At 65.3% G+C, this 57,671-nt stretch carries 47 protein-coding genes and 1 tRNA gene (2 of these 48 cut by a window edge); 26 read left to right on the forward strand and 22 right to left on the reverse strand.

All coding sequences use genetic code 11. The annotated features are described in order from the left end of the window. Both KF791_06820 and KF791_06825 read left to right on the forward strand, forming a co-directional pair. Positions 1–196: the 3' end of a glucose-1-phosphate adenylyltransferase gene (locus KF791_06820; GenBank protein MBX3732292.1), read on the forward strand. 1,100 nt of this gene lie to the left of the window's left edge; the window shows 196 of its 1,296 coding nt (coding positions 1,101–1,296); its start codon lies off the left edge, out of view; it ends in the stop codon at positions 194–196. A 49-nt stretch (positions 197–245) separates the two neighbouring features. After that, on the forward strand, positions 246–1,085 hold the full coding sequence (locus KF791_06825) for a hypothetical protein (GenBank protein MBX3732293.1): 840 nt from the start codon (positions 246–248) through the stop codon (positions 1,083–1,085). 16 nt (positions 1,086–1,101) lie between these two features. Here KF791_06825 and KF791_06830 read toward each other — a convergent pair whose 3' ends face one another. The 3 genes from KF791_06830 to KF791_06840 form a co-directional block, all read right to left on the reverse strand. Continuing rightward, positions 1,102–1,512, reverse strand: coding sequence for a hypothetical protein (locus KF791_06830; GenBank protein ID MBX3732294.1), 411 nt, complete (start codon positions 1,510–1,512; stop codon positions 1,102–1,104). Positions 1,513–1,600: 88 nt separating this feature from the next. Next, positions 1,601–4,567 carry a c-type cytochrome gene (locus KF791_06835; GenBank protein ID MBX3732295.1) on the reverse strand — a complete coding sequence of 989 codons (2,967 nt, stop codon included), beginning with the start codon at positions 4,565–4,567 and terminating at the stop codon, positions 1,601–1,603. Between the two features lie 74 nt (positions 4,568–4,641). Beyond that, entirely contained in the window at positions 4,642–5,760 is a 1,119-nt protein-coding gene (locus KF791_06840) for an esterase (GenBank protein MBX3732296.1), read from the reverse strand. A gap of 240 nt (positions 5,761–6,000) precedes the next feature. Between KF791_06840 and KF791_06845 the strand changes: the two genes are divergently transcribed. The 5 genes from KF791_06845 to KF791_06865 all read left to right on the forward strand — a co-directional run bounded on the left by KF791_06845 (position 6,001) and on the right by KF791_06865 (position 9,846). Beyond that, entirely contained in the window at positions 6,001–6,972 is a 972-nt protein-coding gene (locus tag KF791_06845; GenBank protein MBX3732297.1) for a hypothetical protein, read from the forward strand. A gap of 24 nt (positions 6,973–6,996) precedes the next feature. Continuing rightward, complete coding sequence (locus tag KF791_06850) at positions 6,997–7,653, forward strand: nucleoside monophosphate kinase (protein ID MBX3732298.1); 657 nt, start codon at positions 6,997–6,999, stop codon at positions 7,651–7,653. Between the two features lie 4 nt (positions 7,654–7,657). Further along, positions 7,658–8,632 (forward strand): methionyl-tRNA formyltransferase, encoded by a 975-nt coding sequence (fmt, locus tag KF791_06855; GenBank protein MBX3732299.1) that lies wholly within the window; start codon positions 7,658–7,660, stop codon positions 8,630–8,632. 87 nt (positions 8,633–8,719) lie between these two features. Further along, the gene (locus tag KF791_06860) at positions 8,720–9,379 is read left to right on the forward strand and encodes a ribonuclease HII (GenBank protein MBX3732300.1); all 660 of its coding nucleotides are present in this window, start codon (positions 8,720–8,722) and stop codon (positions 9,377–9,379) included. Between the two features lie 20 nt (positions 9,380–9,399). After that, positions 9,400–9,846: a YraN family protein gene (locus KF791_06865; protein ID MBX3732301.1), complete on the forward strand. Its 447-nt coding sequence runs from the start codon at positions 9,400–9,402 to the stop codon at positions 9,844–9,846. A 58-nt stretch (positions 9,847–9,904) separates the two neighbouring features. Here the strand turns inward: KF791_06865 and KF791_06870 are convergent, their stop codons facing one another. Then, positions 9,905–10,504 (reverse strand): HupE/UreJ family protein, encoded by a 600-nt coding sequence (locus KF791_06870; protein MBX3732302.1) that lies wholly within the window; start codon positions 10,502–10,504, stop codon positions 9,905–9,907. A 415-nt stretch (positions 10,505–10,919) separates the two neighbouring features. Between KF791_06870 and KF791_06875 the strand changes: the two genes are divergently transcribed. From KF791_06875 to KF791_06885, 3 genes are all read left to right on the forward strand, one after another. Continuing rightward, positions 10,920–12,296, forward strand: a complete 1,377-nt coding sequence (locus tag KF791_06875) for a 3-isopropylmalate dehydratase (GenBank protein MBX3732303.1) — start codon at positions 10,920–10,922, stop codon at positions 12,294–12,296. Between the two features lie 40 nt (positions 12,297–12,336). Next, complete coding sequence (locus KF791_06880) at positions 12,337–12,558, forward strand: hypothetical protein (GenBank protein ID MBX3732304.1); 222 nt, start codon at positions 12,337–12,339, stop codon at positions 12,556–12,558. Between the two features lie 91 nt (positions 12,559–12,649). Further along, positions 12,650–14,014 (forward strand): glutamine synthetase, encoded by a 1,365-nt coding sequence (locus tag KF791_06885; protein MBX3732305.1) that lies wholly within the window; start codon positions 12,650–12,652, stop codon positions 14,012–14,014. A gap of 24 nt (positions 14,015–14,038) precedes the next feature. Here KF791_06885 and KF791_06890 read toward each other — a convergent pair whose 3' ends face one another. The 3 genes from KF791_06890 to KF791_06900 all read right to left on the reverse strand — a co-directional run bounded on the left by KF791_06890 (position 14,039) and on the right by KF791_06900 (position 16,456). Further along, positions 14,039–14,896: a rhomboid family intramembrane serine protease gene (locus tag KF791_06890; protein ID MBX3732306.1), complete on the reverse strand. Its 858-nt coding sequence runs from the start codon at positions 14,894–14,896 to the stop codon at positions 14,039–14,041. Positions 14,897–14,950: 54 nt separating this feature from the next. Continuing rightward, positions 14,951–15,793, reverse strand: coding sequence for a bile acid:sodium symporter (locus KF791_06895; protein MBX3732307.1), 843 nt, complete (start codon positions 15,791–15,793; stop codon positions 14,951–14,953). Positions 15,794–15,874: 81 nt separating this feature from the next. Further along, positions 15,875–16,456 carry a universal stress protein gene (locus tag KF791_06900; protein MBX3732308.1) on the reverse strand — a complete coding sequence of 194 codons (582 nt, stop codon included), beginning with the start codon at positions 16,454–16,456 and terminating at the stop codon, positions 15,875–15,877. 271 nt (positions 16,457–16,727) lie between these two features. On the opposite strand from KF791_06900, the gene KF791_06905 reads away from it, so the two are divergent. The 4 genes from KF791_06905 (at position 16,728) to KF791_06920 (ending at position 19,454) form a co-directional block, all read left to right on the forward strand. After that, positions 16,728–17,816 carry a Gfo/Idh/MocA family oxidoreductase gene (locus KF791_06905; protein MBX3732309.1) on the forward strand — a complete coding sequence of 363 codons (1,089 nt, stop codon included), beginning with the start codon at positions 16,728–16,730 and terminating at the stop codon, positions 17,814–17,816. Between the two features lie 28 nt (positions 17,817–17,844). Continuing rightward, complete coding sequence (locus KF791_06910) at positions 17,845–18,555, forward strand: SDR family oxidoreductase (GenBank protein MBX3732310.1); 711 nt, start codon at positions 17,845–17,847, stop codon at positions 18,553–18,555. Between the two features lie 168 nt (positions 18,556–18,723). Continuing rightward, positions 18,724–18,799: transfer RNA gene (locus tag KF791_06915), tRNA-Phe, on the forward strand. Positions 18,800–19,190: 391 nt separating this feature from the next. Beyond that, the gene (locus KF791_06920) at positions 19,191–19,454 is read left to right on the forward strand and encodes a hypothetical protein (GenBank protein MBX3732311.1); all 264 of its coding nucleotides are present in this window, start codon (positions 19,191–19,193) and stop codon (positions 19,452–19,454) included. Positions 19,455–19,827: 373 nt separating this feature from the next. Here KF791_06920 and KF791_06925 read toward each other — a convergent pair whose 3' ends face one another. Together KF791_06925 and KF791_06930 are read right to left on the reverse strand one after the other, a co-directional pair. After that, complete coding sequence (locus tag KF791_06925; protein MBX3732312.1) at positions 19,828–20,190, reverse strand: hypothetical protein; 363 nt, start codon at positions 20,188–20,190, stop codon at positions 19,828–19,830. 73 nt (positions 20,191–20,263) lie between these two features. Further along, entirely contained in the window at positions 20,264–21,661 is a 1,398-nt protein-coding gene (locus KF791_06930) for an ISAs1 family transposase (GenBank protein ID MBX3732313.1), read from the reverse strand. 324 nt (positions 21,662–21,985) lie between these two features. Here KF791_06930 and KF791_06935 point away from each other — a divergent pair, with 324 nt between their 5' ends. From KF791_06935 to KF791_06985, 11 genes are all read left to right on the forward strand, one after another. Continuing rightward, a complete protein-coding gene (locus tag KF791_06935; protein ID MBX3732314.1) occupies positions 21,986–22,213 on the forward strand; it encodes a helix-turn-helix domain-containing protein in 228 nt (75 codons plus the stop codon). Positions 22,214–22,240: 27 nt separating this feature from the next. Further along, positions 22,241–26,488 carry a BREX system serine/threonine kinase PglW gene (gene pglW, locus KF791_06940; protein ID MBX3732315.1) on the forward strand — a complete coding sequence of 1,416 codons (4,248 nt, stop codon included), beginning with the start codon at positions 22,241–22,243 and terminating at the stop codon, positions 26,486–26,488. A gap of 147 nt (positions 26,489–26,635) precedes the next feature. Continuing rightward, entirely contained in the window at positions 26,636–27,028 is a 393-nt protein-coding gene (locus KF791_06945) for a GxxExxY protein (protein MBX3732316.1), read from the forward strand. A 156-nt stretch (positions 27,029–27,184) separates the two neighbouring features. Further along, a complete protein-coding gene (gene pglX / locus KF791_06950; protein ID MBX3732317.1) occupies positions 27,185–30,901 on the forward strand; it encodes a BREX-2 system adenine-specific DNA-methyltransferase PglX in 3,717 nt (1,238 codons plus the stop codon). A 391-nt stretch (positions 30,902–31,292) separates the two neighbouring features. Continuing rightward, positions 31,293–31,859 carry a hypothetical protein gene (locus KF791_06955; GenBank protein MBX3732318.1) on the forward strand — a complete coding sequence of 189 codons (567 nt, stop codon included), beginning with the start codon at positions 31,293–31,295 and terminating at the stop codon, positions 31,857–31,859. Continuing rightward, on the forward strand, positions 31,856–32,236 hold the full coding sequence (locus KF791_06960) for a hypothetical protein (protein MBX3732319.1): 381 nt from the start codon (positions 31,856–31,858) through the stop codon (positions 32,234–32,236). Before KF791_06955 ends, KF791_06960 begins: the two co-directional genes overlap by 4 nt. Positions 32,237–32,366: 130 nt before the next feature. Beyond that, positions 32,367–36,374 carry a phage resistance protein gene (locus tag KF791_06965; GenBank protein MBX3732320.1) on the forward strand — a complete coding sequence of 1,336 codons (4,008 nt, stop codon included), beginning with the start codon at positions 32,367–32,369 and terminating at the stop codon, positions 36,372–36,374. Between the two features lie 245 nt (positions 36,375–36,619). After that, on the forward strand, positions 36,620–39,256 hold the full coding sequence (gene pglZ / locus KF791_06970) for a BREX-2 system phosphatase PglZ (protein MBX3732321.1): 2,637 nt from the start codon (positions 36,620–36,622) through the stop codon (positions 39,254–39,256). Positions 39,257–39,398: 142 nt separating this feature from the next. Further along, positions 39,399–40,715 (forward strand): BREX system ATP-binding protein BrxD, encoded by a 1,317-nt coding sequence (gene brxD, locus KF791_06975; GenBank protein ID MBX3732322.1) that lies wholly within the window; start codon positions 39,399–39,401, stop codon positions 40,713–40,715. Between the two features lie 127 nt (positions 40,716–40,842). Then, positions 40,843–42,960 carry a DEAD/DEAH box helicase gene (locus tag KF791_06980; protein ID MBX3732323.1) on the forward strand — a complete coding sequence of 706 codons (2,118 nt, stop codon included), beginning with the start codon at positions 40,843–40,845 and terminating at the stop codon, positions 42,958–42,960. 307 nt (positions 42,961–43,267) lie between these two features. Then, positions 43,268–43,549 (forward strand): hypothetical protein, encoded by a 282-nt coding sequence (locus KF791_06985; protein MBX3732324.1) that lies wholly within the window; start codon positions 43,268–43,270, stop codon positions 43,547–43,549. Between the two features lie 250 nt (positions 43,550–43,799). On the opposite strand, the gene KF791_06990 is transcribed toward KF791_06985, so the two are convergent. The 4 genes from KF791_06990 to KF791_07005 all read right to left on the reverse strand — a co-directional run bounded on the left by KF791_06990 (position 43,800) and on the right by KF791_07005 (position 45,998). Next, on the reverse strand, positions 43,800–44,237 hold the full coding sequence (locus KF791_06990; protein MBX3732325.1) for a ribbon-helix-helix protein, CopG family: 438 nt from the start codon (positions 44,235–44,237) through the stop codon (positions 43,800–43,802). Positions 44,238–44,448: 211 nt separating this feature from the next. Then, a complete protein-coding gene (locus tag KF791_06995; protein MBX3732326.1) occupies positions 44,449–44,712 on the reverse strand; it encodes a helix-turn-helix transcriptional regulator in 264 nt (87 codons plus the stop codon). Further along, the gene (locus KF791_07000; GenBank protein MBX3732327.1) at positions 44,713–44,895 is read right to left on the reverse strand and encodes a hypothetical protein; all 183 of its coding nucleotides are present in this window, start codon (positions 44,893–44,895) and stop codon (positions 44,713–44,715) included. A gap of 677 nt (positions 44,896–45,572) precedes the next feature. Continuing rightward, on the reverse strand, positions 45,573–45,998 hold the full coding sequence (locus tag KF791_07005) for a hypothetical protein (GenBank protein MBX3732328.1): 426 nt from the start codon (positions 45,996–45,998) through the stop codon (positions 45,573–45,575). Between KF791_07005 and KF791_07010 the strand changes: the two genes are divergently transcribed. After that, the gene (locus tag KF791_07010) at positions 45,929–46,309 is read left to right on the forward strand and encodes a type II toxin-antitoxin system VapC family toxin (protein MBX3732329.1); all 381 of its coding nucleotides are present in this window, start codon (positions 45,929–45,931) and stop codon (positions 46,307–46,309) included. The two genes, KF791_07005 and KF791_07010, sit on opposite strands and share 70 nt — an antisense overlap. 186 nt (positions 46,310–46,495) lie before the next feature. Here the strand turns inward: KF791_07010 and KF791_07015 are convergent, their stop codons facing one another. The 9 genes from KF791_07015 to KF791_07055 form a co-directional block, all read right to left on the reverse strand. Next, the gene (locus KF791_07015) at positions 46,496–46,963 is read right to left on the reverse strand and encodes a hypothetical protein (GenBank protein MBX3732330.1); all 468 of its coding nucleotides are present in this window, start codon (positions 46,961–46,963) and stop codon (positions 46,496–46,498) included. After that, positions 46,953–47,594, reverse strand: a complete 642-nt coding sequence (locus tag KF791_07020) for a sigma-70 family RNA polymerase sigma factor (GenBank protein MBX3732331.1) — start codon at positions 47,592–47,594, stop codon at positions 46,953–46,955. Before KF791_07020 ends, KF791_07015 begins: the two co-directional genes overlap by 11 nt. Positions 47,595–47,615: 21 nt before the next feature. Next, complete coding sequence (locus tag KF791_07025) at positions 47,616–48,410, reverse strand: hypothetical protein (protein ID MBX3732332.1); 795 nt, start codon at positions 48,408–48,410, stop codon at positions 47,616–47,618. Positions 48,411–48,571: 161 nt separating this feature from the next. Further along, positions 48,572–51,607: a HEAT repeat domain-containing protein gene (locus KF791_07030; protein MBX3732333.1), complete on the reverse strand. Its 3,036-nt coding sequence runs from the start codon at positions 51,605–51,607 to the stop codon at positions 48,572–48,574. After that, entirely contained in the window at positions 51,604–52,317 is a 714-nt protein-coding gene (locus KF791_07035; protein MBX3732334.1) for a methyltransferase domain-containing protein, read from the reverse strand. Before KF791_07035 ends, KF791_07030 begins: the two co-directional genes overlap by 4 nt. A gap of 8 nt (positions 52,318–52,325) precedes the next feature. Next, a complete protein-coding gene (locus KF791_07040) occupies positions 52,326–53,798 on the reverse strand; it encodes a hypothetical protein (protein MBX3732335.1) in 1,473 nt (490 codons plus the stop codon). Positions 53,799–53,800: 2 nt separating this feature from the next. After that, entirely contained in the window at positions 53,801–55,585 is a 1,785-nt protein-coding gene (locus KF791_07045; protein ID MBX3732336.1) for an ABC transporter permease subunit, read from the reverse strand. 8 nt (positions 55,586–55,593) lie between these two features. Continuing rightward, positions 55,594–56,820 carry an ATP-binding cassette domain-containing protein gene (locus KF791_07050; GenBank protein MBX3732337.1) on the reverse strand — a complete coding sequence of 409 codons (1,227 nt, stop codon included), beginning with the start codon at positions 56,818–56,820 and terminating at the stop codon, positions 55,594–55,596. A 134-nt stretch (positions 56,821–56,954) separates the two neighbouring features. Further along, a protein-coding gene (locus tag KF791_07055; GenBank protein MBX3732338.1) for a cation-translocating P-type ATPase crosses the window boundary here: on the reverse strand, positions 56,955–57,671 show its 3' portion. It continues 1,290 nt past the right edge of the window; the window shows 717 of its 2,007 coding nt (coding positions 1,291–2,007); the start codon falls outside the window, past its right edge — the gene reads right to left on this strand; it ends in the stop codon at positions 56,955–56,957.

Genomic DNA, 57,671 nt, shown 5'->3' on the forward strand with positions numbered 1-57,671 from the left:
GGGAATCCCGCTCGGGGTCGGCCGGGGGACCCGGATCGAGACCGCCATCGTGGACAAGAATGTTCGGATCGGTGAGGGCTGTGTCCTGTCCCCCGCCGGGAAGTCGGAGGACCTCGACCACCCGCTCTACTGCATCCGCGACGGCGTCCTCGTCATCCCCAAGGGCACGGTGATCCCGCACAACACGGTCATTTGACGCGCCAGCTCATTGACGTCGGCACCCGCCCGGGCTTGGTTCCCTCGTCGTGGGCCTGATCCCATTCATCTGTCCGCGCGTCGTCGTCCTGGGCGCCGCACTGGCCACCGCGACGGTTGCCCTTCCGGAGGAGGCATCAGCGCCCATTCCCGGAACGACCGCCGCACGGATTGTTGAGCGTCTGTTGCAACGGGCGGATGCCAATGCCGACCGCACGGGAGACCCCTGCCTGGAATGTCGGCGGCTCACGGTGGTCGAGGAACTCGACTCGCGCGGGGGCATTCGAAGCCGGAAGACCAAGGAACACACCGTGGTGCAGTGTGGCAGCGAACAACGGGTCACCCTGGTTCGTTTGAACGGAGAGGTGCCACCCGAGCCGGCGCGTCGGGAGGAAACCCGGCGGGAAGCAGGTCATCGCGAGACCTTCTCCCCGCGGCGTGAGCGCCCGCCGAAGATGCTGCAATCCCTCGGACGCGATCTGCTGGAGCAGTTCAACTACCGGCTGGCTGGCACTGAGGAGCGGGACGGCCGGGTGGCCCACCTCCTCATGTTCGAGCCCGCCGGGACCCGTTCCGACGGGAAGATCGGCGACCGGATCCTCAGGCGCCTCCGGGGCCGCCTCTGGGTGGACGCGGTGGAATTCGAACCCCTTCGGATCGAGGCGTCACTCGACCAACCGGTGTCCGTGGCCGGGTTCCTCGCCGTGCTGGATGACTTCCAAATCGTGGTGGACCGGCGCCGGCTCGAATCGGGTGACTGGGTGGATGAACGGGTGGAGGCCCGGGTCGGCGGGCGAAAGGTGCTCCAGCGATTCCGGGGACGCATGGAGGTGCGCCAGGAGGATTTTGCGGTCACCGCCGGGGCATCGGCTGCCCCGGGCGCCCCGTGATCCGCAGGGCATTCGCTCAGGATTTGCCCAACTGCAGGACGCGGATCTTGGCGCGGACCCGCTTGAAGGCGGGATGCTTGCGGGCGCAGGCAAGGTCGGGATCCCGTTGCAGCGATCGAAAGTCCCGGAACCCCAGCTCCAAGGCCTGCTCCAGCTCGCTGCATGCGCGCTCCGCCTCCCCGCTGAGCGCCAGGCTGCAGGCGAGATTGAACCGCACCACGGGATCGGCCGGCTTCAGCGAGCGGAGCTGCTCGTCAATCGCCAGACTGTCCTGGGACCGTCCACGCGTTGCATAGCCATCCCCCAGAAGCTCCAAGGCCTCCACAAAACCGGGATCACGCTTCACAAGGCCCTCGAGGAATCCGATCTCGATGTCGAGATCGCGGGCTGCCCGGCGGCTCAACGGCTGCTCACGATGATTGCCCATGCGTCGGGACCAAGTTTCCGGGACGACCGCCGGTCGTCAAGGCGTGCGAGCAATCGGTTTCGCCCCCTATGGGCACCCCGCGGCCACCTCATCGTGACTCCTGGAGAAAGGCGATGAGGTCGCGAAGGTCCTGGGGCGACCGGCCTTCTTCCAGGCCCTCGGGCATCAGCGAGAGCCCGCTGGACTCAATACGCACCACCGAACGGCGCGAAAAAACGAAGGTTCGTCCCTCGGCCTGAAGCAGGGTGATGGCCTCGGGCGTTTCCGCCTGCAGGAGTCCGGACACCTCCTCGCCATCGTCGGTTTCCACCGTGCAGGCGACGAAGCCGGGGTTGATGGCCATGTTCGGATCCAGAATGTTCGACAGCAGATCCTCCACGCTCCGATGCGCGACTCCCGTGAGATCGGGGCCAACGCGATGCCCCACGGGACCGGCGGCATGGCAGCGGGCGCACGCCTCGACAAACACGTCGCGGCCCCGAACCGGATCCCCCCGCTCCGGAAGGCGCGCCATCCATTCGGCTACAACCGCCCTGCGGTTGCCGTATTCCTCGTCGCCAAAAAAGTGCGATGCCCGCTCGCGGATGTCGTCGGTGCCCCCCCGCAGCAGACGCCGCCGCTGCTCCAGATCCAGGTTGAGTTCGCCCACGGTGAGCCGTCCGTCCTCGAGCGCGGCGAGCAGTGCCCCGTGGAATGGACGCCGATCCAGGAGCAACGCCAGCAGGGCGCCTCTCGCCGCCGGGCTTACGCGGCGCCAGCGATCCACCAGCGCGGATGCCAGGGCGGGTTCGCGGACGGATGCCAACGCACCAAGGGCCGTCCTTTGAAGTTCCAACGGTTCGCGGGCATCCAGCAGGGCGACGAGGGTGTTGGTGACTCCGGCTTCAGGGCCCAGCCCGAGCAGTCGTGCCTGTGCCACGCGGGTCTCCAGGGGAACCGAGGGATCCGTCACGTCTTCACGGGCACGATCCACGGCGGCCAGCTGTCCCGGGGTCTGGGGAAGCCCCAGGGCCTGAGTCACCCGCCACAGCGCCCGGAGTTCCTCAATGCCGGGCTCCCAGGATGGGCGCACGAACACCGCCCGGGCCTCGGAGCCCGGATCAGGCCTCACTCCGGAGCGCAGGAGGCCGTCGGCAAGCCCGTCCAGGATCGCCGTCCGGGTCGCCGGGTCCGGCACCGCGGCCTGCAGGACGATGACCTTCCCGACGGCATCCGGAATTCCGGGGCTGCGGGCTCCGGCGAGGGCGGCAACTTCAGCCACGGCCTCGCGATGGGCATCGGAGACGCCATTGTGAAACGGCGGACGTTCCAGGAGAGCTGACAGGAATGGCACCGTCGCCTCCGGATCCAGCGACGAGTAGATCGCCCTGCGGGTCCAACGATGATCCACATCGCGCTCCATCAGGATGCGGAACGGGGCCAACAGGAACTCTGTTTGAACGGCTCCCGCCGTGAGTGCCGCCTGGAATCGTACCCGTGCCTCCGGATCGCCCAGTCGGTCCAGTACCGCCGATCTCAGTTCCGGTTGCGCCGCCAGCATCGGCTCCGCCCCCAGCAGGGCATTCTCCCGAACTCCGGGGTGCGGATCGCTGAGCAGGGCTTTGAGGTCCCCAACGTCGAGGACGCCCAACCCCTGGAGGGTCCAGAGCGCTTCGACGCGCCCCTCGGGAATCGGGGTCGTCCGCACCAACTCCTGGATGGCCGGAACCGTGCCCCTGGCCGACCGCTCCAGCAACAGACGTCGGGCCGTCTGACGCCACCACGGATTCGCGTGGGCCAGATGCGGTACGAGTGCAGGGTCCGGAAGGCTCTCCAACTTCGGTGCCGTTCCGGAAACAAAGCCCTTTGGCGCCAGGCGATGAATGCGCCCGCGGTCCTCTCCGGCGCGGACGTCCTGCTGCCGGCGCACCACTTCCGGGATGTAATCGGGGTGCTCAATCACATCGCGTTGCATGTCGAGCACATACAGGGCGCCATCCGGACCCACCTCGGCAGCCACCGGGCGCGCCGCGGAATCCCGGGCGGCAACGAACTCGCGCGCCGCCTCCTCCGGCGCCCGGCTGGCCACAAAGCCGGGTCCGCTGCCGTTCACCACGTCGCGATGCAGGAGATTGCCCACCACGTCGCCCACAAGCACCGAGCCCCGCAGGTCCGGGGGGAAGACGGGGGAATCCAGATACCCAAGGCCTCCTGCGGCACTGAAATGACCGGCCTGCTCGGGGTGGTTCGGACGCGTTTGCGCCTGCGAAACGGGGAAGATCCGGCTCATCTCCCCGTGGTCGGAGATGGATTCCGTCAAGTCCACCGGCGGAAATCCCGGGTACCGCTCCGCGTGCCGGCGCAACAGGTACCGGTGCTGGATGTGGTCAATATTGTAGGTGGTGAAGGCCCGGCCAAACCCGTCGAAGATCAGCCCGAACCCTCCACCGCTGGCCCCGGTCCGTTCCACCACGCCGGTGTCGGGATCGAACGCAAAATCATCGCCGCCGAGGCGGAGCGTGTGCCCGGGACGCTTCGGCGATGTCAGCACGCCGCTGTTCCCGCCGTTGGCCCCATGAATCCGGTTGTCAGGACCGAACCGAAGGCCGTTGACCAGACTGTCGGAAACCCCACGGTTGAAGCCGGTGAGGACGACTTCCCGGACATCGGCAATCCCATCGCCGTCGGTGTCCTTGAGGAACAGGAGGTCCGGTGCCGCCGTTACCAGCACCCCCCCGCGCCAGGGAGTGACGCTCGTCACGTAGCTCAGGTCGCGGGCGAAGATCACCGAACGGTCGGCCACCCCGTCGCCATTGGAATCTTCCAGAAGCCGGATCGTGCTGCCCACGGCGCCGTCGGGGCCGGCGCCGTACGGGTAGTCCCGGCATTCGGCCACATACGCCCGTCCAGAGGCATCCCAGCAGATGGCCACCGGGTCCACGACCTGCGGTTCCGAGGCCCAGAGAATGAGTTCCAGGCGCGGATCCAGCTCAAACGGTTCCGGCGCGGGTGGCGCGGCAGCGACCGGCGGCAGGACCATCGCGAACCCCGCGGCCACGAGCGGTGCGAGACGCATGCCCGAGGATACCCGGGAACCCCGGGCGCGCCACGGCAGAGTGGATGCCCGGTTGAGCCGCCAGGTCGCTCACGTCATCGGAATAATTTCGGGGCAAAATCCACAAGGTATCCGCGCCACACCGGCCATGAGTGGTCCCCATCCGTCTCCAGGTACTCGTGCCGGACGCCCCTGGACTGCAGGAGGGCATGCCATTCGCCATTCCGGCCCAGCAGGAAATCCCGGGTGCCGCACGCGATCCAGAGGAGTTTCAGGTCGCGATTCACGGCGTCCGCGTTTTCCAATCCGCCGGCCACCGTGACGGCGGGAGGCGGCGCAGCGCTGAAGGCACCGATCCAGGCAAACCGGTCGTGGTGGTTCATCGCCACGGTCAGTGCATGGTGGCCGCCCATGGACAATCCGGCGAATGCACGCGCCCCGGGTCGGGCATCCACAGGGTATCGAGACTCGATGTACGGGAGGATGTCCCCGACCAACTCCCGACAGAACGCCGCCGAATTGGTGGGGCCGTAGTTCTCGAAGCCGGCCCCACCCGGCGGCAGGGCGTGGGCATCGGGCATGACCACAATCATCGGCACCGCCTTCCCGGAGGTGATGAGGGAATCCAGGATCCAATGAGCCTTTCCGTGGGCGGTCCAGGTGGCCTCATGATCGCTGTATCCGTGTGCCAGGTAGAGGACCGGCAGCGGTCCCGGAGCGGCCCCGGGGGGCGTATACACGAAGAGGCGACGCCAGGTCCCCAGCACCTGCGACCGGTAGGTGTGCTCGTGAATGGTCCCGTGGGGCACGTCCTGGAGGTCCCAGGGCGCCGGAGGCGTGGAGGGCACGTGAAGGATGCTCACCCCCGGCCATCGCTGCGGCTTGACGGCGCTGTTCTGCGGGTCAATGACGCTCAACCCGTCCACCACAAACCGATACTCGTGCACTCCGGGCGGCACCGACGCCACCGTGACGGACCAGACACCTTCGGCGTCCTTCGACAGGTGCGCATCGGGACCGAACTGGCCGCTGACGGTGACCTCCGACGCCCGGGGTGCCCGCAGGCGGAAGGTGACACTGCGATCGGCATGCAGTTCCGGGGACACCAGCGGCCCGGCTGGGGCACGCCGCACCGGGGCCTCGGCGGCAAAGGGCCACTCGGTCATTGGAGACAGCGCCAACAGCGCAAACAGGAACGCGGGCTTCAGATTCATGGTGACGCACTTTGAGGACCTGGAACGGGGCAACCATGGCACGGGCCGGGCCGGAGGACAGCCCCGCAGTGGACGCGATGCGCAGGCGCGCACACGTTGAGGCTTCGCTCCGTGGAGTTCGCGATCGTCCGCCCCTGATCCGCCCGTCCGGGAAACCGCATCGCCGTCCACGTCGTCAGACCGGGGGCCTTGATTTTTCGCGTTCGATTTTTCGTTTCCCGCCGTAAACCCGTTTTGCCAGTGTTGGCGTCCATGCGCTGGTGCCGCCAATTGCTAGCCGTCCTGTGGCTGCCGCTGGTCCTCGTGACCGCCGGGGCCGCCGACTTCAAGCTGATTACCGGCGATGTGTATCGCGGCACTCTATCCGCAGCGGACAACGACGGCATCGTGGTGCGGCTGGAGACCGGCGAGTTCTCCCCGCGGATTGACTGGGCCAAACTGAGTGATGAAACGCTTCGCGAGCTCCTCGACAACCCGCGGGCGCGTCCATTCGCCGAGCCCCTCGTCGAGCCCACCGACGTGGTGGTGCCCGCGAAGGTGAAGGCGGTGAATGTCCGCCCGGTGGCCGGGCGCATGCCGCTGCCGGAAGACGTCAAAAAAGGGCTGCTGAGCGCCCTGATGACGCCCAATGGACTGCTGCTGGTGATCGCCCTTTTCTTCGCCAATCTTTACGCCGCGTTCGAAGTGGCCCGGTTCAAGTGGCGTCCGCCCGCCCTCGTCTGCGGGCTGTCCGCCGTCCTTCCGGTCGTGGGCTGGGTCATTTTTCTGGTCCTCCCGCGGGTGACGGTGGCCGAAAAGGAAAGCGCGACGGAGGCGGCCGTGGCCGGCTCCAACGTGTCCGTTGCCACGGCCGCCCAGGCCGCGGAGGCACCCCGGGGCGGCGCGGCGGCGGCACTCGGGCTCTCCAAGGCGTCCGCAAGCGCCGGAGGCGGCGGCAGCGATGGCACGCCAAAGGTCTTCAAACGGGGTGAGACGACGTTCAACCGGCGCTTCTTCGAGACGCAGTTCCCCAGTTTCTTCCGCGTCATCACCAGCGATGCCGACCGCGACCTGGTGCTGGATGTGGCGGCCGGCAAGAGCAGTGTCGTCGCCTCGCGCATCAGCCGGATCTCGGCCGCGGAAATCCACTTCAAGACGACCACCAACCAGGAATTGGGTGTCAGCTTCGCCGACATCACCCAGGTCACCCTGCGCCACAAGGATGCCGCCTGACCCCGGGCCGCCGTCACGCGCCGCATGAAATACCGCGCCATCCTCCTCTTCGGCGCCCCGGGGGCCGGCAAGGGCACCCAGGGCAAAATCCTCGGGCAGATCCCCAATTTCGCCCACTTCTCCTGCGGCGAGGCCTTCCGAAACCTCCGTGTGGACTCCGCCTTGGGACGCGTGTTCGTCGAGTTCGCCTCGCGCGGGCAGCTCGTTCCCGACGAGCCCACGATCGAACTGTGGCGGCAGTCCATAGACGGCATGATCGCCACCAACCGGTTCAACCCGGAGGCGGACACCCTGCTGCTCGATGGGATTCCCAGAAACCCGAACCAGGTCCGCATCCTGGAGGACCTGATTGATGTGAAGGCGATCTTCAACCTCTTCTGTCCGGTCGTGGACCGCCTGATCGCCCGGTTGCAACGGCGCGCCCTCAAGGAAAACCGCCTCGACGACGCCAATGTCGAGGTGATCCGGGCCCGACTCGAAACCTACCGGCGCGAAACACGGGCGGTGCTCAACTGCTACCCCGACACGTTGATCCACCAGATTGACTCCACGCAGGAGCCGCTCTACGTGCTCCTCGACATCCTCAAGATCCTTGCGCGGATCCCGAAACCCGCGGTCAGCGACGGCAATACGACCTTCCTCCGGCGGGAGGACCTGGCTCCGGCGGGTGGATTGGCCTGAGCGCGTGTCCGATTCCCGGCCCACCGCTCCGCTCCGACTGGTCTTCTTCGGCACCCCGGAGCTTGCACGAACCCTCCTGATTGCAATCGCCGCCGAGCCGTCCATTCAGGTCGCCGCCGTGGTGACCCAGCCGGACCGGCCGATTGGGCGCGGACTCCAGGTGGCGCCGCCGCCGGTGAAGCAGGAGGCCGGACGGCTGGGACTCCCCGTCCTGCAGCCCGAATCGGCCCGCAATCCGCGGCTCTGCGATCAACTCGGGGCCCTGCACCCCGACCTGGGGGTCGTGGCGGCCTACGGACAGATCCTCCCGCAGGCCGTCCTTGAGATCCCGATCTTCGGATGCCTCAACGTCCACACCTCGCTGCTTCCCCGATGGCGGGGCGCGGCACCCATCCAGTGGGCGATCGCCGCCGGCGATTCCGAGACCGGCGTCACCCTGATGCGCATGGACGCCGGACTCGACACCGGCCCGATGGTGGCCACGGCACGCACTCCGATCCGCGACGACGACACCAGCGCCACCCTGCACGACCGGCTGGCCGCGCTGGGAGCCGCCCTCCTGCTGGAAACGATTCCAGAATACGTGGCCGGGAGGCGCCCCCCGCAGCCTCAACCGTCGGAGGGGATCACCTACGCGCGACGCATCCAGCGCGCGGATGGACGTCTGGACTGGAACCAGCCGGCCGTGGTCCTGTGGCGGCGGTTGCGCGCCTTCACCCCATGGCCCGGCGCCCACGCCTTCATTCCTGCCGCCTCCGGCCCGCGCCTTCTCAAGATTCATTCGGCGGTCCCCGAACTGCCCACCGGGGAGGAGGCGCCTCGCGCGCTGCCAGGCCAGATCCTCGGCGCCGCGGATCGTTCCCTGCGTGTGGCGTGCGGTGACGGCGTATTGCGACTGACGGAAGTGCAACCGGAGGGCGGACGTCGCATGGATGCCGCGGCCTTCCTCGCCGGCCATCCGGTGACCCGGCTGGAATAGACCTCCGCGCCGGTTCCGGACCGCGGACTGGTGCCTCCCCAGGTTCAGCGATTGCCCGCAACAAGAGCCCTCCTGCACGCTGCCTCCATGGTTCCGCAGTCCGAGGACCGTTTCCTGCACGAGCGGGAGTTGTGCACGCGCGGCATCCGGCGAATCGCCGGTGTGGATGAAGCCGGTCGGGGCCCGCTGGCGGGTCCGGTGGTCGCCGCGGCGGTGATCCTCCCGGAGTCCTGGATCCGCGGAGACATGCCCGATCGGCTGCGGGACCTCAATGATTCGAAGCAGGTGGCCCCGGCGCGTCGTGAGGCGCTTTTTGAAGCCTTGGTCGGCAACGACGCCGTGGAGCACGGCATCGCCTTGGTGGAATCCGGGGTGATTGACGCCATCAACATCCTCCAGGCAACGCATCGCGCGATGAACGAGGCCCTCCGGAAGCTGCGCCCGGCTGCGGATCACGCCCTCGTGGACGGCAGGCGCGTTCCCGGCCTGAGCGTGTGCCAGACGCCGCTGGTGAAGGGGGATCGGCGCAGTTACGCCATCGCGGCGGCCAGCATCCTCGCCAAGGTGACCCGGGACCGCTGGATGACCGGGGCCGACCTCCAGTGGCCCGGTTACGGATTTGCCGTCCACAAGGGCTACCCGACCCGGCAGCATCTGGAGGCGTTGTCACGGCTCGGACCATGCCCGATCCACCGCCGCAGCTTCGCACCCCTCCGGGCGCCGGATCCGGAGTTGTTTCCCGCCTGAACGGGCGGCCGCCCCCCCCGATGAGCTGGTTTGGGCGACTTCAGGACCTCTGGCGCTCCCGGCGAACCCAACCGCCGACCCCGCCTGCGCACCTGGACCTTGGGCGCCTCGGTGAGGATGCGGCGCGCAGGGAATTGGTGCGAGGCGGAATGAAGTTCCTCCTCGCCAACTTCCGGTCCCGCCACGGAGAGATTGACCTCATCCTGCGGGACGCCGACTGCCTGGTGTTTGTTGAGGTGAAAACACGATCTTCCGAGGAATGGGTGCGACCGGCAGCCGCTGTGAACGCGGCAAAACGGCACCGGTTGTCCCTGACCGCGGAAGACTACCTCCGACGGCTTGAGAACCGGCGCGTCAAATCGCGCTTTGATGTGGTGGAAGTCCTCGTCGCCGGCGGGTCCATCGCGGCGATCCGTCATCTGGTCAACGCCTTTCCCTGGGACCCGCGACGTCCCCGCAGACGATGACCTTCGGCGGAAGCCCGACCACGCCCCACGCCCCACGCCCCATTCCGGCACGGCCGGATCAGGCGAGGCAGAACAAGCCGCCCGCAACGATTCCGGCACCCGCCCACCGCAGCCACGGCTCCCGTTGAATCCGGATGGCCCAGGAACCGCTGGCGACCCCGACACCGAGCAGGCAGGCGCTGGCCAGCAGCAACCCCACGGCATGGCCGACCGCCACCTCGCCGCCGGCAACCGAGGTCCCATGTGCGGCGCCGTGGGCCGCGGCAAAGATGGCCGTGAGCATCAGGGCCACTCCCAGCGGCGCCCGTCGGGCGACCAAAACGGCGCCCCCGAGCACAAACACTGAGGCCAGAACGAGCGGTTCCGGGCCGGGGAAGCCACCCACCGAGCGGACACCGGTGGCACCCGCAATCAGCATCAGGAGAAAGACACCGGGGATTGCCCACCGCGCGCGCCCGCCAGCCTGGGCCGCCCACAAGCCGGCGCCCAGCAGGGCCAGTGCGTGGTCCAGTCCCGTGAACGGATGGAGAAACCCGTCCGCCATTCCGGGCGTGGCGCCATGCCCGGGATGCGCCATGGCTACCATCGGAACACACAGGGCGGCCAGCAGGCAGGCGGCCGGAACCCAACCGGGGCGGGGGCGGAAATGACGAATCATGGGACAGGTGAGATGGATGACGAAACACCCCGGGGCGCAACCCCGGAACGCAGCAAGGCTAACGCCGCCCCCGCCCCCACTGCAATCCCGACGCCGCCCGGGTCCGGAAGTTCCAGCGCGCTATGGCTCGCGGCCAACCGTCAGGGTTGGGGGATCGAAATCGGAAGCCACCAACGGCTCGACGGGACGCTCAACGACGACCGTTGGCGCCTCCGGCAAGCCCAAGCCCCTCCAAAAGTCGCTCACCGACTGCCGGTCCGTCATGGGCGAGGACAATCCCGCCAAAGCCATCGCCTTCGTCACCTCCCCTTCCCCAATGCTCCGTTGAGTGCTTCGTGCATATGCGCTGAGCGCCCGGTCGGACCCGTCCCGCCGGCTTGCGCCACCTGCCGGATCCGGGTTAGCCTGAAATCTCATGACACTGACTGAGAAGCTCCTGGCCCGTGCCGCAGGCAAGGCCCGGGTCGCGGCGGGCGAGAACATCTGGGTCTCGGCCGATGTGCTCATGACCCACGACGTGTGCGGCCCGGGAACGATCGGTGTCTTCCATCGGGAGTTCGGGGCGGATGCCAAGGTCTGGGACCGCGAACGGGTGGTCATCATCCCCGACCACTACATTTTCACCGCCGATTCCAAGTCGAACCGCAATGTGGACCTCCTCCGCGACTTCGCCCGGGAACAGCAGTTGCCGTATTTCTACGACGTCATTGATGACCCCGACGGCCAGTGGAAGTTCGACCCGTCGAAAGGACTGCTGAAGCGGCAGTACGGCTCCACCTACGCCGGCGTCTGCCACACGGCACTGCCGCAGAAGGGGCACACCCGGCCGGGCGAGGTGCTGTTTGGCACCGATTCGCACACCTGCATGGCCGGCGCCTTCAACCAGTTCGCCACCGGCATCGGCAATACCGATGCCGGCTTCGTCCTCGGTACCGGACGCCTCCTGGTCAAGGTCCCGGAAACCATGCACTTCCGCATCGAGGGCCGGCTCCAGCCCGGCGTGATGGCCAAGGACATCATCCTGCACTGCATCGGCGAAATCGGGTTCGACGGGGCCACGTATCGGGCGATGCAGTTCGACGGTCCCGGGGTGGCGTCGCTGTCCATGGACGACCGCATGACCATTGCCAACATGGCGATCGAGGCCGGCGGCAAGAACGGCATCTTCGAGTTCGACGCCCGCACCCAGGAGTACGTGGATGCCCGCACCCGCTTGAACGATACCCGGACCACCTACGAGCCAGTGCTGCCGGATGCCGACCAGAGGTTTGTGTACGAGACGGTCGTCAACCTGGAGACCCTGGAGCCGACCGTCGCCTGCCATCCCGACCCCGGACAGCGCCGCAAGGCGAAGGAACTCGGGCACATCAAGCTGGACCGGGCCTACGTGGGATCCTGCACTGGTGGCAAGACCAGCGACTTCGTGGAGTTTGCGCGGGTGCTGCGCGGACGACGCGTCGTGATTGACACGTTCGGCGTCCCGGCGACACCGGAGATTGTTCACGACCTCCAGTCCACGCGGTGGGGAGATCGGACGGTCTGGCAGATCCTGGAGGATGCCGGGGTACGCATGACGGAGAACGCGGGATGTGCCGCCTGCCTGGGCGGGCCGGTGGACACCTTTGGCCGCATGAACCAGGCCGGCCTCAAGTGCATCAGCGCCACCAACCGGAACTTCCCCGGTCGGATGGGCCACAAGGAGAGCCAGGTCTTCCTCGCCTCACCGGCCACTGTCGCCGCAAGCGCCCTCGCCGGCCGAATCACGGACCCAAGGGAATTCGTGTCCAACTGAGACGCCCCCCCCGGCGGTTACTGATCAACAAGGACTGTCCGTGCCAAAACGTGATGGATTCGACTGGGTTGCGTTCGCGGTACACTTCCTGTTCGGGGCGATTCTCGGAGCTGGAATCGGGATGACCGTCTGGGGTCGTCCGGCTCTCGGAATGTACGAATCCCGGCGGGCCGGCGCGGTCTGCATTGCCTTGGGCGCATTGAGCGGCGGCCTGCTCGCCGGGTTTGGACGCGATTCGTTTTGGAGCTCCTTGGGCCGTTGAGCCTGCCACTATACGGGTTTTTCAGTCCAACCGCGGCGCGGCCATCGGTTGCCGCTTTTCGAGCGGGACGACGCCCGATAGCCTGCGCGGCATGACGTTTGCCGAGTTGGCGGCCCAGGTGAAGGCGGGGGCTGTGGACACCGTGCTGGTGGCCGTTCCGGACCCGTTCGGCCGGCTGGTCGGCAAGCGGTTTCGCGCGGATCACTTTCTGAATTCCGTCGCCGGCCACGGCACCCACGGCTGCAATTACCTGCTGACGGTCAACCTGGAGATGGACCCCCTCGACGGGTTCGCCGTGGCGAACTGGGAGTCCGGCTTTGGTGACTTCGAACTCCGGCCGGATCCTTCGACGCTCCGCATTCTGCCGTGGCAGACGGCGTCCGCCCTGGTGATCTGCGACCTGCATCGTCCGGACGGCACGAGGGTCCCCGAGGCCCCCCGATCGGTGTTGCGCGCCCAGGTAGGCCGGCTGGAGCAACTGGGATTCACCTGCGAATGCGCCAGCGAACTGGAGTTCTACCTGTTCAACCAGACCTATGCCGCGGCATCCGCAGGCGGCTATCGGGATCTGACGCCGTCCAGCGACTACCGGATTGACTACCACCTCATGCAACCGGCGCGGGACGAGCCGATGATGCGGGCGATCCGAAACGGAATGACCGAAGCCGGCGTCCCGGTGGAGAGCAGCAAGGGGGAGTGGAGTCGCGGCCAGCACGAGATCAACTTCACGCATGCGGCACCGTTGCCCATGGCCGACGGGCATGTGTTGTTCAAGCAGGGCGTCAAGGAGATCGCCGAGCAGCATGGGAAAGCCGTGTCGTTCATGGCCAAGTATGCCCCCACCGAGGCGGGCAACTCGTGCCACATCCACCTCAGCCTGTGGAAGGGGGGCCGGAACGCCTTCCATGCCGAACCGGGCCGCCGCGGACGCACGGCCGGCGGCCCGACGCCGTTGTTCCGCCAGTTCCTGGGCGGTCTGCTGAAATACTCCCCGGAGCTCTGCCTCCTCTACGCGCCCACCATCAACAGCTACAAGCGCTACCAGGCCGGCAGTTGGGCACCCACCCGGATGGCATGGGCGACGGACAATCGCACCACCGGATTCCGGGTCGTGGGCCACGGTGCCTCGTTCCGGCCGGAGAACCGCATGCCCGGCGCCGACGCCAATCCCTACCTCGCATTCGCCGCGATGATCGCCGCCGGACTGGCCGGTGTGGAGGAGGGCCTCGATTGCGGGGAGGAATACCGCGGCAACGCCTATCTGGACCAAAAACTCCCGCGGTTGCCCGCCAGCCTCGCGGAGGCCACCAACCTGTTTGCCGCCTCGCGCCTCGCCCGCACGGCGCTCGGCGATGCCGTGGTGGACTTCTACACCCATCACGCACGCCTCGAGCACGAGGCGTTTTCCAGTGCCGTCACCGACTGGGAGAAGCGACGGTACTTCGAGCAGATTTGATCCCCCGCCTTCAGGGACCCGCGGTCATCGAAGCGCGAGGAACCACGCAATCCCCACCACGCCGGCAAACGCAGCCAGGGTGCCCGCGGAAATCGCCCGTGGCTGCGGTGAGGGCAGCAGCGAGGCCAGGCCGCCGAAAAGCATCCCGAAGACGAAGCCCCCGGCGTGGGCCAGGACATCGGATTCCTCCCGGGTGCCGGTCATGATGAACATCAGCACCCCGGCGCCCAGGCCCGCGAGGATCATCCGCACGCCGCGCCGCCCCGACCGCCACCACGGCAGGGACTGGGCCGCAAGCATGCCGAGCGCCCCCATGATCATTCCGGACGCGCCCAGACCGGTGTACGGCGCCGACCGCAGGGCCATCGCGGTCAGGTTGGCAAGGGCTCCGGCGGCCAACGAACCCAGGAGGGCGACGCCCACGCCGAACCGCGCCGTCGCCAGGCCCAGGAACGCCACCCCAAGGGAGAGATTCGACGCCAGATGGGCGGCGTCGCGATGCATCCAGACCGCCGTGATCGAACGCCACCAGTCGCCGGTCCGCACGGCCCTCGTATCAAACAGCCCCGCATCCAGGCGGTCCTGGACCCAGTAGACCATCACGACTCCCAGCGCCCAGAAGAACACCCGGGCATCGAACAACAACCCGGATCCGGGAAGTTCGTGACGCCACTCGAAGCCGCGGTTCTCCCGCCGGAACTGGCGGATCGCGTCCCGTGCCCGGGAAAGCTCGCCGGGCGGGACGCGCAGCAGCCAGGTCCCGTGCGGCTCCCGGTCCACGGTGACGCCAATCCCCTGGCTGGCGAGCACCAGTGACCAGTCCATGGCCTGACGCTCGGTCCCGGCCGGGATCACGGCCGCCATCTCCTCGACTGCAGTCACGTGCCCAACCTTCATGGGCGAACCCCCTCCGGCAACTTTGAAGCCGCCCAGGGATTACGCCAGTCGCGCCGCCAATCGCCACACGGCCACGTGAACAAGGCCCAGCAGCAGCAGAACCAGGCCGTTGACCACCACGCCGGCCACCACGGGGGTGCCCGGAAAACTGTCGGCGGCCACCAGCAACGCCAGCGCGATGTTCCGGTTCGCCGTGCCCAGTCCGGTCACCATGCGGGCCGGGCGGTCCGGTCCGCCCAGCAGGTAGCCAAGAATGAAGGCCCCTTCGCTGACGAGGAGGATCGCGACGAGTGATCGGGGATCCGTGGACACCACCGCCCGGAACTGGGAGGACACCACGAAGACCAGCGACAGCACGCCGACGGCCTCCGAGATCACCTCGGCGGGACGGATCAGCCGCTGCGACGTCTGTGGGAACAGACTGCGCGAGGCGACCCCCAGCGCGAGCGGGGCAGTGGCGGTCGCCAGCAGTGTGGCGAGAATGGAGAGGGTTTCGAACTTCAGCGCGCCGGCGGGGGGCAGCAGGGACATCGCGGTGCGGCTCGCCAGCGGGGTGAGGAAGGTGCAGAACACCGGAAACACCGCGGTGAGCCCTGCGGCAAGCGCGAGGTCCCCCCGGGCCAGCCGCGTGAACACCGGCACCACCGGGGCGAACGGGGCGGCCCCGAGCAGCACCATCGCCAGCGCCATCGCGGGCGGCACCTCCAGCGCCCGGGCCGCGAAAACCGTCAGGCCGGGCACCGCGATGAAGTTGACCGCCAGCAGCACCAGCAGCCGCCGCCAGTCGCTCAGGGCCGTCCAGACCTCGGAGGGCGTCAGCCGCAGTCCGGCGGCAAACAACAGCGTGAAGAGGGCAGCGCCGGACAGGACGCGGATCGCCATTTCAGTGGACACCGCGTCCGCACTACACGACCCGCCGGCCGGAACAAAGCGGGAACCGCGGCTGCGGGGCCGGACGCAGGGTCAGACGAAGTCGTGCTCTTCGGACCGCACCACGAGCACGGGACACGGTGCGTGCCGGACAATCTTCTCGGCGACGCTCCCGAGCAGCGCGTATTTGAGACCCGTGTAGCCGTGGGTGGAAATGATCAGCAGATCCACCTCCTTCGTCCGGGCGGTGTCCACGATCTCCTTCCAGGCCCGCCCAAGCCTCACCGAGGACTCCACAGGCACCGTGGCTCCCAGCTCCTCGGCAATCTTTCGAAGCTGCTGGCGGGCCTTGGTCATGCGCTGCTCGTCCATGCCCTCGGGCTCCACCGGTGCGTAGGCGAACTCGCCGGGGAACACCATGGGCTCGATGACGTGCAGCAGGGAGAGGCTGGCGCCAAACTGCTCCGCAAAGGGGCGCGCGTAGCGGAGCGCCTTGCGTGAGTGCTCCGAAAAATCCACGGGAACCAGGATCTGGCGGATGTGGAAGCGCACCGGGGCCAGCTCCGACAGCGGGGCGGTGGCCACCCGATGGCCCGCGCGGTCGGTGACCACGAGGCGGGCTTTGGACTTTGCGGTGGTGGCGGGTTTCCGCCCGGGCTTGTTGATGGATTTCATTGGCAACCGGATTTCGAAGTCCCTCAGACCGGCCCACACTGCCGGCAACCCGGGCCGCCCGCTTTGCAGGATTTGCCCAAAGGCCACCGTCGTTTGACCACGTTCCGGGGCGACGCCCCATCATCGCGCCGTCACCACCGAATTCCAGCAAAACAGCCCGCCAGGGGATCACCGCACCGCGACATACCGACATCCGCCGCCGGAATCCGCCGCCTTGTCTCGCGCGCCAAAGTGCGGGAGCCTGCGGCCTTCCAGCTCGCAATAAAGCCCCATGAGCCTCCTCAACATCGCCCTGGTCGGCACCGGCGGCATCACGCTGCAGAACCACCTTCCCGGGCTTGCCCTGTGCCGCGATGTCCGGGTCCATGCCCTGTGCGATGCCAATCCCGCCACGCTGGAGTCCGCCCGCCGGCAGACCGGCGCCACGGTGACTTCAACGCGGTGGGAGGAGGTGGTGTCCCGGGACGACATCCACGCGGTCATCATCGCCACGCCCAATTTTCTTCACGCTCCCATCGCCGTCGCCGCCGTCCATGCAGGCAAGCACGTCCTGTGTGAAAAGCCGCTGGCCCTGAACGCCGCGGATGCCGTCCGGATGGCCGTCGAGGCCGACCGGGCCGGGGTCCGGCACATGACGGCCTTCACCTACCAGTTTGTCCCGGCCATGCGGTACCTGCGGCACCTCGTGGACCGCGGGGACCTGGGCACGCCCTACCACTACCGGTCCTGCCGGCTGCAGGACTGGGGCACCCGCAACCTCGGCTGGCGTCAGGTCCGCAAGCTGGCGGGCACCGGCGAGATCGGGGACATGCTCAGCCACCGGATTGATTTCGCGCTGCATCTGGTCGGGCCGATGCGGCGTCTGGTGGCCAGCCTGATGAACCTCACCCCCGTCCGGGACGGCGCCCCGAACGACACCGACGACTGGGTGGGGCTGCTGGCGGAGTTCCGGAACGGGGCCAGCGGCGTGCTGGAAAGCTCGAAACTGGCCAGCGGTCGGAACGAATCGTGGCGCAGTCTCGACTCCGTGGAGATCAACGGCAGCGAGGCCACCTTCGAGTTCACCACCGGCAAGTGGAACGAATTGCAGCAGGGCCGGGCTGGCGGACCCGGGATGAAGCCCCTGGAGGTCCCCCCGGAGTTTCACGTCTGGCCCGGCTCCCCGAGGGATCCCGGCGCGGGCGACCCCCTGATCTCGTTCCGCTATGATCAGGCGGTGGAGTTCATCAACGCCATCCGCGAGCAACGTCCGTGCGCCCTCACGTTTCACGACGGCGCGCGGGTCCAGGAGGTCATGGATGCCGCCGTCCGGTCCGCCGAGGTCCGCCAGTGGGTGGATCTCCCCGAAGCCGGCTCATGACGGGAGAGCACCATCCCCCTGAGAACTCATGACCCGAAACGCAGTCATCACCGGCGCCGGAAGCGGCGTGGGCCGGTCCACCGCCGTGAAGCTTGCCGCCCTGGGATGGCGCGTGGCCCTGATCGGACGCCGCGCGGAGGCCCTCGCGGAAACGGCGCGGCTGGCCGGCAACGCACCGGACCGGATCCAGGTCTGCCCGGCCGACATCGGAGACCCGGGGGCGGTCAAGGCGATGGCGGACCAGGTGCTGGCGGCCTTCGGCACCGTGGAGGTGCTGGTGAACGCGGCTGGAACCAATGCCCCCCGGCGAGCCCTCGAGGTGCTCTCGCTTGCCGACTACACCACGATGATGAACACGAACCTGCACGGGGCCTACCATTGCACCCAGGCCTTTCTGCCGGGCATGCGGGCGCAGGGGTCGGGGACCATCGTCAACATCGTTTCCGACGCCGGCAAGCAGGCCTCGCCGAAGGCCGGTCCGGCCTACGTGATGAGCAAATTTGGAATGGCGGGGTTGACGCAGGCCATCAACGCCGAGGAACGCGCCCGGGGCATTCGCGCGATCGCCATTTTCCCGGGCGACATTGACACCCCCCTGCTCGACCGGCGTCCGGTGGTCCCCGACGCCGCCGCCCGGGCGCGGATGATGCAGCCAGAAGACATCGCCGACTGCGCGATCTTCTGCCTTCAACTCCCCGCCCGGGTCATCGTTGAGGAGATGATCGTCCGTCCGCGCTGACTCCTCCCGGCAGGCCTTCCAGGGCGGGGGATTCCGGGGCGAACAGCCGAAGGGTGAAGGGCGGCCCTGGAGCCCCGGAATGTTGGAGCCCGCGAAGCTTGGAAATTCCCGGGGAAAATGCCCTTGCCTGCTTGGTGTCACCTGGTCTCAATTTCGGGCTCGTTCGTTGGCTGGGTAGCTCAGTTGGTAGAGCAGCGGACTGAAAATCCGCGTGTCGCCGGTTCGATTCCGGCCCCAGCCACCATTTCCAGCCGCGTGTGCGGCAAGAATTTGGTGGTTCAAAGGGTCCCTGCGGACACCAAAGTGGACGCCAAAGTGGACACCAAATTTGGTACCGGCAGGGAACCCCCGTGGAATCCGAAGTACCCCTGCGGTAGCTCCTCTTGGGTTCGGAAACGGTCTTCTACGCTGGCGTTGACCGACCAGCACACGAAGATTTGCTGCCGCCTCGTCCAGCGTCGCAATCGTCTTCGGGCATTCTACTGGTTTGATTCGGAGACCGGCAAACGCACGAGCCTCGCCACCCGGGACCGGGACGCCGCCGAGCAGATTGTGCTCGCCCGGAACAGGCCCTCCGACAGCCGGCCCTGAACCTGCACATTGCCCGCGCCTACCTGGCCGTAAGCGATTCCGGAGTGGCCACCCGCACCTGGGCCATGGCGCTCGACGCCCTGGTGCAACCCAAACAGGGCAGCACCCGGGAACGCTGGGTGCGGGCGGGACGCGACCAGGCCCTCAGGGACCTGCTTCCCAAGTTCATCATGGAATCGCGGGCCGAAGATCTTCTGGCCGCGATCCGCCGCGGCAAAGTCAGCACCAACATCCAGCTTCGGAAATTCCACAACTACTGCGTGGCCATGACCTGGCTGGCCTGGCCGCTGGTCCCGAAGCCCCAATGACCGCCCATCCGGTTTCGTGAACGCCGCGCGGTAACCGCAGAGGAACATCGGCGAATCGTCGAGCGGGAACGCGATTCCGAGCGCCGAGCCTTCTACGAGTGCTGCTGGCATCTCGGGGGCTCCCAGTCCGACAGCGCCGCACTCAAAGCCGGGGATGTGGATTGGACACGCCAGATCGTGAGCTTCTTCCAGGCGAAAACCGGTGTCGCGCAGATCCATGTTCCATGGCGTAGAGGACCCGCCCGCGCAAGCGCAGTTCGCCCCAACGCGTCCCATTGCTGGAAAGGCCCCTTTCAGACTCCATCCACTCGTCATTTCACGCAAGAATTCTCCTGAAATGCCGGAATCCGACCAGCGCGTATGCATGAAGCTCTCAGCGCAGTTTTGGGCTGTGGGAGGTGACGAAGGTGATGGCTTTGGCAAGATTGTCCTCGCCCATGACGGACTGGAAGTCAGTGAGCGACTTTTGGTGGGGCTTGGGCTGTTGGAGGCGCCAGTGCATGAAGAGGCTGATGACCAGGCGCCGGAACATGCCCAAGACCAGCAGGCCATTGCCGCTGCGGACGCGGCACCGGTCATCGTTGAGCGTCACGTCGAGCCGTTGGTGGCTGCCGTTTTCGATCCCCCAGCCCTGACGGTTGGCCGCCAGCCATTGCGATGCCGACAGCTCGTCGGACCCCAGGTCGGTGATCAGCCCGACCTCCTCGTTCTTTCTGCCCGCATGTTGGCGGATCACCCGGGCGACTTGGGCTGCGAACGGAAAGCCGATGTCCTCGGCCGATACGGCACAACTTCTCAGGGTGCGGATTTCACGGGCTCCGCGGTTGTTCTCGATCGTCCGAGCCTGGGTGCGGCTCGGGGGCAGAGGGGGAAAAACCCGCCGAGGGGGCGGGGACGGTGGTGTCGATGGACTTTCGCAGCGTGGGCTGGTTGTTCTTCACGGTCATCAGGTAGTGAGCGCCGTGCTCCAGAACCAGCTCCCGGGCGGTCTGGTCCTGGGTATGCAGGGCATCCATCGACACCGTCCGCCCGCTCAGATCCATCGTGCCGAAGAGTTGGCGCGCCACGGGCACCTCGTTGGTCTTGGTATCGACCCGGGCGCAGCCCAGATAGAACTGCCCCGGCACGCTGACCGCCCCCAGGATCGCCTCTCCGGGTCCATGCCGGGGTTCCTTGCCATCCACCACGATCAACTCCTCGGCCGGAGGTTGGCCCCGCACCTTGGCCTGGATCTGCAGCAGGCGCTGATGGAGGGCTTGGGCATCGATCTGGCCCAGGAAGCGGGAGAAGGTTGACTGACTAGGGGCCGGAAAGGAACCGTCCGGACTGGGGCGGATTCCCAAGGCACGACGCTGGTTCTGGGTCAGGCGCCGCGCCAACTTGGCGAGGTCCTTCTGGCCGCGTGGGGCGTCACAGAGCATCGCCACCAGCAGCAGGGTGGCCAGGGACTTTGCCGGGTAGGATTCCGTACGCGTCCGGTAGTCGGGCAGGTCGCGAAAATGCTCGGTCAGGGCGCGCAGTTCGGCCTCCTTGGCGTAGCAGCGGGCTCCGGCCTTCTTCTCGACCCCAGCCAACGCCGGCTTCAGGTGCTGGGACTGCAGGCTTCGGCGAGCGTTTCGGACCAGTTCCCGGGCGAAGAGCCGCTTGGGCTTGTGGTGCGCCACGTAGAAGTCCCGGCGATGGCGTCCGAAGCCATCGGTGAAGCCCAGTTCCTGCCATCCTTGGACCGTATAGACAGTGCCCTGGAACTGCTCGGGATCCACAAAGGTCTCAACCAACAGGATGGGATGGCCATAGCGGGCCTGCCAGTCCGAGCCGAGGCGATCAAGCGTCAGCCGCAGGACACGCGAGCCGAGATTGGGCTGATGGATCCCGGGCAGGATGAGAAAGCGGCTGTTGTTGGCGACCAGGCTCAGACGACGATCACGTTGGGAGCGGGTCCAACCGATCCATTGGTCGCGGGCCTTGAGGTGCTTGGCTGCCGCGCTGAAGACCAGCACCGCCAGCCAGCGCCCGGAGGTGTCGAGCGCCGCGTAGAACATCCGCTCGCCGACGGGTTTGATCCGGCCCAGGTAGTGGTGCTCCTGGAGCAGAAGCTGGAGCCGCTTCTGGTCCGAAGGATCGGTCAGGGGGAGGATCCGGATGTCATCCAACGAGATCGGCTCGTGAACTCGGGGCTCTTTGCGGGGCGAGGTGCAGCGCGTCACGCAGGGGACCCTAAAAAGTTGGAAGGGCGGTGTCCCGCACAATCAACCCAACCCCCGTCATTCCTCACTCATTCCGCCTTCATGCATGCGCGCTGGAATCCGACGGCTTGGCGACCTCAAAGGCTCTCGGGAAGCCCAGCGTCCCCGTTCGTCGCGTCGGCTGTGACTTCAAGGAAGCTCCACTGAACTTTGGACAATGACGTCCTTCGAACCCGCTTCAGCTGGTTTTTGGCTGACCTTGTTGGACACGACTCGTAGCGTTCGCTGTCGGATCCGTAGGTTCCCAGTGATCGCGCCCAAGGACCTGATCGCGAAAAGAATCCCATGCCTGAACGCTGGTTATCCGTGGACGAGATCGCAGCGCATCTCGGGGTCAATCCGGACACGATCTACAAGTGGATCACCCGGAAGCGGATGCCCGCACACAAGGTGGGCAAGCTCTGGAAGTTTCTCGCCTCGGAGATCGACGCGTGGGTCAAGGGCGGCCTTGCGGGGGATTCCTCAAGCGATGACGCGGCTCCGGGCGCAGGGAGGAAGCGCAGCCGGCTGTAACGACCTTCCCGGATCAGGTTCATCGCCATGTCACCGCAACGCTGGAAAGCCATCACCCCCTCCCAATCGGCTTGGGAGTCCGAGGCGTTGGAATACCTGCGCTCGGGATTGCCCGACCACGAGCCCTACATGGCGTGGTCGAACTTCGAGTTCCTCGCGGACGACGGGACGATCAACGAGATCGACGCCCTGATTCTGACCCCGATGGGGTTCTTCCTGGTCGAGATCAAGAGCCGGCCGGGCATCCTCAACGGCGACGTCCACACCTGGACGTGGACCACCGGCGGTCATCGCTTCACCTACGACAACCCGCTGTTCCTCGCCAATCGCAAGGCGCGCAAGCTGGTCTCCCTCCTGCGGCGGCAGAAGGCGGCGGCCAAGGCCTCGATTCCGTATCTTGAAGCGGTTGTGTTCTGCTCGGCCACCGACCTTCAGAATCGTCTGACTGGGGCCGGGCGCACGAACGTCTTCCTTCGCGACGCCGAGAAGTCTCCGGGGATCCTCCAAGCGCTCATCAACCGGACTGGACTCGGGCAAGAGCGCAACAACGCCCAGCGACTGGACAAGCCAACGGCGCGTGCCGTTTTCCGGGCGTTGGAGGAAGCGGGCATCCGCCCGACGCAGAAGTCGCGGCGGGTGGCTGATTTCGAGCTCAAGGAGATCTTCAACGAGAGTCCGGTCGGCCTGTTTCAGGACTGGATCGCGGCCCATGTCAATCTGACCCAGACGCGTCGGATCGTCCGGCTCTACCCGATTGCGCCGCATCTCCCCACCGAGGAACGGACGACGCTCCAGCGGGCGGCGGAAAAGGAGTTCATTTCGCTCCAGGACCTGCTGCACCCCGGAATCGTCCTCGCGGAGACGTTCACCCAGCACGAGCTCGGCCCCGCGCTGGTCTTCCGCATTCCAACCGGTGCCCAACGTCTCGATCACTACATGGCGCAGCGGGCGGACCGCTTGACCGTCACCACGCGCCTCGAATTCGTGCGGCAGATTGGTGAAGCGCTCCAGTTCGCCCATTCACGACGTTTGGTCCACCGAGCGCTCAGCCCGCAGAGCATCCTGGTGCTCAATCCGGAAGCCCCTGTTCCCCAGCTCCAGATCCTGAACTGGCAGCTTGCGCGTCGTTCGAGTGCCACGACCACCGGTGCGACCCGCGTCACCGGAACCCTCCACGCCGAGCAGTTGGTCGAGGATTCCTCCGCCGTTTACCTCTCGCCCGAAGCCCAGCGCGATCCGTTCTGCGATGCTCTCAGCCAGGACGTCTTCAGCCTCGGCGCGTTGGCCTACTACCTGTTCACCGGCCAGACGCCCGCGCCTTCACCTCTGGAAATGACCCAGCGGGTCACGAGCGAAGGCGGGTTGGACATCGGCAGCGTCATGGATGCCGCGGGCGACGAGCTTCGCGACCTGATCCGGTTCAGCACCCATCCCGACGTCCTTGCCCGCTACGACGACGTCCGGGAGTTCCTCCACCAGCTCAATTTGGTGGAGAATGAACTGACCACGCCGGATTCCGAGGCGCGTCAGAATCCCATTGAAGCGAAGGCGGGCGACCGCCTTCCCGGTGGATTGGTCGTGCTGGAACGGCTTGGCCAAGGTTCCACCGCCGTTGCCTTTCTGGTGCAGCACGGCGAGGCACAGGCCGTGCTGAAGCTCGCCAATCAGCCCGACCACAACGAACGACTGAAGACCGAGTTCGAGACCCTCCGGCGGCTCGACCATCCCGGCATCGTCAAAGCCCAGGAACTGGTCCACCTGAACGGGCTGTCGGGCATCCTGATGGAGCGAGCGGGCGAAGAAACCCTCGCACGCCGCCTGCGGAAGGAAGGCCGCCTGCACCTCGACTTCCTCCAGCGCTTCGGCACGGACCTGATCGATGCCGTCGTGGAACTGGAGCGCATGGGCGTGGCCCACCGCGACATCAAGCCGGAGAACATCGGCATCCGGGAGCGCGGAAAAGAATCCGAGAAGCACCTCGCCCTGTTCGACTTCTCCCTTTCCCACATCTCGGCGGAGAACATCCGGTGCGGCACGACCGCCTACCTCGACCCCTTCATTCGGCTGAGAAAGCCCATCCGCTGGGATCTCCAGGCGGAGCGGTTCGCCGTGGCCATGACGCTCTACGAGATGGCCACCGGGGATCTGCCCGCGTGGGGCGACGGCAAGAGCGACCCCGCGGTCCTCGACTGCGAGGCCAATCTCTTCCCGGAGCGCTTCAGCGCCGACCTGCGTGAGCAGTTGGTTGAGTTCTTCCAGCGAGCCCTGCGCCGGGATTTCCGGAACCGCTTCGACAACGCCCGCCAGATGCGGGACGCGTGGCTGGCGGTGTTCGCGGAACTGGACCAGACACCGCACGGTGGGGACCTGGTCACGACCGCTGCCCGCACGGCGCTGATCGAGAAGGCTCAGCTTTCCACGCAGTTGGTCGAACTCGGCCTCAGCACACGGGCCGCCAATGCGGTGGACAAGATCAACGCCATCACGGTCCGGGACCTGTTGCAGTGCTCCATCTGGCGGCTCAATCGGCTCTCCGGGGTCGGCAAGAAGACGCAGCGCGAGATCACCGACCTCCATCGCGACTTGCGCGTTCGCTTCCCGGACATCCAGCCCAAGCAGGACGCCACCGAGACGGACCACCGGGACAGCACACCCAACGAGTCGGAATCCGCGAGCATCGATTGGGTCGCCAATCATCTCGTCTCCTCGCTGAACCGGATTGGCGCAGGCGAAGCGGACATCCTCCGGCAGATTCTGGGGTTGAAGGAACTCCCGGCGGAAGGTTCCCAACCAGCGGATTCCCCAGCGAGCGCTTCTTCATTCCAGGATGCGCCCCGGGCGGTGGCCCAACCGGGGGACATCAGCGGGTGGCCGAGCCAGACCGAGGTGGCCAAACACAGCGGCGTCTCACGCCAACGAATTGGCCAGGTCATCGGCAGTGCCCGCGAGCGTTGGGCGCGCACGCCCTCGATCATCGGTCTTCGTGAGGCCATCTTCCACATCCTTCAGGCTTCGGGCGGAGCCATGACCCACAAGGAACTCGCGGATGCGCTGCTCGCCGCCCGTGGTTCCACCGCGACCGAACCCCGGCGCACGCAGATTGCCATCGCCGTCCTCCGCACGGCCTGCGAGACCGAGTTTTCCCTGAAGACCGCCCGGTTCGTCGAAAGCCGGAACTGTGACCGCGTGCTGATCGCGCTCAGCCACGACTTGGGCGACTACGCCTTCCGGCTGGGCAAGGAAGCCGACGAGTTGGCGCTCCAGGATCCCCTCGCGCCGCCCGCCCGGGTCGTTGAGACGCTGCGCCGGGTTCGGCTCCCCCAGGGCGTCACGCCGCTTTCCGACGAACGGCTGGTCAAGTTGGCGGTGAACGCCTCGCAGACGGCCGGGCTTTCCTCCCGTCTGGAGGTCTATCCCCGGGGATTGGAGCCGCGCCGCGCCATCCAATTGGCGGCGGGTGCCTTGCTGGGCACGCGTGACCTTTCGGTGGAGGACATCCGCCAGCGTGTGAGCAGCCGTTATCCCGAGGCGGCTCCGTTGCCCAATCGGCCTGAACTCGACGCCTTGCTCGATCAGGTCGATACGAAGCTGAAGTGGGACCCCACGGCGGACAATGGCCGGGGCGCCTATCGCTCGGAACGGCGGGAACGGGTGACCGGCATCAGTTCCTCGACCGCGACCCGGGCCAACTCGGGCACCGCCGAGACCACGGGAGTCTCCACGGAGAAGCTGACGGCCGACCAATTCACCGACCGGCTCCAACGCTCGATCCAGGCGGCGGGTTACCTCGTGCTGGTTTCGACGACGACGCACTACCTGGCGGTGGAGTCCCGGCTTCGGCAGGACTTTCCGGTGACGGTCTGCGACCTCGACACCCTCCTGCTGGGCGAACTGAAGGCGCAGGCCGAGTCGAAGAAGGTGAAGTGGGAGAAGATTCTGGAGGCGGACCAAGCCGAGGAATCCTCCACCGACTGGAATCGCCTGAACCAGCTCGTGGGGGGCTACGTGATGCCCAAGCTGAAGGCGCACCTGGTCGGGCAAGCCGGCCCGGTCCTGCTGACCAACATCGGTCTGCTGGCCCGGTTCAACCAGATTCCGGTGCTCGAACAGCTCCGTGAAGCCATCTGCCTCGACAGCCGGAATCCCCGGTCGCTCTGGGTGCTCGTTCCGTCGGATGAGCAGAACCGGCTTCCCACCCTCCACGGTCGCCCGGTTCCTGTCGCCACGCGGGGACAGTGGGAACAGCTCCCGGAGGCCTGGCTGTCCCGCGAATAGGAGAGCGGCCCATGAATCGCCGAAGTGCCCACGAATCTCACGAATGAACACGAATCAGATGAAGACATGCAGCCCTCGGGAAGTGACTTCCCCATCCGTCCCCATTGGTGTCAATTCGTGTGATTCGTGGGCAACCCTTCTCTGATCATGAATTCCGATAAACAGGTTGGGCTGATCTACAAGGAGGAGTGCTTCGCCATCATCGGCGCCTGCTTTGAGGTCTATAACGAGAAGGGCTGCGGGTTCACCGAGCCGATCTACCAGGAATGCCTGGAAATCGAACTGGAGTTGCGCGAAATCCAGTTTCAGGCCCAGGCCAACTTGCCGTTGAGCTACAAGCAACGCCCCCTGCGTCAACGGTTCCAGCCGGACTTCGTTTGTTTGGACAAGATCATCCTCGAGATCAAGGCGGTGTCAGCGCTGATGGATGAGCACCGCTCCCAAGTCCTGAACTACCTCAATGCCAGCGGTTTCAAGGTGGGATTGCTGGTCAATTTCGGACACCCTGGTCGCCTCGAATGGGAACGAATCGTAAACTGACGGGTGCCCACGAATTGCACGAATGAACACGAATCAAATGAAGACATGGTGTTGGAGAGTTGGTTTTCCAGCTTTCCCCATTCGTGTCGATTCGTGTGATTCGTGGGCAACCCCATTGGTGCCGATTCGTGTGATTCGTGGGCACTTCTTCCTTCCATGATCGACCGCGCTGCATTGCTCGACGCCCTGAAGCCCGTCCTTCTCAATCTGGAGAAGGACCTGCGCGCCCGTTCCGATGCGGAACCGACCATCAAGGCCAAGCTCACCGCCCAATACGAGGCGGCCCGGGCGAGTCGGCGCACGGCGGAGGCCTACTCGGTGTGGCGCGATGAACTGGTCACGCAGGTGGCCGTGGGCTGGGTCCTCGGGACGGTCTTCATCCGTTTCCTGGAGGACAATGAGCTGCTGGACCATCCGTGGATCAGCGGACCGGGTGACCGCAGGACTGCGGCGGAACACGAGCGGGAGGAATACTTCCGAATCAACAAGCTCCACTCCGACCGCGACTACCTCGAACAGGTCTTTCGCACGGCCTCGGAATTGCCGGGGCTGACCCACCTCTTCGATCCGAAGCACAACCCGCTGTGGCAGTTCGGGCCGAGCGGCGACGCGGTGACCCAGCTCCTGCGCTTCTGGCAGGAACGGAACCCGGACACCGGGCTGCTGAACCACGATTTCACCGATCCCGAGTGGGACACCCGCTTCCTGGGCGACCTCTACCAGGACCTGTCCGAAGCGGCGCGCAAGCGCTACGCCCTGCTGCAAACACCGCTCTTCATCGAGGAGTTCATCCTCGACCGCACGCTGGACCCGGCGATCCAGACTTTCGGGCTGAAGGGCATCCGGATGATCGACCCCACCTGCGGCTCCGGACACTTCGTGCTGGGAGGGTTCGAACGGATTCTGAAGCGGTGGCAACAGTTCGAACCCGCGACGCCCATCCGGGAACTCGCACAGCGCGCCTTGGATTCGGTCTTTGGCGTGGACCTGAACCCTTTCGCGGTGGGCATCGCCCGGTTCCGGTTGCTGATCGCCGCGCTCAAGGCCGTCGCGGTCAACCGCCTCAAGGCGGCTCCGAATTTTCGGCTGAACCTCGCCGTGGGGGATTCGTTGCTCCACGGGAGGCGGTTTGGAGAGTTCGAACTTCAAGGAGCCACCCAGCGCACCTTCGCTACCGACGACGCCGCCTTCCGCGACGAGCTGAAGCACCACTACGAAGTCGAGGATACCGCGACGTTACGGCGCATCCTTGGCCAACAATACCACGTTGTCCTCGGGAATCCCCCCTACATCACGGTCAAGGACAAGGCGGTCAGCGAGCTCTACCGCGGGCGCTACTCCTCGTGCCGCGGCAAGTATTCGCTCTCCGTGCCTTTTATGGAGCGCTTCTTCGAGCTCGCGGTCAAAGGCGACGGCACCCCGCAGCGGCCGGCCGGATTCGTCGGGCAGATAACGGCAAATTCCTTCATGAAAAATGAGTTCGGGAAGGACCTCATCGAAAAGTTCATGTTTCGATGGGATGTGACTCATATTTTGGACACTGCAGGTGCACACATCCCTGAACACGGAACGCCCACCGTTATCATCTTCGGGAAGAATCAGCCGCCGGTTATGGCGACCGTCCGGGTCGTCAGCGGGATTAAAGGTGAACCCGGGATTCCCGCAGACCCGGTCCAAGGCTTCGTTTGGCAAGCCATGCTAGCTCAAGTCGACGTCGCGGGAAGCCAAAGCGAATGGGTCAGTGTTGCGGATTCAGCACGAGCTATCTTTCACAAGCATCCGTGGAGCTTGGGAGGAGGTGGAGCTTCCGAGCTCAAGACTTTGTTAGAGGAGGCTTGCTCGAATTGTTTCTCCACTTTTGTCGAGCATCGGCGCGGCAACCCTGTAGTTGGGTTTGGAGTGATCATGGGGGAGGAGGAGTGTTTCTCCAGACCTCCGACGTGCCTTGATCGGGTAAACGCGCCGAAGCAGTTCAGGCGAGCTGTCGTGGAAGGTGAAGACGTTCGCGACTGGGCGATTAACTGTGACCAAGAGGCGCTCTTCCCCTACGACCGCGCAATGGAGCTATCGAGTGACCGACTTCTCCTCGACCAGCTTTGGATTTTGCGGTCGATACTCGCGAACCGTCCAGACTTCAGCGGATTGACTTACGCTGCCGCTGGCAGGCCATTTTGGGAATATCACCAGATCCCGATTGAACGGAATTTGGCGGACCGATTGATCGTCTTCTGTGCTGTCTCAACGCACATCAACTTCGCCCTGAATCGCGGCCCTAAGGCTTTCAAACAGTCCGCTCCAATCGCGAAACTGAAAACCGAAGATGAACGCCAGCACCAGCTGTTACTTGGTGTTCTCAATAGCTCATCCGCCGCCTTCTGGTTAAGGCAGGTCTGCGCGCCGAAAGGCGGAAGCGGCATCGGTCGCGGTATTCAAAACGAGCCTTGGGAGGGGCGCATGACCTTCAACGCTGCACAGGTCGCAAACATCCCGGTTCCAGATGTATGCCCTTCCCAGCTTCCGATCGCGCTCGTCCAAACCAGCACGGCCCTGGAGGCCCAGTCGTCGGGCGCCACGCTGTTGAGTTGGGGCGGCCCCGGGAGGGAGGACCTGCGCGTGTGGCTGGCCCACTCCCGCGACGCCTGGCACCGCCAACGCCGCCAGATGATCGCTTGGCAGGAGGACCTGGATTGGCAGATCTACGAGTCCTTCAAGCTCATCGATGCTGGAGATGGTGTGAGTCAACCCGATGGGGCGGTGCAGGTCCCGCCCGATGGCGTCGAACTCGGCCAGCGCGCCTTCGAAATCGTCATGGCCCGAAAGATGAAGGCGGGCGAACTGCAAACGACCTGGTTCGAGCGGCACGGCTCCACGCCTATCACGGAAGTCCCGGGTCACTGGCCGACCGCGTATCGCGAATTGGTCGAACGACGCATCCAACGCATTGCCGACGACTCCAACATCCGTCTCATCGAGCAGCCCGAATACAAGCGCCGCTGGAACACCGAACCGTGGGACGAGCAGTTGGAGAAGGCCCTGACCCAATGGCTGCTCGACCGCATCGAGCGCGTCATCGGACGCGACTTGAACGCTCCGGAAGGCAGCGAGGCCGCGAAGGCGTTTCAGCCCAAGATCGAGTTGCTCACCACCCAGCAGATCACCGACCTCGTCCTCGATCGCTCCTTCCGCGAAGCCGCCGAAATCTACCGTGGCCGCGCCGACTTCGATCCGCACAAGCTCGTCGCCGAACTGATCCAGAGCGCCGCCGTCCCGTTCCTCCCGGGCCAGCGCTACAAGGAAAGCGGTCTTCGCAAACGCGTGGTCTGGGAGGAAACCTGGGACAAGCAGCGCGCGGAGGACGCCATCGACAACGAACTCGGCCTCAACGCTCCAAACCTGTCCGAAGCCGACCGCAAACGCCTCGAAGCCGACGCCAAGGTGCGCAAAGCCCAACGCATCGGCGACATCCCAGTCCCGCCCAAATACGCCAGCGCCGACTTCCGTTCCTCCGTCTTCTGGTCCCTGCGCGGCAAGCTGGACGTGCCCAAGGAACGCTTCATCAGCTATCCCGGATGCAGTCGGGACGGCGACCCGTGCCTGACCGTTGCCTGGGCCGGCCTCGACCCCCTGCAACAGGCGAAAGCGCTCGCCGCCCACTACGGTGAGTTGCAACAGACCGGGGCCGGTCAGCCGAAGCTCCTGCTGGTCTTGGCCGGCTTGAACGAACTGCTGCCCTGGCTCAAGCAGTGGCACAACCAGCTCGACCCCGAGTTCGGCCTGAAGATGGGCGACTACTACGAAGAATACGTCCGCGAAGAAGCCAAACGCTTCGGGAAGTCCCTGGTGGACCTGAAGCAGATTGCCCTGACTCCCTGAACTGCCCACGAATCACACGAATGCACACGAATCCGAAAAGGACATTCGCCTCCTCTCTGGTCGACTCCATCGCCCTCTTCATTGGTGTCGATTCGTGCGATTCGTGGGCCACTCCCGTTCGACCTGAGATGCAACTGCACTGCCCACGAATCACACGAATGCACACGAATCCGAAAAGGACATTCGCCTCCTCTCTGGTCGATTCCATCGCCCTCTTCATTGGTGTCGATTCGTGCGATTCGTGGGTCACTCCCGTTCGACCTGAGATGCAACTGCACTGCCCACGAATCACACGAATGAACACGAATTCGGAAACGAAGAGATCGATTCGATGGTGTCTCCGCATCTTTCGTGTCGATTCGTGCGATTCGTGGGCCCTCCCGTTCATTGCATGAGCACACCACCTTCCTCCGGCTCCGCCCTCACGCGTGAGGCGATTGTGGACGCGTTGTCGGCCCTCTCCGATGAGCTCGGAAAGCAGGGCGTGATCGGCGAGGTCTGCCTGTTCGGCGGCACCGTGATGGTGCTGGCCTTCAATGCCCGGCTTTCGACCAAGGACGTGGACGCCATCTTCCATCCAACGACGCTCACCCGCGAGCTGGTGCGTCGGATCGGCGAAGAACGGCAACTGCCCCCGGATTGGCTGAACGACGGGGTGAAAGGATTCGTGTCGGACCGTCATGAGACGACCACCGGCAATCTGCCCCAGTTCCCAAACCTCCGCCTCACCATGCCGGTGCCTGAATACCTGCTGGCCATGAAGTGCATGGCGGCCCGGGTGGGCGGGACCACCGGGGAAGGCTCCGATGTGCCCGACATCGAGTTCCTCATCCGCCACCTGCGGTTGGAGAACGCCCGGGCTGTCCTGGACCTGGTGAGCCGGTACTATCCCGAGAATCGCATTCCCCCCCGAACCCAGTACCTTGTCGAAGGCCTATTTGAGGAAGGACAGATATGAGACCCAAGTCATTGCAAGAGGTCGCCGTGCTGACGGCGAACGGTGATTCCTTCGACCGGTGCCTCGCCAATTTCCTTGATGGCTTTTATGCGGCGCCTTCCTTTGCCGCTTTGGTGGATTCGCCTCCGCTGCTGGCGCCCATGGATTCTGAAACTGGCCGGGTCCGAGACGCCTACCTTGCTGCCACCGCGGAGGAACTATCGCGTCGCCTAAATCTCCCCAGCCCTGACTGGGCCCTGAGCGACGAGCGACGTCTTCACAATCCTTGGTTTGCCTCACAGCTAGCCGCGCTTCGGGGTGTGCTCATCCTGGAGAGCCCACCGGCGTTCCGAGCCCGCAACTTGTTCGTCAGCAACAACGCCCTGTCCCGGACTTGAACCACCGAGTGTGGCCCACGAATCGCACGAATGAACACGAATCGAGAAAAGAGAGAATCACCTGCTCCGGATCCCGCCTTCATTCGTGCCGATTCGTGCGATTCGTGGGCAACCTCCCTTCATTGATTCCATGGCCTACCTCAAAGACCTCATCGACCTGCCGGATCAAGTGCGGCAAGGGGACTTCGTCCTCCGCCTCACCGAAGGCCTCGGCAACCCGGAGCAGACGCTGGAGAACTACGTCGTCACCCCGGAGCTGGCGAAGTGCTTCCGGCAGGCGCTGGACCTCGTCAAATCCAGCCTGCAATCGCACTCCAGCAAGGGCGCCTACCTCCACGGCAGCTTCGGCTCCGGCAAGTCGCACTTCATGGCGGTGCTGAACCTGATGCTCGCCAACCATCCGGCGATCCAGAGGTTCGCGGAATTCCCCCCGCTGCTGGCGGAGACCAACTGGAACGACTGGGGCCACGGGAAGAAGTTCCTGCTGGTGCCGTTCCACATGATCGGGAAGACGGACCTCACGTCGGCCATCCTGGAGGGCTACACCGACTTCGTGACCCGCCTGCATCCCGACAAGCCGCACCCGGGCGTCTATCGTTCCGAGAAGCTGATCGAGAACGCCCGAAACCTGCGCAAGCAGATGCGTGACGCCGCGTTCTTCAAGGCCATCAACGAGGAATTCGCGGAGGGCGATGATTCAAGTCTCGCGATGGCAGACCAAACTGAGTTGGTTTCCCGCGGCGGGGATTGGGGGCTGCTCGGCAGCGCCTGGGATGCAGCCTCCTTTGACCGCGCGTGCAATGCCCATCCGCAGAATCCCGAGCGCATTCGCCTCGTGGGTTCGCTGGTTGCCACCATCTTTAGCCACGCCCACGGCACGGCGGAATACATCAACCTCGACAACGGGTTGTCGGTCATCAGCAACCACGCGAAGTCGCTGGGCTACGATGCGATCATCCTCTTCCTCGACGAACTCATCCTCTGGCTGGCCAGCCACGCGGGCAAACCGGAGTTCGTGACCCAGCAAGGTCAGCTGCTGGCGAAGCTCGTCGAATCGCAGAACGCCAAGCGGGATGTCCCGCTGATCAGCTTCATCGCCCGCCAGAAGAGTCTGCGGGAGCTCGTGGGTGACACCATGCTGGGGGCGCAATACGTCTCCCTCGACGATTCAATCAAGCACTTCGACCAGCGTTTCGACGTCATCAAGCTCGAAGACCGCAATCTGCCGACCATCGCGCAGAAGCGGGTCTTGAAACCCAGGAGCGAAGCCGCTCGCCAGCAGATCGACGAAGCGTTTCGCCAGACGGAGAAGCTGCGGCGCGACGTGCTGGACGTGCTGCAAACCAAGGAGGGCGACCGGAATCAGTTCCGGAAGATTTATCCCTTCAGTCCGGCCCTCATGGAGACCCTGGTGGCCCTCTCCACCCTGCTTCAGCGCGAGCGCACCGCGTTGAAGATCATGCTCATGCTGTTGGTGGAGCAGAAGGAGACGCTGGAACTCGGACAGATCATCCCCGTCGGCGACATATTCGACATCATCATGAAGGGTGAAGAGCCCTTCAGCGACGTCATCCGCGTCCACTTCGAGAACGCCCGGCGGCTTTACCTCCAGCAACTCCTGCCGCTGATCGAGGCCAGGAACGGCATCCGCAAGGAACAGGCCGACGCGGGAAGCCCGACGGATCCCAAGGTCATCGGATTCCGCCGGGATGATCGCCTCGCCAAGACCTTGCTGCTTTCGGCGCTCGCGCCCGAGGTGGAGTCCTTCCGGGCGATGACGGTCAACAAGCTGGCCGCGCTGAACCACGGCAGCATCAAGACGCCGATCCCCGGCCAGGAAGGCCGCGTGGTGTTGCAGAAGTGCCGCGAGTGGGCGTCCGAGATTGGGCAGATCAAGATTGGCGACGAGGAAGGCAATCCGACCGTCAGCGTGCAGTTGGCCGGGGTGGATACCGACAGCCTCGTCAATCAGGCCGCCACCGAAGACAACGCCGGGAACCGGATCCGGAAGGTGAAGGAGCTGGTTTACGAGATGATGGGTCTCGAACTGGCCGACGCCCTGTGGATCAGCCACGACTTCCTCTGGCGGGGAACCAAACGGCAATGCCAATTCCTGTTCGCCAATGTCCGGGAGCTCAACACCGAAACCCTGAACAACCAGACGGATGACTGGAAGGTCATCATCGATTTCCCCTTCGACAAGGACGAGAACCACGGTCCACGGGATGACCTGGCGAAGATCGATGGCTTCCGCCGCGAAGTTCCAAAGGGATCGCGCACCATCGCGTGGATTCCGTCCTTCCTGAACAGCTCCGCCCAACGCGAGCTGGGCCTGTTGGTGAAGCTGGACCATGTGCTGACCGGAAGTCGCTTCGACACCTATGCCGCCCGGCTCTCGGCGGTGGAACGAACGCAGGCCAAGGTCATCCTGGAAAACCAGTCCCGGGCCCTGCGGCAGAAGATCAAAGGCTACCTTGAAGCCGCTTACGGTCTGGCCAGCGACAAGTCGTGCCTGGATTCGGCCCATACCCTCGACCCGGACGAGCAGATCTTGAGTCTCCATCCGAGCATCGCCATCCCGGTTCCCTCGGCGGCGACCCTCAAGGACGCCGTTCAGGAGGCATTGAGTGAAGCGCTCAAGGGACAGTTTCCGGGACATCCGGAGTTTTCCACGGACGCGCGGATCTCCGGGGCCAGCATCAAGCGGGTGTGGGTGGAGCTGGAGAAGGCCCTGCAATCCGCCGACGGGCGTTCCCCGGTGGACCCGGCCAACCGCCGTGATGTGAAGCTGATCGCCGAGCCCTTGAAGCTGGCGACCATGGGCGAGACGCATCTGGTCGCGGACGGCCATTGGCGGCAGCACTTCGCGCCGAAGGAAGGCGGAGAAGGAGCCACCACGGTGGGCAAGCTTCGTCGGTGGATGGATGAACCACAGCCGATGGGCCTGCCGGCTGAACTTCAGAACCTGATCATCCTCTTCTTTGCCACGCAGGCGGATCGGTCGCTGACGCTGCATGGCGGCCCGGTGCAGGCCTCGCTGGATACGCTCCGGGACGAGATGGAACTCCGGAGCCAGCCGTTGCCAACGGCGGCTCAATGGAAGGAAGCCTGTGCGCGGGCTCAGGGGATCTTTGGACTCACGCCGGGTTCGATCTGCAATGCCTCCAATGTCGCGAGGCTGACCGCCGACCTGAAGAGCAAGGCGACGGAGTTCCAGTCCGGCGCGCAGAATCTGGTGGCGGAACTGGAACAGCGGCTGCAACAGCGCGGAATCGCAGTCAGCGCTTCAGATCGGCTCGCCACGGCCCGGGCGGGACGTGACTTGCTGGAAGCCATCCGCAGCGCGACCGAGACGCAGGTCATTGCGGCCTTGGCTGCCGCTCCTTGGACACAGCTTCCGCTGGTTCTCGGCACTTCCATCCGGCAAGCGGCGTCGGTTTCCAACGCGTTGCAGCGAACGAAGTGGAACATCATCGATTCCGCTTCCCGTCTGACCGACTACCGGCAGGCGGCGGGTGCCGCCATCGCCTCACGAGTTCAGGAGGTTCTGACGCGAAACGAACAGGACGTCGCCCTGCCGGGGACATTGGCGAGAATCGAGGACGACGCAGCCACCCTGCTGGCGGATCGTCCGCCCACGCCACCGGCACCGGTTCCCACGCCTCCATTCCCCACTTCAACACCATCCCAGGGAACAGACATTCCGGTGGTTCCGCCGTCGCCGATCCCGGTTCCTGCCTGGAATCCGCCCGCTTCACCCACTCCGGCCGCAGGAGTTTCTTGGCACCGAAGCGACGCAGCGGAGGTGGAGCAGCTCTACGCCAACCAGCCTGACCAGTTGGCACGCAACCGTCGGTTGGTGACGGAGCTGAAGTCGCTCTACGGCGCCAGCCAGGTCGCCGGTGACCAACTGCCCCCGGGTTTACCCCAAGCGCAGATTGTCGAGGTCCTCGAAGTCCATCACATCCAACCTCTGTCCAAGGGGGGAGCGGATGAACGGAGCAACATGATCGTGGTGACGGCTTCTCTCCACGCACTCATCCACGCAGATCCTGACTGCCGGATCGATCTTGGAACGGGAACCATGGAACTTTTTGGCGTGCGACTCGGGTTGCACGTGGACGCGCAGCACGGATGACCTGCCCAACGAGCCGAAGGGCCCACGAATCGCACGAATGAACACGAATCCAGGGAAGCCAGAGGGAGCTTTTCAGAGTCGGTCCATCGTTCGTGCCGATTCGCGCGATTCGTGGGCAACTCTCCCAGGAACCGGCAGCCCACGAATGAACACGAATCGGACAAAAAAGACGCTCGTGGGAGAGGAATCTCTCTTCCCCCTCCGTATTGGTGTCGATTCGTGAGATTCGTGGGCACTTCATTTCCATGCTGACGCTCAACCAGATTCGCACCCAGGTCAGCGCCATCCGCCAGCGCTTCCCGGAAGCGCGGGCGGTGGGATTGCAGGTGCAGGAGCGTTGGCTTGGCCCGGCGACCTTCCACCTCGATGGCGTGGAGCAGGTCATTGTTCAGACCGACTCCGAGCTCGCGATTCGGGAGGCCCTGACGCGGACGCCACCGGAACAGCTGGTGCTCCTCACCAGCGTTGCCGACCGGCGCTTGGGCGAAGACGTGCTGGCGCGACTGGCCCGGCGAAAACTCTTTCACATCAGTTCCAAGGAGATCCTGAAGGAACTGTTCAAGGCGAAGGACATCGAGCCCCGCCTCGCAGGCGTTCGCTGGATGGCCGAGGCCCTCGCGGAGGCGCGGCCTGACGAAGGGTATCCTCCTGTGGCAGGTGGACGGCTCGACAGCGAGACCGCGTGGGAAATGCTCCTACGGCACAGCCTCGGGTTTCGTTCCGGAAAGCCCGACCTGCTGGACTTGATCAACTGGGCGCGCAAGCCCGAGTCCAAACCCAAGTTTGAGGCGCTGACCGAGGAGGCAGTTGCGCCCATTCAGGATTGGCTGAAGCGCCATGCCGGCAGTTCCGCCGGATTGGTCTTGGGTGCCCTGCGGGTGTCCCCTCCGGTGTCCATTCCCGCATTGGCGTTGGCGTGCCAGGTCGTATTCCGTCCGAACCCGGCCGGAGAGCTCATTGCAGCGGGAGCCCGGCTGGAGCCGATGTTCGGCGGCGAACATCCATCCGTGAAAGACGGACAGGCACTGGGCGAAACCGGGATCAAATGGCTCGTCCGCGAACTCGAAGAACCTGCGTCGGCAGCACTTCGTTCTGACCTCGAAGCCTTCGACCAGCTGCTGCGACAACTCCGCATCGAATCCTTTGCTCATCTAAGCGACGCGTCCCAGATGGGACTGGAACAGCGCTTGGGCCTGCTGGGGGAAGCCCTGTTGGCGTTCACCCAGGAACCCATGACCGAGCGCCTCCGGGTGGCGGAATCGGCGTTCACCAACGTCCAACAGCATTTTCTGGCCAACCGCGAGCCGGACCGGCTCCAACGCGCGGAGATGGCCATTCGTCTTTGCCGCTGGCGATTGCGGGGACCAGTGCCCGTGCCGTCCGACTTTGCCGGGCTTGCCGCTGAGTATCATCAGGACGGTGGCTTTGTGGATTGGGCCCGTCGCCATCTCTTCCACGGGGACAGCCATCCTCAACTGACCCGGGCCTATCGCGAGATTCTGGCCCCCGTGGACGCGTCGCGGGAGCAGCAGAATCACCGATTCGGCTCCGCGTTGGTGGAATGGACGCTACGAGGCGGAGACGGCCTGTTCACCGTGGAAGACTTGATTCCGCGGGTCGTGGCCCCGCTGGCGAAGAAGCATCGGGTCCTGTTCCTCGTCCTGGACGGGCTGAGCCTGGCCATCCATCAGGAACTCGCCTCGGCGTTTTCTCAGCAAGGGTTCCTCGAAGCGGTTCCCGCGAATCCGGAGAAGCCTCCCTTTGCCGTCGCCGGACTTCCCACGATCACCGAGTGGTCCCGCCGGTTGCTGCTGGTGGGTCGGGAGCAGGCCGTGGCGTCTGCCGGGGAAGAGGTGGGCTTCCGCAACCATCCGGCGCTTTCGGAACACAATACCGCCGCCACGCAACCGGTGCTGTTTCTCAAAGGCAGTCTCTCGGAGCGGGACGGCATCGGCTTGAGCGAGGAGGTTCGACGCACGATCCACGAGAAGCGGCCGGTGGTGGGTGTGGTGATCAATGCCATCGACGATCACCTCCTGAAGGGGGATCAGCTCAACATGGGCTGGACCATCGAACGGGTTCCTTTGCTCCAGCAATTGCTGGCCGCCGCCACCGCGGCAGATCGGGTGGTGGTGCTCACCAGCGATCACGGTCACATCATCGAGCACAACACGGAGACCGTCCGTCAGGAAGGAAGCGACCGTTACCGCAGCAATCAGGAGGAGCCGGAATCTCGCGAACTGGAGGTCAAGGGCGAGCGCGTCGCGCCGTTTGCCTCGGGTGGATTCATCGCTCCCTGGAGCGAGCGGATCATCTACACCAGCCGCAAGAACGGATACCACGGAGGGATTTCCCCTCAGGAGGTGATCGTGCCCCTTGCCGTGCTCGCGCAGGAAAAGAACCTGCCCTCAGGCTGGGTGGCCGTGGCTCAGCGATTGCCGGAATGGTGGTTTGCGGGTGGAGCCACCACGGAGACCAAGAAGCCGACTCCGCCCTCTCTCCCACCCGTAGCGAAGGAAGTCAGCGGGCTGCCGCTCTTCGATCCGAGAACGCCGACGCCAACTTCGACGGAGGCCGACTGGATTGGCGCGTTGCTGAAGTCCGAGGTGTTCAAATCGCAGTTGAGCCTCGCCGGGCGCGTGGCGCCTTCGGCCGAAATCATCCGCAAGACGCTCGAAGCCATCGAGGAACGGGGCGGCGCCTTGCTCCTCGTCGCCCTGTCTTCGCGAACCGGAGTTCCGGAATTCCGGCTGCCGGGAATCCTCTCCAGTTTGCGGCGCATCCTGAATGTGGAGGGGTATCCGGTGCTCTCCATCGACGACAGTTCCGGCACGGTCCGTCTCAACCGGGAACTGCTGAAATCCCAATTTGATATTCCGTAAAAAGCGACTCCGGAGGTTGCCCACGAATGAACACGAATCGCTACGAATGCACTCAAGGCAAAGTCACCATCGTCGCGGGTTCAAATTCGTGTGTATTCGTGCAGATTCGTGGGCCCTTTACCCAATTTGATCTCCCGTAACCATGACCGTCAGCCCCGAGAAACGACTCGAAATCCTCGACGCCCTGCGTCGGGGAACCGTGCCCAAGAATGGCGTGGAAGCGCTGGCCGTCGGACTGGATCGATTCTCGACCTGCCTCGACGAGGAATTGGACCGGGTGGGCAAGGGTGGAGCCGTCTTCAAGGCGATTCGAGGGGACTACGGATGCGGCAAGACCTTCCTGGCCCGTTGGCTTCAGGATCGAGCCCTCAAGAAGGGGTTTGCGGTCACCGAAGTCCAGATCTCGGAGACGGAAACCCCGCTCCACCGGTTGGAAACAGTCTATCGCCGACTGATCGAGCGGCTTCGGACGAATGACGTCGATGGCGGCGCCTTTCGGAGCATCGTGGATGCATGGTTCTTCGCCCTGGAGGAAGACGTGCTTGCCGCCAGCAGCGCGGAACCGACCCAGGAAGCACTCCTCGATCGAACCAACGCACTCATCGAACAACGGCTCCAGGCCGTCAGCAAAACCACTCCGCTTTTCGCCATCGCGCTGCGGGCGTATCGGACCGCCATCACCCAGAACCAAAAGGCGGTGGCGGATGGCATCCTCGCTTGGCTGGGCGGTCAACCGTCCGTCGGGGCGGAGGCGAAGCGTGCAGCCGGCATCAAGGGAGACGTGGACCACTTTGCGGCGCTCGGCTTTCTCCAAGGGTTGCTCACTTTGCTGCGAGACTCGGGGCTCCCCGGGCTCCTGATCATTCTCGACGAGGTGGAAACCCTGCAACGCGTGCGCGGCGACGTACGGGAAAAGGCGCTCAACGCCCTTCGGCAGCTCATCGACGAGATCGACGCGGGACGCTTCCCGGGGCTTTACCTCGTCATCACGGGCACACCAGCTTTCTTTGACGGTCCGCAGGGAATCCAGCGTCTCGCTCCCCTGGCGCAACGGCTTCACGTGGACTTCACGACGGAGGCGCGCTTTGACAACCCGAGGGCCGTTCAACTCCGGCTGTCACCATTCACCAAGGATTCGTTGGTCGAGGTGGGAACACGGGTGACCCATCTGTTCGCTCAGGGTTCGCCCCACACGGAAAGGATCCGGCAGCGGGCCGATTTCGTCCTGCTGGAGGATCTGGCGCAGGCGGTTGCCGGGAAGCTGGGCGGGAAAGTGGGCGTCGCCCCTCGGCTCTACCTCAAGAAGCTGGTCGGCGACGTCTTGGACCGCATTGATCAGTTCCCGGACTTCGATCCCCGTCGCGATTACGCGCTGACGGTAACCCCCACGGAGCTGACGTTGGTCGAGCAATCCGCCGCCGGAGTGGCGAGCGTCGACGATATCAAACTCCAGCTGTGAAAACGGTGAAGGCCCACGAATCACAAGAATCGGCACCAATCGCAGAGAAAGGCGTGGGAAGCTGTTTTGTCCGGTCCCATTCGTGCCGATTGGTGCGATTCGTGGGCAACCTCCCCACGTTGAGCCTGTGAGCCACTTCGACAAGCTCCACCCAGCGCTTCAGCACCACATCGTCAATTCGCTGGGGTGGAAGGAACTTCGTCCGCTGCAGGAGCTCAGCATCGGGCCGGTTCTCGCTCGCAATCACGCCTTGCTGATCGCACCCACCGCAGGCGGCAAGACTGAATCAGCCATCTTCCCGCTCTTGTCCCGGATGCTCACTGAAGAATGGGACGGCCTTTCCATTCTCTACATTTGCCCGCTCAAGGCGCTGCTGAACAACCTCCACGAGCGGCTGGAACACTACTTGGGTTTGGTCGGCCGCAGCTGTGCGGTCTGGCACGGCGACATCACCCAGTCGCGGCGACAGCAGATTCTCCGAACGACCCCGGATTGCCTGCTCACCACGCCGGAATCCCTCGAAGCGATGCTGGTCTCCCGGAAGGTGGAGCACCGGCGATTCTTCGCCTCGCTGCGGGCCGTGGTGGTCGATGAGATCCATGCGTTCGCCGGTGACGACCGGGGCTGGCATCTCCTGTTCGTCTTGGAGCGAATCAGCCGTCTGGCTCCGGCCGAACCCCAGCGGATCGGGCTTTCCGCGACCGTCGGCAATCCAGACCAGTTGCTCGAATGGTTCGCAGGGCATTGCACCGGGGCCAAAACGACCGTCGTGGCGCCCTCCAGCGGCATCGCCGCGCCGGAGGTCCAGATTGATTACGTTGGCAGCCTGGAGAACGCGGCCATTGTCATCTCATCCCTCCATCGAGGGGAGAAGCGGCTCGTCTTTTGTGACTCCCGTTCCCGTGTGGAGCAGATCGCTGCGGCGCTCCGCAGTCATGGTGTCGAAACCTACCTTTCCCACAGTTCCCTCAGCGTCGACCAACGACGCCAAGCCGAGGCGGCGTTCAGCCAGGCCAGCAACTGCGTCATCGTCGCCACGAGCACCCTCGAGCTGGGCATCGACGTTGGGAATCTCGACCGGATCATCCAGATCGACTGCCCGAACACCGTCGCCTCGTTCCTCCAACGCATCGGACGCACCGGACGACGTCCGGGAACCCGTCGCAATTGCCTGTTCCTTGCCACGTCCCAGCCCGCACTGCATCGAACCATCGCGCTCGTCGCCTTGTGGGAAGCCGGCTTCGTGGAACCGATTTCGGCACCGGCGTCTCCCTACCACATTCTCACGCAGCAGCTTCTCGCCCTCATCCTCCAGGAGAACGGACTGGGGATCCTCGGTTTGCAGCACTGGCTGGGGCGCATCCCGTTCGTTCGGGACCTCCCGCGAGAAGAGATCCAAGGGCTGCTGGAGCATTTGGTGCGGACGGGCATTCTGGTAGAGGACCAGGGAGTCCTCGGACTAGGTCCAACCGCAGAAGCCGACTACGGCTACCGCTATTTCAACGAACTGCTTTCAGTCTTCACAAGCCAGCCGGTCATTACCGTCCTCCACGGAAACCAAGAAGTCGGAACCGTGGACCAAGGCAATTTCCTGACCAAGGTCGAAGGCCCGCGGTTCATTGGTTTGGCAGGGCGCACCTGGCAAGTCCTCCATGTGGACTGGAAAGCCAGGAAAGCCCACGTCGAACCGGACGGCACGGGAGGGAAAACCCGATGGCTGGGGGGATCCCCGGGGCTTTCCTTCAAACTGGCTCAAAGCATCCAGCAAGTCGCTGCCGACGAAGCCACGCCCGATCATCTCTCCAAGCGTGCGACCGAAGCGTTGAAGGAGATCCGGGATGAATTTGCCTGGGTCCGGGCGGAGCACACCCACCTAATTCCAGCGAAGGAAACTGGTCGGACCGAGTGGTGGACGTTCGCTGGCCAGCAGGTCAACGACACCCTGGCCGACCTTCTCCGGGATGGGCGCGAAATTGTGGCGGAAGCCGACAGCCTGACGATCCAGTTGCGGGTGGACACGGGCAAGGCCCGGAAATGCATTGAAAAGTTGCGTGGCCTTGCAGACGCCGAGATTTCAATTCAACTCGACCCCGGGGCCGATTCGGAATTCAAGTTTGCGGAGATTCTACCAAACGAGCTCAGGGGAAGGTTGGTCAACGGGAGATTAGTGAACGTTTTGCTTACTCGGCAGATTATCGATCAGCACCTGAGTTCGGCCTTCTGCAATTCGTTGCATGGCGCGTAACCAAATAATCGTGGAGCAAATCAAATAAACGTCGTCCGGCTAAACGCCACCAACTTTCGCAGCATCAAAAGCGCTGAACTTAATTTGCCCAACCGGGTGAGCGTCGGACTCCTGTTCGCCCTGCGCGGCTTGTAGGACTCGACAAAAGGGCGGGCGATGGGGAACTGGGTCTCGATAGAGGATACTGGAACGTGCGACTAAAGAGTGGGAATGAGGTGGTACGCGGCCGGGCCGCCGGGGATGAGGGAGGCGTCAATGCTCTGGTCGAACGTGGCCAGGCGGCCGCCGCGCTTCACGGCGAGGCCAAGTGTCAATCTTTGAACCTGTCACTTTAAGAGGAATTCTGGATTCGGTTCTGGTTCATCCCGGGGAGGTGTTCCGATTGGCGGTCGTTTACCGGGCACACGCCGTCGTCGTCGCCCACAATCATCAACTCGTAAACAGAACCGATCCACCGCCGTTGCCCCCTACAGAAAGAAGTAGCGGTTCCGCCACTCCAGCCTTCCGTGACTCGCCCAAAGCAGCGCCAGCGCCCGGGCAATCCCTCCCACGTCATTCTGCGCGTAGCTGCGCCGGTCCACGAAGATGACGCCAGCGTGGTCGCTCCCCTGCTCGGCCCAGTTCTTGAGGAGCGGTGGAATGGTGCGAACATCAAAGGTCACCAGGGTCAGCCCCTCGGTCGCCGCTTCGCCAAGTACGAGGGCATCGGACGCCCCAAGAAAGTGGCCCCCTCTCCAGTCACGGAGGCAGAGGATCGTCGCCTCCGGCGAACGCTTCCGCACCGCCGGAGCAATGGCCGGGGACAGATGCTCGTCGGTCAGTAGCTTCAGCATGGCGCCTCAGCGGGAGTCCCGCGACTTGGCGTTCATGCGCTGGAGTCCTGGAAGAAGACGGGAAAGTGTCTCGAAACTCCCCGAGTCGTTCTCCCGGATCGCGTCCTCAATTTCGTCGGGATATCCGTCCGCATACGCGACCGCGGCATGCACCTTGGCCTCCGGCCAGCGCAGGTGCGCGGCCACCTTGGCGGCATCATTCTGGTGATCCCGCAGCAGGGTGATCACCTGCCAGACCGCGAGCCGGGAGCCTTGAACGTAGGCTTGGCGCCCCACCGGCGAATCCCGGAACTCGATGAAGGCGAAGTCCGCCTGGCGCAAGCTCTCGGCGAGCAGCTGGGCACCAACATCACTGGCGGACCTGCCCATGCGTTTGGCCAGGAGACGAAGCCGGCCGGCCTCGTCCTGGGAAAGTCGCACGCTGACCACGGCTGAAGCACTCATAGTGACACCTCCATCTACTGTATGCAGTGTAACTCGACGGAAGGGTGTTGGCAATCCGGGTGTGACTTCGCGCAGCAGCCGCCGGTTTGCTCCCACAATGCGCGGTCGCCGGGAATGTCCAGATCGCCCGCACACAGGCCGTTTCCTTCATGCCCCCGTATCCACCCGGCTCACCCTGCCGTCCCGCGCTCCGCTTCGACCCGCCCGGACTTCAGCGGGCGCGGCCATCGCGCTCGTGCCCCGGCCTCTCGAAGAGCCGTTCCAAGGAAACGCCGAATGCCCCGGCGAAATGCTGAAGCTCGAAATCCGCAATGCAACGGATCTGGGACTCGATCTTCGCCAGGGTCTCGCGGCTGATGTCCCAGCCGAGCAGATTCAGTTTGGCAACCAGCTCCTGCTGCGTGAGACCGGCCTTCTCGCAAAGCTGTCGAACCACCGGACCGACAATATTTCGAGGAGGAGACCTGTTCTGAATTCAGAACTTTGCGATGCCCCCCTGCCGGCGAATTTTGGTTCCGAAGGCCGCCACATTGAGGCCAGAGACCATGCCGCCATCGCGCATGAGTTGTACCTGAAGCTCGTCGCTGGCGACCGCGAACAGTTCCTCGACCGCCACCTCGCTGCTGCGAACAGCGACGGCCATCACCTGGGCCTTCAAGGCGACGTGAGTGGCGCCGCGGCGCTGGCCCGCCGCTCAGTGGACTACTTGGAATCTTTGTCTCGCGAGTCCGCGCACCGATTCTCCGAGGACCCCGTGGCTGCACGGACCTCGTATTCGTCCTGGTGCGCGGGGGCCGGTGACGCCAACAAGGCTCTCCTCGCAGCCCGGCGCGCCGTCCAAGTCGCCCGGAAACTCAAGTCGCTACGGGACGCCAGGGATCGCAGGCTCCTGGCGCTCGCCCTTCAGAATCTCTTCAACCGGGAATACGAGGCGAAGGCCTACCGCCGCGCTGCCGGACACGCCCGTTCTGCGCTCTCCGTGTTGCACTCCCTCCCAAGTCCGACCACTGAGGACACCTTCGAAATCGCCCGACACCACCGCAATCTTGCGGAAGCGCTCCGAATGGCGGCCAAAACGGCAATTCGGATGCGTGAAGCGCTGGGGGCGGCAGCCGATGCCCTGAAACACCTTGAATCCATTCCCCAACCCGGGTCCCCGGCGATTCTGGAAGCCCGTGCCTACTCATTGCTGACTCTGGCACAATGCCTCCACGATTCCGGGGACATCGCCCACGCCGTTGCCACGGTCCGGCAATCCACTGAAATCCGCCGCCGCCGGCCACCTGCCGGACGCCCTCAGTGCAGCCACCGAGTCCGTCGCCCTCTACCAGCGGCTCACGAAGCGCGGCGAATCCTCCCGTCAACACCTCTGGCTCGCGGAAGCCTTGCTCCATCTCGGCAGAGCTCAGAACTCCGTCGGCCGCCCCAAACAGGGCTGCGATCCACGGCCGCTCCCGCCCCAGCCGCCAGCAACTCCCCCAATGTCGCCTGCGTCCCCTCGATGCGGCTCGACCGCACCGCTTCGCGACGCACGAACGGCCGGATGAGCAGGTGCGGATTGGGCAACCGTCGGCCTTCCCCCGCCAACCGGCCCACCAGCAGGGAGGCATCCGCCAGCGCCGCTGCAAGGGCCGGAGTCCAGTCCAAGTTGGGAGGGAGAGGCTTTGGATGGAAGGCCCGATAGCCCTCCAGTGTCGAGATCCACCGTCCGGAGGCCCGCGTGGTTTTTCGAGGAAGAAGCCACGGCCGCAACCGATGCATTGACGGACCGATTGAATCAGGGCGCGCAGGGAGTTGTCGCTCGGCATTGGCCGCTGGAGGTCGCCAACACCCTGCTGATGGGAGAGCGCCGACGTCGGTGCCTGGCGGCGGATATCGCGCACTTTCCCGGCAGCGCTGCTGTCACTTCCACCTTGGCCCTTGCCCGGGAACACCGGTTGACCGCCCACGATGCCGCCTGTCTGGAGTTGGCGATGCGCCGTCGGATTTCCCTGGCAACTCTCGACCTCGAACTGCGCAAAGCGGCCAAGGCCGTCGGCGTGGAGTGTTTGCCGGAACTGCCCCAGCCTTAATGCTTTTCGGGAAGGAGGAGGATCAAAGGAGACGGTTGTTGTCGCGAAGGGGCACGGGTTCGAAAGTGGGCCTCTGGTTTCCGAGGGGGCGCACCTGGGTGGCTGTTCCGAAATGGGCCTGCCGATTTGAGGACTCCAAGCATCGGAAGAAGTCGGCGCGTCCGCCCCTCCTCGGCTGCCCGAGCCTTACGGCGACCCGATGAGGTCGTCGCACAAAGCCACAAACTCAGTTCCCCGCACGGAGCGCGTCAGGGCCAGGCATCCCGGTGCCAGCGCCAGCAGTTGATCGTCATTGATCCATTCCACGGTGGCGCCGGGCTGTGTGGCCAAGGACACCGCCGCCGGGTTGGGTCGCGTCTCCAGCACCAACGACGACGGAAGCGCCGCAGAATGGACGAGGTCATACACGGGGCGGACGCTGTCCGCCGGCGCAGGACCCGTCGTCACGGCGAGGGAACTCGCTGCCCGTCGTGGCTCCAGCCGATGCCACAGCAGGAGATCCGCCAGGCATAGGACCGCCATCACCGCGGCGGCGAGCGTACCTTGACGGAGGCGACGCCGTCCGCGCGCGGCCCGCAGGGTCCTGGAAAGCGATGACGCCATTCGCGCATCGTCGGGGCCAAGCACTTCTTCCAGCAATGGGTCAGGATTCATTCTCCGACTCCCTTCTCAGCTGGCGCAATACCGTCTCGCGAACCCGGATTCGCGCCCGCGCCAGGCGCGACTCCACAGCCTTCTCGGTGAATCCCCACTCCGCCGCCAGTTCGCGGATAGACCGGTGTTGCACGTACTTCCCCTCCAGCAGCGCGCGTTCCGCGGCAGGCAGTGCCTCCAATCCGGATTCCAGGAGCGGAAGCAGTTCAGCATCAGTATCCGGCGGCGGCTGAGGCGGCACCGCCGGCTGACTCTCGAAAACGCGCCGCAGGAATCCCAGAAACCGATTGTGGCGCCGGTGCTCATCGGTCACCGAACTGCGGGCCAGGACCGTGAGCCAGCTCCAGAAGGTCTCCTCCGATTCGAAACGCCGGATGTGCCGCACGCAGCGAATCCAGGTGGCCTGCAGGGCCTCGGTGGCGAGTTCCTCCCGTCCGCCGGTAACCACCAGCAAATACCGGAACAGACGCGGCGCGTACTCCCGATGAACCTCCGCCCACGCGGCCTCGTCTCCCTTCGTCAACCGCACTGTGAGCCCGCCAATGCCGGTGGTTTCCGCCGGCCTCGCAGCACCGGAAGCCGACTCGCTGCGGAAGGGCGACGAACTCAACGGGAGAATGGAGGCAGCCATGGGCATTCCAACCAGGCGAACCTACTTCGCTTGCCTGGTGGGAGGCGGCCGCCCCCCCGATCGCGTCGAGTGTTCCAACATCCTCAGGGCCTCCTCCACCATCGCCAGTTCCTCGCGGGTTCCCCGCACGATAAGCAACTGGGTCTCCTTGTGAAACTTAAGATTGAGCCGTTCCTTGCCGTTGGTCCGGAGTTCATTGCCCGCAGACAGAACGGTGGTGATGTCGTCGATGGTAAGATGGGTCAGGAGTGATTCGAGATTAAAAAAACGAACCGTCTCGGGCTCTCTGACCGGCTCGACCGCAATGACCGGCTCGTCGGGAATTGCCTCAGGTGGGGGACGGAAGACACGCAGCACCCAGACTTCGGGCGTTTCGGACGTGCCAGTTTGGGTGGCCTGAAATCCGAATCCTTCCATGACCTTTTGCATTTGGCTCGCTCCCCTCCCCAAAGCGACATAACGCTGATTTGACTTTGAACTTGCCTGGGTCACTGCAGCGAACAGGGTTGGCACATCCACTTGATGCATGTTCAGGGGCGGGATCATCGTTTGGGAGTCGTCCGGCAAAATGACGACATTGACCGGTGTTCCGCGGGCCTTTGAAACCGCGCTTACAAACTCCACCACGGTCCCGCCTGGAAAACTGAGGTTGAATCTAATTGCAGATGGATCGGCATTCGGTGACGGAAATGCCGGCGGAGGAGGATTGGCTGCCGCAACCGGCACTGGCTGTTGCGCGACGATGGGGAGGTTCAGCAGCGTCAGCACGACGCCCAACTGCGCGGTGCCCTTCAGGACAGGAAAGCAAGCATTCATCGTTTCAACCCGGTACACGCCGCACACCCCAAAATCCCTCGCGGAATGTGCGCCCAGTCCTCTGGATCTTTCGGAGCGTCGTTGGGGGCAAAATCGCGGACCGATTTGGGGCGTCGGTGCGTACTTATAACTCCTGAAGCCCGCAGTACTCCTTCCGTCGCTTACGGCGGCGACAAAAATGAGAGGAGTGCCGCGAGGTCTTCCGGGGTGAGATCGGCCTCAAGGCCCTCGGGCATGAGGGAACGGCCTTCGGGACGCCAGACCGCCAGGTCCCGGCGGGACAGCGTCGTCTCGGCACCGCCCGCCGTCCGCAGGGTCACCGAGGTCTCCGATTCCCGGGCCAGTAGGCCCGTGTAGGTTTCGCCGGACCGCGTCTCCGCGGTCCACGCGGTGAACTGCGGTGGCACTTCGCGGTTTGGATCGAGAATGGAGACCAGCAATTTCTCCGGTCCATTGGACTTCACGGAGTCCAGGTCGGGCCCCAGTTCAACTCCTTCGCCGCGATGCCGGTGGCAGGTGGCGCAACGCTCCTGAAACAGCACGGCACCCCGCGTCGCATCGCCGGAGTGATTCAATGCCGGCAGAAAACGGGTCACCACGTCCGCCCGGCTCTCGGGAGGCTCTCCAAACAACCGCCGGGCCAGCTCCCGGATCTCCACATCCGCATGATCCCGGAGGGCATTCTGCTGGTCCACCTGGAAGCCGGAAGCCGCCACATGGCCGTCGGCAGCGGCCAGCAGCAACCGGCGGGTTGTCGCCGGACGCCTCAGCAGCAGGCGCACGGCCTCGGACTGGGCGTTCCTGGACAGCGCCGGCAGCATCCCGACCAGGAGCGCCGACGACGCCGGGAGGTCGTAGCGGCCCGCCGCGGCAACCCCCAGCGACTGGTCCTCAGGCGATCCGGAAGCCAACCAGCCGCCCACCTCGGTGGCGATGCGATCCCAGGGTTGCTGGGCAAGGCACGCCACCGCATCGGCACGCAGGGCTGGCGTCCCCTCGCGTGCCTGCCGGAGGGCGGTGCGGAATACCGCGTCCAGGCTGCCCGTGGGATCCGCAACCACGAGCTCCGTGCCGGCGCGACGGAGTCCGTCGCCCAACGCCGCCACCAGGGCGGGTGCCAGCCCATCGCCGGGTCGCGCCGCCAGTGTGGCAATCACCGCTTCCACGGCCCCCGGATCGTTTCGGATGCCGATCGCACGCGCCAGCGAACGGAGCGCCTCGCCCTGCGCGAGCGGTGCGGGACTTCCCGTCGTCAACTGCCGAAAGACTTCACCATCGCCGTCGCGAACGGCGTGCACGGCGACATCGCGAACCAGTTCCGGTCCGGTTTGCAGCAGGGTGACGAGCGGAGGAATTCGCGCGGCGGGCGGCCAGGATTCAAGCCCGAGGGCGACCTCGAGTTGAACCCACGGGTCTGGATCGGCCGCGAGGTTGGCCAACGCCGGCATCAGGTCCCGCTCGCCGGACGCAAACGCGAGCCGGACGCCCTGGCGGCGCACCGCCGGGTCGGGATCCTCCAAGGCCTGCCGGAGCGCCGCCACCTCCAGTCCGCCGAGGCCATCCAGGACGGTCAATGCATGGAGACGTGCCAGCCGGTTCGTGGGATTGGCGGCCTGAAGGCGGAGCGGCAACACCGTCTCCGGATCCTGCAACTGGTGGAGCAGGCGCGCGGCGGTATCCCGGTGCCATCCGTTGGAGTCTCCCAACAGCGCCACGAGGTCCGCGGGACGCGAGGGATCCACGAACCGGCGATCCGGTCGCGCGCGAAATCCATTGGGAACAATCCGCCAGATGCGTCCCCGGTCGCGCCCGCTGTCCAGATCGAGACGGGCCTTCAAATTCGCCGGAATGGACCACGGGTGCTCAATGACCTCCCGGTACATGTCGAGCACCCACAGGCAGCCATCCGGTCCGTTGTAGAACTGGACCGGCCGGAACCAGTTGTCGGTGCTGGCGAGAAACTCGGAGGTTTGTTCATCGGACGCCCGTTCCCCGGCGAGCAGCCATCCCGTGGTGGTGGGACGGAGTTTTTTGCGATGCACCAGGTTGCCTCCGGCATCGCCGATGAAGGCATCGCCGGCGAAGTCCGGACCGTAGGCGTCGCCACGATACACGGTCGTGCCGGTCGCCCCGGTGAAGTAGCCGCTCGCCCTTCCTCCACCCTCGATCGGCCCCGGCACCAGCCCCGCCACACGCCAGCGGGTCCGCAGCACACGCCAGGGCTCATCCGGACTTCGCCGGTACACCGTGGCCGCGGGTCCATCCACAGCGATGCTGCCCCGTGCGGGTGGCAGCTCGACGTACGGGTTGGGGGGCCGGCCCTCGGCATTGAAGGCGATGAGTTGGAGGTGATCCGAATTCGCGCAGACGAATTTCCGCCCGGCATCGTCGAAGCTCATCCCGTGCTGGCCGCCGCCCGTTTCCGCGCGCAGATCGAGATTCCGTGGATCGAAGGAAAAGTCCCGGCCGCGCAGATTCACCGCTCCTTCCGCCTCCGATCCCGACGGCGCCCCCCCGGCTGCCGCCCGCCAACGGCGGGTGAACGGCGAATCCACCAGCCGCACCGAGCCGCCGCTGAGACTGGTTGCCCCGTGGATGCGGTGATCGAGCCCCCAGTGGAACGAGTTGAGCATCGCCTGGACATTGAGCCGGTTCGTCTCATACGGGGCGTAGTCGGATGCGAACCCGGTGAAGATGACCTCGCGGACATCCGCGATCCCATCGCCGTCGGTGTCCTTTGCGTAGAGGATGTCGGGCGTCACCCCCAGGAACACGCCGCCGTCCCAGCAGGTGATCGCGGTCGGCCACGGCAATCCGTCGAGGAACACCGTCGCCCGGTCGTACTGACCGTCGCCATCGGGATCCTCCAGGAGCCGGATGCGCCCCAGACGTTCCGGACGGCGCTCCGAGTAGTCGCGCATTTCCACCACGTAGGCCCGCGCCTGTTCGTCCACCGCCACGGCCACCGGGCTGACCACCAGGGGCTCAGTCGCCACCGGTTCCACGCGGAAGCCAGGTCGGAGCTCGAAGGTGGCTGGCGCCAGTGACGGTTCGGTCGGTGCCACCCGTGGCATCTGCCTGCCGCTGACCTCCGGCTCCACGTGGTCCGCCACCGCGCCCAAATGAATCCACGGTGCCGCCCACAGCAGCCCGAGGGCCAGACGGCACCAACCGGGAATGGATGGAACAGCATTCACGAAGCCACCCCGACCTTCCGGGAAAATCCATTCGAGGCAACCACCGCGACCTCCCGGAGGGGTTTCAGCAGCCGCAGCACCGCGCGAATCCCTCGAAACCCCCGTTCGCCCAGACCGAACTGCACGGCAAGAAGTGCGGCGCGGCGATCGTAGCCGTACGGACGCAGTCCCGCATGCTCGACGTGGAATCCGTTCACGGTCACCAACGCACCCAGGGTCTGCACGTTCCACGAGTACAGGTGGTGGTTGGGTTCCGCGGGATTGAAGCGGCGGTAGCGTCGGCCCGACTCCCAGGGAACCGCGATCAGCAACCGGCCTCCGCGACGGAGCAGGCGCTTCATCTCCAGCAAGACCGCCCCCGGCGCACCGACATGTTCGAGGGAATGATGAAGGATGCCCGCATCGAAAATCCCCTCCGGAAGCGCCGCGGTGTCGGGGACGAACTCGATGCCGGCATCCTCGACGGCGGGTCGCAACTGGAGGGCGACGTCATGTCCCACGCGACGACGGCAGGACAGGCCGGCAAGGTTCCATCCGAAGCCGCAGCCGTACTCCAGGACGGCGGCGTTGGGACCGATCTGCGCGGCAAACAGGCGGGCGCGGCTGCGGACGATCCACGGCACCGCTGCGGCCGGCACCGCGCGCTTGCCCTCGTGGTAGGCGGGGCTGTTCGCGCCCACATACGGGGAATGGGCGGCTTCCGGTGACATCGGACCCGTCAGTTTGGTGCCGGCGCGCCGGCGGCGGCCGGGACCGCATTGGTGGCAGGAACCCCGAAATCGGCCGGCAAATTCAGGCGGGTGCGGAGCTGCTCCTGAAACTCGGGATTCACCTCGGGATCCGGGCGGAGCAATTCCAGGAGGACCTCGCGCTTGACCTCCGACATCGGCGGCAGGGAAATGCGATCCTTGGAAGACGGGTGCGTGGTCTTGGCCGTGTACACGTCGTGAAGCCGTTGCGCGATCCGCTCCAGGCCAAGCCCCTGGTCGTCGTCGCCGACGGCCATGTTGTAGAAGGCACGGGTCAACAATCCCTGAAGCGCCTGAGTGACGCGGTCCCGGGACGTCTCGTTGGCATCCTCCTCGATTTTGCCGAGCGCAAACGACTCCATGGTGTCGTCCGGATCCAGGCCCGACTGCGGGCCCACGCCGAACCGCTGCCGGAGATAGTTGAACCAGCGCCGCGCCTCCGCCTCGCGATTGTTGGCGTAGAGGAAATAGACCGCGTCCTTCAGGAAGTTGCGGTGCGCCCGGCCGATGTGCTCATGGTTGTGTTCGGGCTCGGCCGCAATGGCGTCCTCATACGCCTTCGAGGCATTGGGGATCATGTCGAGGTTCGGGCGCAGATCGTAGGTGCCCGTGATGCGGTTGGTGAGCACCCGGCCATGGTGGAGCGAGGCCAGCATGGGCTGATAGATGGTCCGGCGCAGCGGCATCTTGTCCTGTTCCGGGGAATTCTCGATCCCGACCATCGCCCAGTAGATCGCGTGCGTCTCGGGCAGGCGCCAGTCGAGCGGCCCGTAGGTGCGGTCCACCTCCTGCATCACCCGGGGATCCAGCTTGAAGCGCTCCACCAGTTCCTGCACCTGGGCCTGCTGCTCCGGGGTCTGGGGATCCAGCAGTGCCGGGTAGTCCGGGTGCCCGCCCGGGAGGATCTCATTCATCATCGTGGCCCACTGGGCCTTGTACACGCGGTGGGCGTCGTCGAGATTCGCGCCCATCTTGTGCTGAAAGAGCCAGGCGAGCTCCCGGTACATGAGCGCCCGGTTCGGATTATACTTCAGCCCCTCATCCCGCAGGAGCTCAATGCCGCGCTGCACCCAGAGCCACCGGTCAAACGGGTCGGGGAACTTGACCGAGATGTTGTAGGCCATGTTCCACGCCTGGAAGATCCACGGCGCGTCGGAGTGCGGCTGCAATTTGGTGATCCAGTCCGCCAACTGCACCGCCTCGAAATACTTCCCCTCCTCCTGGAGTTCGGTCGTCCGGATCCAGAGCGCATTGGCGATGAGCCCCCGGAACGCGCCCAGCGCCACCGTGGTGAAGGCCAGCACCGGAGGCGCATTGGAGATCACCGTCGTGCGCGTGATGCCCAGGGCCTCGCGCTCGCGGTTGAGCCCGCGCTGCAGGAAACCCGACGCCACCAGCGACAGCGCCACCAGGCCGATGAGAAGCCCCTTCTTGGCGTTCATGGCTAGATGGGGGCCGCCAGCTCCCGACGCGTGAAAATCCAGATGCCCGCCCCGCCAAAGAGCCCTCCGGCAACTCCCACCACCAGGAACGCCGCACGTGCCAGGTGGCCCCAGGTGATGTTGCGTCCGGTGCTCAGGGCGTCCACTGGATTGTAGCCGGTCACCAGTTCGATCAGGCGGCGCACCGAACCGTACACCGCCACGGAGGCGCGGTTCACCATGGACTCCTCGGCCACCATTCCGGTTTCGCTGTCAATGCCCACGATCCCGCGTTGCTCAACCACCTGCTTCAGCGTGCCGCTCGACAGGCCGACGACCAGGATGCTGAACGACACAAAGGCGGCGACGCTGAACTGGAGCTTGGAGGCGGCAAACAGGCCGATCGCCGCCAGAAGCGCCAGCCAGAACAGGATGATGGAGAGGCCGCGAACAAAATTCGGACCAAATCCGCCCACCGGATACAGCACTTCGAGGCCGTCCTCGAGGGGGAACAGGACCGGGCGCGGATTCAGGTTGTAGCCCACGATGGTGAGCATGCCGTTGGCCCCGATGAGATTGGTGCCGATGGGGAACGTGCTGGCCGATTCCGCGGCAAAACTGTTCTGGATCCGCAGCGGCGTCCGCCCCTCGCTCCCGATCTCCCATCCGAACTGGTGCGGCGTGCTCGAGCCCGCCATGTCCGGCGAATAGAACTTCACCCGAATCTGCAGCGGCTTGTCCGCCAGGCGGGCCGCGCGGGAGCCGAAGGGAATCTGCCACACGCGGTAACTGTCGGTCGGCACCACCTGGTCCTGCGCCCGGAGGGTCTGACGGAACTGCTCGCGGATGAACTTCGGGTCCAGCTGGGCGGCGGTGTCCTGACGCAGCCGCTCCTGCGTCAGCTTCTCCGCCTCCTGTTCATAGTCATGGATGGGCTCGCGGGCCACTCCCCGGGCGACGAGCACCTCCTCGCGCAGGATCATCTGCTCCCGTTCCGGCAGGCCGGAGGCCTTCCAGTACAGCAGCACATAGAGGCTGGCGCCGGTGACGACGAGGAAGGCGAGGTTGAGCAGGGTGATGCCCAGCCACTTGCCGAGCCACACCTGCCACCGCGGAATGGGTTTGGCGCAGACCAGCTGAAGGGTGGCGTCCTCGACATCGCGCGCGAGCGTCCCGCAGGCCAGCCAGAGGGTGACGAACCCGAGCAGGGCGGTGATGCTGGTGAGCGTGTAGGTGATGAGGATCTGGGTGAAACCCTGGGCCGAGCCATCGTGCTTGATCACGACCGGCAGCGCGATGACGACCGCCAGCAGCAACAGCAGGAGCACGACCACCAGCCGGAAGCGGAACGCCGCCCGGAGGGTCAACTGGGCGACGGCGGCCAGGCCGCGAAGGTCGCGGGGGACCAGGTCCGGCACGACCCACATCCGGCGCGCGCGCCATTCGGTGAGCGGCACCCCGCCCGCCGCGGCCAGCTTGGCGAGGGCCGCGGGGCCATTCCGGGCCGGGATCGTGCAAACGTACGCGAAGCCGGAGCGTTCGGCAGACAGCTCCCGGAACCGGCGCGCCAGCCCTCCGATCACCAACCCGAGCGCGGCCTGGAACGCCACCCCTGCGGGCGTGGGCGCCCCTCCCAGGTGCAGCAGCAGGAGGCCCAGTCCGTTGGCCAGCAGCGCGGTGGAGCCCTCCACCCACAGTCCCTGGCGATAGAGCCAGATCCACGAGAGCACCGCCGCCACCGGTGAGAATCCCCTCCGGATCGCGCGGTGTTCCTGCGACGGATGCTGGTAGATCTCGAAGTGGCTCACGGCGGCGCTCAGGGCTTCGGGCCGCCGAGGAGGCCCGACAGTTTCTCGTTGGCCTTGGAGAGGTCCGCAGGTGCCGCCTCAGGTGCGGTCTCCGGTGGCGGCGCCTTCGAGTCGGCGTCCCCTGCCGCCGGCATGCCGCCGCGGGTGAGCTGCGCCAGCCGCGATTCATCCACGGGCGCTGCGGACGCCGTCGCTTCGACGGGAGCGGCCGCCGGTGCGGTGGGGCGGGTCAGGCGGTCCAGCACGCGCCCGGACTGCGAGGGCGCCTCGGCCTGACCGCCGACGATGAACTGGGCGACCTGGTTGCCGCTGGTCGCCCCGCTGGTGGCATCGGCCTTGGCCCGGGCCCGCTCCACGACGCCGAGGAAATAACTCTCAAGGTTCTGGGTTGGTGTGTCCACGCGGACCCGGTCGCCGGCCTCGCGCCGGAGCAGTTCGAGGGCCTGCTGGAGCGTGTCCCGAGAGACCACCGGTGCGGTGATCTGCACCTCGTCGGGCTCCGCCAGCAGTTCCTGGAGCGTTCCCTGGGCCTGGATCCGGCCGCCATAGTAGATCACGACGCGGTCGCACACATCCTGCACGTCGGCGAGCAGGTGGCTGCTGAGGATCACCGTTTTGCCCCGCCGGGCGAGCGCGAGGATGAGCTGCTTGATCTCGTGGCAGCCGATGGGATCGAGCCCGGCGGTGGGCTCGTCGAGGATCACCAGGTCGGGATCATTGATCAGGGCCTGGGCGAGCCCGATGCGCCGCTGCATGCCCTTGGAGAACTCGCCCACCGTGCGGGCGCGGGCCTGGTTGAGCCCGACCATCTCGATCAACTGCTCCGCGCGATTCCGGCGCTCGGCGGCGTCGAGGTGGAACAAATTGCCGAAGAAGTCGAGGGTCTCCCCGGGATTCAGGAAGCGGTAGAGGTAGCTTTCCTCCGGCAGGTAGCCGATGCGCGCCTTGGTCCGGACATGCCGCGGCGACTCGCCAAACACGGTGAGCGCCCCCCGGCTGGGGTACAGCAGCCCCAGGATCATCTTGATCGTCGTGCTCTTGCCCGAACCGTTGGGGCCGAGCAGGCCGAACACCTCGCCCTGGCGGACTTCGAAGTCCACGGCGTCCACGGCACGGGCCTTCGGGCGGCCCCAGAAGTCCTTGAACACCTTGGTCAACCCCGTGGCGCGGATGATCACCTCGCGGGGGTTTGCGGGGGCGGCGCCGGGGGCTTGGGGGGTGGGAACCGTGGCCATGGGAGCGGTTCAACGAGGGACGCACACGCGGGCCGGGGCCGCCGGTCCGGACCGGCGGCCGGGCGGCTCCAGCTCGCGACGCAGTGCCACCGGCTCCAAGGTGTCGTGGGTGCTCATGCTTGACGAACGTGCCCTCAGGCCACTTGGGGCGTCAACCTGGCGGAACCCCCGGCATCCGGCGCGGCGGCCGGCGACGGGACGGGGGCCACGAAGGGCTCCAGTTCCTCGCCCTGACGGACCAGTCGGGCGCTGTTGAACACCACGATCAGCGAACCGGCATTGTGCAGGATCGCGGCAACGATGGGGTTCAGATAGCCGGCGGCGGCGGCGGCGAGGCCGCCGATGATGAAGAACACGCCGAACAGAAAGTTCTGGTTGATCACCGCACGGGCCATGCGGGAGAGCCGGATCAGGAACGGCAGACGCCGCAGGTCATTGTTCATCAGCGCGATCGTCGCCGAGTGGATCGCCACCTCGCTGCCGGCCGCGCCCATCGCGATGCTGATGTCGCCTGCGGCGAGGGCCGGCGCGTCATTGACGCCGTCGCCGACCACCGCCACGCGGTGTCCCTTGGCCTTGTAGGCGCGGACGAACTCCACCTTGTCCTGCGGCAGGCATTCGGCGACGACCTCGGGCATGCCGATCTCGGTGGCCACACGCTCGGCCACCGGCTTGCGGTCGCCGCTGACCATGGCCAGGCGCCGGATGCCGACCGCCTGGAGTCCCTTGATCGCGTCGGCCGCCTCGGCGCGCACCTGGTCCTGCAGGCCGAACCACCCGATGCATTCCCCATTGCGGGCGACGAACAGCAGGCTGAATCCGGCCGCCTCGTCAAGGTCCACCGTGTCCAG

The sequence above is a fragment of the Verrucomicrobiia bacterium genome, assembly GCA_019634635.1.
In the GTDB taxonomy this organism is placed as follows: domain Bacteria; phylum Verrucomicrobiota; class Verrucomicrobiia; order Limisphaerales; family UBA9464; genus UBA9464.

What these genes read in the sequence shown, in the direction of transcription:
- KF791_06830 (MBX3732294.1), bottom strand. Translation starts at nt 1,512, where the DNA reads ATGGGCAATCATCGTGAGCAGCCGTTGAGCCGCCGGGCAGCCCGCGAT.
- KF791_06835 (MBX3732295.1), bottom strand. Translation starts at nt 4,567, where the DNA reads ATGCGTCTCGCACCGCTCGTGGCCGCGGGGTTCGCGATGGTCCTGCCG.
- KF791_06840 (MBX3732296.1), bottom strand. Translation starts at nt 5,760, where the DNA reads ATGAATCTGAAGCCCGCGTTCCTGTTTGCGCTGTTGGCGCTGTCTCCA.
- KF791_06850 (MBX3732298.1), top strand. Translation starts at nt 6,997, where the DNA reads ATGAAATACCGCGCCATCCTCCTCTTCGGCGCCCCGGGGGCCGGCAAG.
- KF791_06860 (MBX3732300.1), top strand. Translation starts at nt 8,720, where the DNA reads ATGGTTCCGCAGTCCGAGGACCGTTTCCTGCACGAGCGGGAGTTGTGC.
- KF791_06865 (MBX3732301.1), top strand. Translation starts at nt 9,400, where the DNA reads ATGAGCTGGTTTGGGCGACTTCAGGACCTCTGGCGCTCCCGGCGAACC.
- KF791_06870 (MBX3732302.1), bottom strand. Translation starts at nt 10,504, where the DNA reads ATGATTCGTCATTTCCGCCCCCGCCCCGGTTGGGTTCCGGCCGCCTGC.
- KF791_06875 (MBX3732303.1), top strand. Translation starts at nt 10,920, where the DNA reads ATGACACTGACTGAGAAGCTCCTGGCCCGTGCCGCAGGCAAGGCCCGG.
- KF791_06885 (MBX3732305.1), top strand. Translation starts at nt 12,650, where the DNA reads ATGACGTTTGCCGAGTTGGCGGCCCAGGTGAAGGCGGGGGCTGTGGAC.
- KF791_06895 (MBX3732307.1), bottom strand. Translation starts at nt 15,793, where the DNA reads ATGGCGATCCGCGTCCTGTCCGGCGCTGCCCTCTTCACGCTGTTGTTT.
- KF791_06900 (MBX3732308.1), bottom strand. Translation starts at nt 16,456, where the DNA reads ATGAAATCCATCAACAAGCCCGGGCGGAAACCCGCCACCACCGCAAAG.
- KF791_06905 (MBX3732309.1), top strand. Translation starts at nt 16,728, where the DNA reads ATGAGCCTCCTCAACATCGCCCTGGTCGGCACCGGCGGCATCACGCTG.
- KF791_06910 (MBX3732310.1), top strand. Translation starts at nt 17,845, where the DNA reads ATGACCCGAAACGCAGTCATCACCGGCGCCGGAAGCGGCGTGGGCCGG.
- KF791_06935 (MBX3732314.1), top strand. Translation starts at nt 21,986, where the DNA reads ATGCCTGAACGCTGGTTATCCGTGGACGAGATCGCAGCGCATCTCGGG.
- pglW (MBX3732315.1), top strand. Translation starts at nt 22,241, where the DNA reads ATGTCACCGCAACGCTGGAAAGCCATCACCCCCTCCCAATCGGCTTGG.
- KF791_06945 (MBX3732316.1), top strand. Translation starts at nt 26,636, where the DNA reads ATGAATTCCGATAAACAGGTTGGGCTGATCTACAAGGAGGAGTGCTTC.
- pglX (MBX3732317.1), top strand. Translation starts at nt 27,185, where the DNA reads ATGATCGACCGCGCTGCATTGCTCGACGCCCTGAAGCCCGTCCTTCTC.
- KF791_06955 (MBX3732318.1), top strand. Translation starts at nt 31,293, where the DNA reads ATGAGCACACCACCTTCCTCCGGCTCCGCCCTCACGCGTGAGGCGATT.
- KF791_06960 (MBX3732319.1), top strand. Translation starts at nt 31,856, where the DNA reads ATGAGACCCAAGTCATTGCAAGAGGTCGCCGTGCTGACGGCGAACGGT.
- KF791_06965 (MBX3732320.1), top strand. Translation starts at nt 32,367, where the DNA reads ATGGCCTACCTCAAAGACCTCATCGACCTGCCGGATCAAGTGCGGCAA.
- pglZ (MBX3732321.1), top strand. Translation starts at nt 36,620, where the DNA reads ATGCTGACGCTCAACCAGATTCGCACCCAGGTCAGCGCCATCCGCCAG.
- brxD (MBX3732322.1), top strand. Translation starts at nt 39,399, where the DNA reads ATGACCGTCAGCCCCGAGAAACGACTCGAAATCCTCGACGCCCTGCGT.
- KF791_06990 (MBX3732325.1), bottom strand. Translation starts at nt 44,237, where the DNA reads ATGAGTGCTTCAGCCGTGGTCAGCGTGCGACTTTCCCAGGACGAGGCC.
- KF791_07005 (MBX3732328.1), bottom strand. Translation starts at nt 45,998, where the DNA reads ATGCATCGGTTGCGGCCGTGGCTTCTTCCTCGAAAAACCACGCGGGCC.
- KF791_07015 (MBX3732330.1), bottom strand. Translation starts at nt 46,963, where the DNA reads ATGAATCCTGACCCATTGCTGGAAGAAGTGCTTGGCCCCGACGATGCG.
- KF791_07020 (MBX3732331.1), bottom strand. Translation starts at nt 47,594, where the DNA reads ATGGCTGCCTCCATTCTCCCGTTGAGTTCGTCGCCCTTCCGCAGCGAG.
- KF791_07025 (MBX3732332.1), bottom strand. Translation starts at nt 48,410, where the DNA reads ATGAATGCTTGCTTTCCTGTCCTGAAGGGCACCGCGCAGTTGGGCGTC.
- KF791_07035 (MBX3732334.1), bottom strand. Translation starts at nt 52,317, where the DNA reads ATGTCACCGGAAGCCGCCCATTCCCCGTATGTGGGCGCGAACAGCCCC.
- KF791_07040 (MBX3732335.1), bottom strand. Translation starts at nt 53,798, where the DNA reads ATGAACGCCAAGAAGGGGCTTCTCATCGGCCTGGTGGCGCTGTCGCTG.
- KF791_07050 (MBX3732337.1), bottom strand. Translation starts at nt 56,820, where the DNA reads ATGGCCACGGTTCCCACCCCCCAAGCCCCCGGCGCCGCCCCCGCAAAC.